The 46067-nt window shown below is 69.8% G+C and carries 40 protein-coding genes and 1 tRNA gene; 26 read left to right on the top strand and 15 right to left on the bottom strand.

The window, feature by feature from the left end; all coding sequences use genetic code 11:
- Positions 1-377: 377 nt before the first annotated feature.
- A tRNA-Gly gene (locus ACWICD_RS13865) sits at positions 378-451 on the bottom strand.
- Between the two features lie 74 nt (positions 452-525).
- Here ACWICD_RS13865 and dcd point away from each other — a divergent pair.
- The 3 genes from dcd (at position 526) to ACWICD_RS13850 (ending at position 3514) form a co-directional block, all read left to right on the top strand.
- Positions 526-1131: a dCTP deaminase gene (gene dcd, locus ACWICD_RS13860; protein WP_376126977.1), complete on the top strand. Its 606-nt coding sequence runs from the start codon at positions 526-528 to the stop codon at positions 1129-1131.
- A gap of 123 nt (positions 1132-1254) precedes the next feature.
- Positions 1255-2859, top strand: a complete 1605-nt coding sequence (locus ACWICD_RS13855) for a BCCT family transporter (RefSeq protein WP_454140510.1) — start codon at positions 1255-1257, stop codon at positions 2857-2859.
- A gap of 121 nt (positions 2860-2980) precedes the next feature.
- Entirely contained in the window at positions 2981-3514 is a 534-nt protein-coding gene (locus ACWICD_RS13850; RefSeq protein WP_454140508.1) for a MarR family winged helix-turn-helix transcriptional regulator, read from the top strand.
- Here the strand turns inward: ACWICD_RS13850 and ACWICD_RS13845 are convergent.
- Positions 3504-4901: an MFS transporter gene (locus tag ACWICD_RS13845; RefSeq protein WP_454140507.1), complete on the bottom strand. Its 1398-nt coding sequence runs from the start codon at positions 4899-4901 to the stop codon at positions 3504-3506. The genes ACWICD_RS13850 and ACWICD_RS13845 overlap by 11 nt on opposite strands.
- 265 nt (positions 4902-5166) lie before the next feature.
- Here ACWICD_RS13845 and dnaK point away from each other — a divergent pair, with 265 nt between their 5' ends.
- The 7 genes from dnaK to ACWICD_RS13810 all read left to right on the top strand — a co-directional run bounded on the left by dnaK (position 5167) and on the right by ACWICD_RS13810 (position 13797).
- Entirely contained in the window at positions 5167-7023 is a 1857-nt protein-coding gene (gene dnaK, locus ACWICD_RS13840) for a molecular chaperone DnaK (RefSeq protein ID WP_376126969.1), read from the top strand.
- A gap of 5 nt (positions 7024-7028) precedes the next feature.
- Complete coding sequence (locus ACWICD_RS13835; protein WP_454140506.1) at positions 7029-7637, top strand: nucleotide exchange factor GrpE; 609 nt, start codon at positions 7029-7031, stop codon at positions 7635-7637.
- A gap of 6 nt (positions 7638-7643) precedes the next feature.
- Complete coding sequence (locus tag ACWICD_RS13830; protein ID WP_376126965.1) at positions 7644-8636, top strand: DnaJ C-terminal domain-containing protein; 993 nt, start codon at positions 7644-7646, stop codon at positions 8634-8636.
- A 1-nt stretch (position 8637) separates the two neighbouring features.
- A complete protein-coding gene (locus ACWICD_RS13825; RefSeq protein ID WP_454140505.1) occupies positions 8638-9096 on the top strand; it encodes a heat shock protein transcriptional repressor HspR in 459 nt (152 codons plus the stop codon).
- Positions 9097-9101: 5 nt separating this feature from the next.
- On the top strand, positions 9102-9827 hold the full coding sequence (locus tag ACWICD_RS13820) for a potassium channel family protein (RefSeq protein WP_454140504.1): 726 nt from the start codon (positions 9102-9104) through the stop codon (positions 9825-9827).
- A gap of 188 nt (positions 9828-10015) precedes the next feature.
- Positions 10016-11743: an ABC transporter ATP-binding protein gene (locus ACWICD_RS13815; protein WP_454140503.1), complete on the top strand. Its 1728-nt coding sequence runs from the start codon at positions 10016-10018 to the stop codon at positions 11741-11743.
- On the top strand, positions 11740-13797 hold the full coding sequence (locus tag ACWICD_RS13810; RefSeq protein ID WP_454140502.1) for an ABC transporter ATP-binding protein: 2058 nt from the start codon (positions 11740-11742) through the stop codon (positions 13795-13797). The genes ACWICD_RS13815 and ACWICD_RS13810 overlap by 4 nt, the downstream gene beginning before the upstream one ends.
- Here the strand turns inward: ACWICD_RS13810 and ACWICD_RS13805 are convergent, their stop codons facing one another.
- On the bottom strand, positions 13798-14391 hold the full coding sequence (locus ACWICD_RS13805) for a hypothetical protein (protein WP_454140501.1): 594 nt from the start codon (positions 14389-14391) through the stop codon (positions 13798-13800).
- A 114-nt stretch (positions 14392-14505) separates the two neighbouring features.
- On the opposite strand from ACWICD_RS13805, the gene ACWICD_RS13800 reads away from it, so the two are divergent.
- The 6 genes from ACWICD_RS13800 (at position 14506) to ACWICD_RS13775 (ending at position 22070) form a co-directional block, all read left to right on the top strand.
- Positions 14506-15714 (top strand): glycosyltransferase, encoded by a 1209-nt coding sequence (locus ACWICD_RS13800; protein WP_376126954.1) that lies wholly within the window; start codon positions 14506-14508, stop codon positions 15712-15714.
- A 7-nt stretch (positions 15715-15721) separates the two neighbouring features.
- The gene (locus ACWICD_RS13795) at positions 15722-16939 is read left to right on the top strand and encodes a glycosyltransferase (protein ID WP_454140500.1); all 1218 of its coding nucleotides are present in this window, start codon (positions 15722-15724) and stop codon (positions 16937-16939) included.
- 206 nt (positions 16940-17145) lie between these two features.
- On the top strand, positions 17146-18135 hold the full coding sequence (locus ACWICD_RS13790; RefSeq protein ID WP_454140499.1) for a GlxA family transcriptional regulator: 990 nt from the start codon (positions 17146-17148) through the stop codon (positions 18133-18135).
- A gap of 83 nt (positions 18136-18218) precedes the next feature.
- Complete coding sequence (locus ACWICD_RS13785) at positions 18219-20411, top strand: ATP-dependent Clp protease ATP-binding subunit (protein WP_454140498.1); 2193 nt, start codon at positions 18219-18221, stop codon at positions 20409-20411.
- Positions 20412-20568: 157 nt separating this feature from the next.
- The gene (locus tag ACWICD_RS13780) at positions 20569-21036 is read left to right on the top strand and encodes a hypothetical protein (protein ID WP_376126946.1); all 468 of its coding nucleotides are present in this window, start codon (positions 20569-20571) and stop codon (positions 21034-21036) included.
- A 191-nt stretch (positions 21037-21227) separates the two neighbouring features.
- Positions 21228-22070: a UbiA family prenyltransferase gene (locus ACWICD_RS13775; protein WP_454140497.1), complete on the top strand. Its 843-nt coding sequence runs from the start codon at positions 21228-21230 to the stop codon at positions 22068-22070.
- A gap of 5 nt (positions 22071-22075) precedes the next feature.
- On the opposite strand, the gene ACWICD_RS13770 is transcribed toward ACWICD_RS13775, so the two are convergent.
- Genes ACWICD_RS13770 through ACWICD_RS13760 form a run of 3 tightly spaced genes read right to left on the bottom strand, consistent with a single transcriptional unit; the run spans position 22076 to position 25045 of the window.
- Complete coding sequence (locus ACWICD_RS13770) at positions 22076-23215, bottom strand: FAD-dependent oxidoreductase (protein ID WP_454140496.1); 1140 nt, start codon at positions 23213-23215, stop codon at positions 22076-22078.
- On the bottom strand, positions 23208-23855 hold the full coding sequence (locus tag ACWICD_RS13765) for a methyltransferase domain-containing protein (protein WP_454140509.1): 648 nt from the start codon (positions 23853-23855) through the stop codon (positions 23208-23210). The genes ACWICD_RS13770 and ACWICD_RS13765 overlap by 8 nt, the downstream gene beginning before the upstream one ends.
- A gap of 44 nt (positions 23856-23899) precedes the next feature.
- The gene (locus ACWICD_RS13760) at positions 23900-25045 is read right to left on the bottom strand and encodes a type III polyketide synthase (protein ID WP_454140495.1); all 1146 of its coding nucleotides are present in this window, start codon (positions 25043-25045) and stop codon (positions 23900-23902) included.
- A 120-nt stretch (positions 25046-25165) separates the two neighbouring features.
- Between ACWICD_RS13760 and rraA the strand changes: the two genes are divergently transcribed.
- Together rraA and ACWICD_RS13750 are read left to right on the top strand one after the other, a co-directional pair.
- Positions 25166-25633 carry a ribonuclease E activity regulator RraA gene (rraA, locus tag ACWICD_RS13755; protein ID WP_376126940.1) on the top strand — a complete coding sequence of 156 codons (468 nt, stop codon included), beginning with the start codon at positions 25166-25168 and terminating at the stop codon, positions 25631-25633.
- A 39-nt stretch (positions 25634-25672) separates the two neighbouring features.
- Positions 25673-26059, top strand: a complete 387-nt coding sequence (locus ACWICD_RS13750; protein WP_454140494.1) for a VOC family protein — start codon at positions 25673-25675, stop codon at positions 26057-26059.
- 90 nt (positions 26060-26149) lie between these two features.
- On the opposite strand, the gene ACWICD_RS13745 is transcribed toward ACWICD_RS13750, so the two are convergent.
- Together ACWICD_RS13745 and ACWICD_RS13740 are read right to left on the bottom strand one after the other, a co-directional pair.
- A complete protein-coding gene (locus ACWICD_RS13745; protein ID WP_454140493.1) occupies positions 26150-27268 on the bottom strand; it encodes an ABC transporter permease in 1119 nt (372 codons plus the stop codon).
- The gene (locus ACWICD_RS13740; protein ID WP_376126935.1) at positions 27265-28149 is read right to left on the bottom strand and encodes an ABC transporter ATP-binding protein; all 885 of its coding nucleotides are present in this window, start codon (positions 28147-28149) and stop codon (positions 27265-27267) included. The genes ACWICD_RS13745 and ACWICD_RS13740 overlap by 4 nt, the downstream gene beginning before the upstream one ends.
- A 219-nt stretch (positions 28150-28368) precedes the next feature.
- On the opposite strand from ACWICD_RS13740, the gene ACWICD_RS13735 reads away from it, so the two are divergent.
- Positions 28369-28938 carry an NADPH-dependent FMN reductase gene (locus ACWICD_RS13735; RefSeq protein ID WP_376126933.1) on the top strand — a complete coding sequence of 190 codons (570 nt, stop codon included), beginning with the start codon at positions 28369-28371 and terminating at the stop codon, positions 28936-28938.
- Positions 28939-29059: 121 nt separating this feature from the next.
- Here the strand turns inward: ACWICD_RS13735 and ACWICD_RS13730 are convergent, their stop codons facing one another.
- The 3 genes from ACWICD_RS13730 to ACWICD_RS13720 form a co-directional block, all read right to left on the bottom strand.
- Positions 29060-29719, bottom strand: coding sequence for a response regulator (locus ACWICD_RS13730; protein ID WP_376126931.1), 660 nt, complete (start codon positions 29717-29719; stop codon positions 29060-29062).
- The gene (locus ACWICD_RS13725; RefSeq protein ID WP_454140492.1) at positions 29716-30972 is read right to left on the bottom strand and encodes a sensor histidine kinase; all 1257 of its coding nucleotides are present in this window, start codon (positions 30970-30972) and stop codon (positions 29716-29718) included. Before ACWICD_RS13725 ends, ACWICD_RS13730 begins: the two co-directional genes overlap by 4 nt.
- A gap of 155 nt (positions 30973-31127) precedes the next feature.
- Positions 31128-31967, bottom strand: coding sequence for an exodeoxyribonuclease III (locus tag ACWICD_RS13720; RefSeq protein WP_454140491.1), 840 nt, complete (start codon positions 31965-31967; stop codon positions 31128-31130).
- A 41-nt stretch (positions 31968-32008) separates the two neighbouring features.
- On the opposite strand from ACWICD_RS13720, the gene pyrE reads away from it, so the two are divergent.
- Together pyrE and ACWICD_RS13710 are read left to right on the top strand one after the other, a co-directional pair.
- On the top strand, positions 32009-32587 hold the full coding sequence (gene pyrE, locus ACWICD_RS13715; protein WP_454140490.1) for an orotate phosphoribosyltransferase: 579 nt from the start codon (positions 32009-32011) through the stop codon (positions 32585-32587).
- Between the two features lie 157 nt (positions 32588-32744).
- The gene (locus tag ACWICD_RS13710; protein WP_454140489.1) at positions 32745-36428 is read left to right on the top strand and encodes a phosphodiester glycosidase family protein; all 3684 of its coding nucleotides are present in this window, start codon (positions 32745-32747) and stop codon (positions 36426-36428) included.
- 207 nt (positions 36429-36635) lie between these two features.
- Here ACWICD_RS13710 and ACWICD_RS13705 read toward each other — a convergent pair whose 3' ends face one another.
- Positions 36636-37445 carry an HAD-IIA family hydrolase gene (locus tag ACWICD_RS13705; protein WP_376126922.1) on the bottom strand — a complete coding sequence of 270 codons (810 nt, stop codon included), beginning with the start codon at positions 37443-37445 and terminating at the stop codon, positions 36636-36638.
- Between the two features lie 81 nt (positions 37446-37526).
- Here ACWICD_RS13705 and ACWICD_RS13700 point away from each other — a divergent pair, with 81 nt between their 5' ends.
- A complete protein-coding gene (locus tag ACWICD_RS13700; RefSeq protein ID WP_454140488.1) occupies positions 37527-38471 on the top strand; it encodes an SDR family NAD(P)-dependent oxidoreductase in 945 nt (314 codons plus the stop codon).
- A 6-nt stretch (positions 38472-38477) separates the two neighbouring features.
- On the opposite strand, the gene ACWICD_RS13695 is transcribed toward ACWICD_RS13700, so the two are convergent.
- Positions 38478-39113, bottom strand: coding sequence for a metal-dependent transcriptional regulator (locus ACWICD_RS13695; RefSeq protein ID WP_376126918.1), 636 nt, complete (start codon positions 39111-39113; stop codon positions 38478-38480).
- A 52-nt stretch (positions 39114-39165) separates the two neighbouring features.
- On the opposite strand from ACWICD_RS13695, the gene ACWICD_RS13690 reads away from it, so the two are divergent.
- On the top strand, positions 39166-39792 hold the full coding sequence (locus ACWICD_RS13690) for a TrmH family RNA methyltransferase (RefSeq protein ID WP_454140487.1): 627 nt from the start codon (positions 39166-39168) through the stop codon (positions 39790-39792).
- A 6-nt stretch (positions 39793-39798) separates the two neighbouring features.
- Here ACWICD_RS13690 and ACWICD_RS13685 read toward each other — a convergent pair whose 3' ends face one another.
- The gene (locus ACWICD_RS13685) at positions 39799-41121 is read right to left on the bottom strand and encodes an MATE family efflux transporter (RefSeq protein ID WP_454140486.1); all 1323 of its coding nucleotides are present in this window, start codon (positions 41119-41121) and stop codon (positions 39799-39801) included.
- A gap of 65 nt (positions 41122-41186) precedes the next feature.
- On the opposite strand from ACWICD_RS13685, the gene ACWICD_RS13680 reads away from it, so the two are divergent.
- Together ACWICD_RS13680 and ACWICD_RS13675 are read left to right on the top strand one after the other, a co-directional pair.
- Positions 41187-43169: a M13 family metallopeptidase gene (locus ACWICD_RS13680; RefSeq protein ID WP_376126912.1), complete on the top strand. Its 1983-nt coding sequence runs from the start codon at positions 41187-41189 to the stop codon at positions 43167-43169.
- 96 nt (positions 43170-43265) lie between these two features.
- On the top strand, positions 43266-44489 hold the full coding sequence (locus ACWICD_RS13675) for a Fic family protein (RefSeq protein WP_454140485.1): 1224 nt from the start codon (positions 43266-43268) through the stop codon (positions 44487-44489).
- Positions 44490-44545: 56 nt separating this feature from the next.
- On the opposite strand, the gene purU is transcribed toward ACWICD_RS13675, so the two are convergent.
- Positions 44546-45427, bottom strand: a complete 882-nt coding sequence (purU, locus tag ACWICD_RS13670; RefSeq protein WP_454140484.1) for a formyltetrahydrofolate deformylase — start codon at positions 45425-45427, stop codon at positions 44546-44548.
- 232 nt (positions 45428-45659) lie between these two features.
- On the opposite strand from purU, the gene ACWICD_RS13665 reads away from it, so the two are divergent.
- A partial coding sequence (locus ACWICD_RS13665) for a hypothetical protein (RefSeq protein WP_454140483.1) occupies positions 45660-46067 on the top strand: 408 nt, incomplete at its 3' end.

Genomic DNA, 46067 nt, shown 5'->3' with positions numbered 1-46067 from the left:
GAGGAGGTCGCGATTCCCGAACTCACTGCGGCATAATCACAACAGCTGATCCCGCACGGTGTCGAGATTCTCCACCACTCAGCGGGACGTCACCCGACCGTGGCGCGATATCTCTCTCAAGTCGCCCGAACGACGGGTCCCGTCACGATGTCTGCTCGTGTGGCGAGCGGGTTTCGAACCGCTTTACAGCACTACCGGGACTGAATACGAAGGACAACTGGCGGGTGGCGGGGCGAGCGGCGGATTCAGACGACACGAAGTTCCGGTGCTCAGTCTTCGCCGGCAAGTGGTACGGGGAAGGCCACTCCGCTCCCCAACGGTTCGATTCCAGCAACACAAAGGTCCTGCTGCACCGCCTATGGCGGCACATCAGGACCTGGAGGGGATGACGGGAATCGAACCCGCGCTATCAGCTTGGGAAGCTGAAGTTCTGCCATTGAACTACATCCCCCTGCACCCGGAGGTGCCCGGCCAGCATAACAAAGCAGCGTGAGGTGCGGCATCCGGAGCCTCTAGGCTGGTCGCGTGCTGCTCTCCGACCGTGACATCAAGCTCGAGCTTGAATCCGGCCGTATCGGCCTGGATCCGTACGAGCCCGGAATGGTCCAGCCGTCGAGTGTCGACGTGCGCCTGGACCGGTACTTCCGGCTGTTCGACAACCACAAGTACCCGTTCATCGACCCGGCGGAAGACCAGCCCGAGCTGACGCACCTCATCGAGACGACACCCGACGAGGCGTTCATCCTGCACCCGGGAGAATTCGTGCTCGGGTCGACGTTCGAGCAGGTGTCCCTGCCCGACGACGTCGCAGCGCGGCTCGAGGGCAAGTCCTCGCTCGGGCGGCTCGGCCTGCTGACGCACTCCACAGCCGGGTTCATCGACCCCGGATTCTCGGGGCACGTCACCCTCGAGCTGTCCAACGTCGCGACGCTGCCGATCAAGCTGTGGCCCGGCATGAAGATCGGGCAGCTGTGCTTCTTCCGGCTGTCGTCGCCGACCGAGAACCCCTACGGCACGGGGCCGTACAGCAACCGCTACCAGGGGCAGCGCGGCCCCACGGCATCCCGATCGTTCTTCAACTTCCACCGCTCGGACGTCGCCACGACCGACGCCGGATCCCGCGGCGCCTGATCGGTCACACTCTGGGCAGGCGCGGCCCGCATCGATAGCGTGGGTCGCGTGACGAGCCAGCCCGCGCCCCTATCCGGTCCGACCGAAGAGACGGCGCGCCGGTTCCGCCCGGCGCCGTGGGTCATCTGGCCCGCCGCCGTCATCGTGGTCGTCTTCAGTGCGTTCGCGATCATCTTTCCGGATGCCGCCGAGTCGGCCTTCGGCGCGATCCAGACCACCGTCGTGAACACGTTCAGCTGGTACTACGTGCTGATCACGGCGTTCTTCGTCGCCTTCGCGCTCTTCCTCGGCTTCAGCCGGTTCGGCGACATCAAACTCGGACGCGACGATGACGAACCCGAGTTCTCTATGCTCGCGTGGTTCTCGCTGCTGTTCGCGGCCGGCATGGGCATCGGCCTCGTCTTCTACGGCGTGAGCGAGCCGCTCAGCCACTTCGTCGATCCGAAGCCGGGGGTCGAGGGAACCCCCGCGCAGCTCGCACAGTCGGCGCTGACGCAGACCTACCTGCACTGGGGTGTGCAGGCGTGGGCCATCTACGTCGTCGTCGGGCTCGCCCTCGCGTACGCGATCCACCGCCGAGGACGCCCCCTGTCGATCCGCTACGCGCTCGAGCCGATCCTCGGCGCCAAGGTCAAGGGCGGGTGGGGGCACCTCATCGACACGGTCGCCCTCGTCGGCACGCTGTTCGGCGTCGCGACATCGCTCGGCCTCGGTGTGCTGCAGATCGGCGCGGGCCTCAATGCCGCGGGGCTCATCGACGAGCCCGACCTCATCGTGCAGATCGCGATCATCACGGTCATCACGGCGGCGGTGCTGTTCTCGGTGCTGTCGGGCGTCGCGCGCGGTATGAAATGGCTGTCGTCCTTCAACCTCGTGCTGGCCGGGCTCGTGCTGCTGTTCGTGCTCTTCGCCGGCGAGACGACGTACCTTCTGCGCGAATGGGTGCAGTCGATCGGGGCCTACATCCAGAACTTCGTCGGGCTCAGCTTCTCGGTGAGCGCGTTCCAAGGGGCCGCGGGTCAGGAGTGGCAGGCGACGTGGACGGCGTTCTACTGGGGATGGTGGATCTCGTGGGCGCCCTTCGTCGGCGTCTTCATCGCGCGGGTCAGCCGCGGCCGCACGGTGCGTCAGTTCGTCCTGGGCGTCCTGCTCGTGCCGACCCTCGTCGGCATCCTGTGGTTCGCGGTCCTCGGCGGATCGGCGATCAAGGTCGAGATGGACAACCCCGGCTCGCTCACGACCGACGGTGCGGTCGACGTCGAGGCGGCGCTGTTCGAACTGTTCACGTTCCTGCCGGGCACTCCGCTGCTCACGATCGGCGCCATCATCCTGATCGCGATCTTCTTCGTGACCTCGGCGGATTCCGGTGCACTCGTCATGGGCATGATCGCGACCGGCGGCAATCCCGAGCCCTCGCGCCCCGTGCGCACGTTCTTCACGCTCGCGACGGCCGTGCTCGCGCTCGCGCTGCTCATCGCGGGTGGGCTCCTCGCCCTGCAGACGGCGGCGATCCTCATCGCGCTGCCGTTCAGCGTCGTCATGCTGCTGATCTGCTGGGCGACGATCGTCGCCTTCCAACGGGAGAGACGGTTCTACGAGCGCACGCGGCGGCGCCTGTTCGTCGAGCAGATCGGCGCGCACTACGGCCTCGAGGTCGAAGAGCCCAACGAAAGCGGCGTGCGACTGCCGTCGTGGCTGCGGCCGCGCGGGCGGGGCGGGGCGGACTGACGGCCCGCGCTGCCGTCTCCCGGTGACGCACGTCCAGGAAACGACAGCGGATGCCGCGGCTACGTCGCCGACGCGTCGCGGCCGCGCACGAACCCGGCGTCGAAGCCGCGCTCGTAGGCGTGTGAGTTCACAGGAACCCGGCGAGGCCGAGCAGATCGTCGCCGCCCTCGCGCAGCTGCGCGGCGGGCGCCCGGGGCGCCCGCCCGGACCCGGGTTCGGGCAAGGTCCGTTCGGCTCGAGGGCGCAGCATCCGGAACATGCCGGGCACCGCGGCGGCCATCACGCCGGTCACGGCCGCGGGCACGGACCGATGGGGCGGTTCGCGGCCCGCTTCCGGCTGCTCGAAGCGCTCGCGGCGACGCCGACGGCCCTCTCTGTGAGCGAGCTCGCCGAGCGCATCGGCGTCGACCAGCCGCGCGCGAGCCGGCTCGTGCAGGCCGCCGTGGCCGAGGGTCATGTGCGTCGCGAGGCGAATCCCGACGATGCGCGGCGCACCGACATCGTGCTGACGGATGCGGGGCGCTCCCTCGTCGCGCAGGCGCGCAGTGCGCGCGTGGATGCCGCCGAGACCGCCTCGCCGACTTCACGCCCGACGAGCGTGCACAGCTCGCGGCGGCCTGGCCGCGCTGACGCGGCGGCGTCCGCTACTCGATGACGGCCTGCTTCGCCCTGACCGGCAGCATGAGCAGCAGGCCCGCCAGCAGCACGAGCACGATGCCGAGGATGCCCAGACGCGTGTCGCCGGAGATGCCGACGAAGAGCGCGAACAGGCCGGGGGCGAGGAAGGACACGGCGCGCCCCGTCGTCGCATAGAGACCGAAGATCTCACCCTCGCGGCCGACGGGGGTGATGCGGGCGAGGAACGAGCGGCTCGCGGACTGGATCGGCCCGACGAAGGCGCACAGCACGAGCCCGGCGATCCAGAAGCCGATCTGCGCCGTGCCGATGAAGAGCACGACGCTGCCGGCGACGACGAGTCCGACGAGCGAGACCATGATGACGACCTTCGGGCCGAAGCGGTCGTCGAAGCGTCCGGCCAGGATCGTGAAGATGCCGGCGACGACGTTGGCGGCGACGGCGAAGTAGAGCACCTGCGACGACGAGAAGCCGAAGACCTGGGCCGCGATGATCGCGCCGAAGGTGAAGACGCCGGCCAGGCCGTCGCGGAAGACGGCGCTCGCGAGCAGGAACATCAGCACCTGGCGGTTGCCGTGCCAGAGCTTGGTGATCGTCCCCCACAGCACGGCGTAGGAGCGGAAGAAGCCGACGCGCACCTGGCGCTCGCGAACGGGGACCTCGGGCACCCGCAGCAGCACGGGGATCGCGAAGACCCCGAACCACACCGCCGACGCGACGATCGCCAGGCGGATGTTCATGCCGTTCTCGGTCGTGATGCCGAGGGGGCCGGGGCTGTCGACGAGGCCGATGAAGAGCACGAGCAGAAGCACGAGCAGCGCGATGCCGCCGACATAGCCCATGCCCCAGCCGAAGCCCGACACGCGGCCCATGTTCTGCTTCGTCGACACCTGCACGAGCATGGCGTTGTAGTTGACGCCGGCGAACTCGAAGAAGACGTTGCCGATCGCGAGGAGCGTCGCCCCGAGCACGAGGAACGCCGGCGACCCCTCGACGAAGAACATCGCGGCCATCGCGGCGACGACGAGCATCGTGTTGACTCCGAGCCACAGTTTGCGCCGGCCCGTGCCGTCGGAGCGCTGGCCCATGACCGGGGCGAGCGCCGCGATCAGGATGCCGGCGATCATGAGCGCGATCCCCACGAGCGAGGCGTTGTCGGCGAGGGCGCGCACGAGCGCGGGATCCTTGGCGTCGCCGCCCGCCGCGTCGAGGACGGACTGGTCGACGAAGAGGGTCGAGGCGAGGTAGGTCGAGAAGACGAAGGTCGTGACGACGGCGTTGAAGGCGGCCGAGCCCCAGTCCCACAGCGCCCAGGCCAGCACGCCGCGCTTGCGCGTGGCGTCGGCCGCGCCGATCGTCGCCGCGGCGACCTCGGATTCGGGAGCGGGCTGATCCGGAAGCGACATGCCCGTCACGCTACCGCCCTCTACCCGCGAGACTGCATCCGCACGGCGAGACCGAGGGTAATACCCGCAGTCTCGACCTGTCGTTGCAGTCTCGCGGTCTAGCGGGGTTGAGTCGAGGGGTGTCAAGTTTGAGTTGACAGTCACGGTGGGGCGGCAGTAGGGTTGAGTCAGTTAGGCTCAACCTCGCTCGGATGGGCCGACCACCAACTTCACCGACCAATGACCTCGGGTGGCTGCTGCCACCCAGACAGAAGGAGAAACGCACATGGCACGAGCTGTGGGAATCGACCTCGGCACGACGAACTCCGTCGTCAGCGTCCTCGAGGGCGGCGAGCCGAAGGTCATCGCGAACGCCGAGGGCTTCCGCACGACGCCCTCCGTCGTCGCCTACACCAAGGACGGCGAGGTGCTCGTCGGCGAGACCGCGAAGCGCCAGGCCGTCACCAACGTCGACCGCACGGTCGCCTCGGTCAAGCGCCACATGGGCACCGACTGGGGCTTCGATGTCGACGGCAAGAAGTGGACGCCGCAGGAGATCTCTGCGCGCATCCTCCAGAAGCTCAAGCGCGACGCCGAGGAGTACCTCGGCGACACGGTGACGGATGCCGTCATCACGGTGCCGGCGTACTTCAACGACGCCGAGCGTCAGGCGACGAAGGAAGCCGGCGAGATCGCGGGCCTCAACGTGCTGCGCATCATCAACGAGCCGACCGCCGCCGCGCTGGCCTACGGGCTCGACCGCGGCAAGGAGGACGAGCTCATCCTCGTCTTCGACCTCGGTGGCGGAACGTTCGACGTCTCGCTGCTCGAAGTGGGCAAGGACGACGACTTCTCGACGATCCAGGTCCGCTCGACCTCGGGCGACAACCGCCTCGGCGGCGACGACTGGGACCAGCGCCTCGTCGACTACCTCATCAAGCAGTTCAAGGACACGACGGGCGTCGACGTCTCGGGCGACAAGATCGCGCTGCAGCGTCTGAAGGAAGCGGCGGAGCAGGCGAAGAAGGAGCTGTCGAGCTCGACGTCCACGAGCATCAACCTGCCGTACCTGTCGCTCACCGACAGCGGCCCGGTGTCGCTGAGCGAGACGATCACGCGCGCCAAGTTCGAGGACCTCACGAAGGACCTGCTCGACCGCACCAAGAAGCCCTTCGAGGACGTCATCCGCGAAGCCGGCATCAAGGTCTCCGAGATCGATCACATCGTCCTCGTGGGCGGATCGACGCGTATGCCCGCCGTCGCGGAGCTGGTCAAGAAGGAGACGGGCAAGGACGCCAACAAGGGCGTCAACCCCGATGAGGTCGTCGCCGTGGGCGCCGCGCTCCAGGCCGGTGTCCTCAAGGGTGAGCGCAAGGACGTCCTGCTCATCGACGTGACACCCCTGAGTCTCGGCATCGAGACCAAGGGCGGCATCATGACCAAGCTCATCGAGCGCAACACGGCCATCCCGACCAAGCGCAGCGAGACCTTCACGACCGCCGACGACAACCAGCCGTCGGTCGCGATCCAGGTCTTCCAGGGCGAACGCGAGTTCACCCGCGACAACAAGCCGCTGGGCACGTTCGAGCTGACCGGCATCGCGCCGGCTCCGCGCGGCGTCCCGCAGGTCGAGGTCACCTTCGACATCGACGCGAACGGCATCGTGCACGTGTCGGCCAAGGACAAGGGCACCGGCAAGGAGCAGTCGATGACGATCACGGGCGGCTCGTCGCTGCCCAAGGACGACATCGAGCGCATGGTGCGCGAGGCCGAGGAGCACGCCGCCGAGGACAAGAAGCGCCGCGAGGGCGCCGAGACCCGCAACCAGGCCGAGACCCTCGCCTACCAGATCGAGAAGCTCATCTCGGAGAACGAGGACAAGATCCCCGCCGACGTGAAGGAATCGGTCCAGGCCGACGTCAACGAGCTGAAGTCCGCCATCGCGGGCGACGACGACGACAAGGTCAAGGAAGCGTTCGACAAGCTCAGCCAGAGCCAGACGAAGCTCGGTGAGGCGATCTACTCGCAGGACCAGGCCGCTGCGGCCGACGGCGCCGCCGAAGAGGCGGCTGAGGAGACGAGCGGTGCCGAAGAGGATGTCATCGACGCCGAAGTCGTCGACGACGAAGAAGACAAGAAGTAGGGGACATGACGGATAAGGACTTCGACAACGACGAGGTCCGTCCGGACGGCGAGGGGTCGGAGGCACACGTCTCCGACCCCGCGTCGCACCAGGACGACCTGACGGTCGATGACATCCTCGGCGCGGACCAGACCGACGATGCGCTCACGGGCGACGACGCGGTGGACCTCCCGCCCGAGGCGGCGGCCTACCTCGCCGACCTCAAGCGGCTGACGGCGGAGTACGCCAACTACCGGCGGCGTACCGAGGAACAGCGCCAGCTCGAGATCGAGCGGGCCAGGGGTGAGGCTGCCAAGAGCCTGCTGCCCGTGCTCGACGATCTCGACCGGGCCGAGAAGCACGGCGATCTCGAAGAGGGCTCGGCCTTCACCGTGATCGCCGAGAAGGTGCGCGGCGCGGTGGCCAAGCTCGGCGTGACCGCCTACGGTGCGGCCGGCGACGTCTTCGACCCGCAGCAGCACGAGGCGATCTTCCAGGTTCCGACGCCGGGTCAGACCGCGCCGACGATCGTCGATGTCGCCGAGGTGGGCTACCGCCTGGGCGATGTCGAGCTGCGTCCTGCGAAGGTCGTGGTCGCCGTCCCGGCGGACCCCTCGACGAGCTCAGGGACCTGAGTTCAGATGGCCAGTCAGGACTGGTTCGACAAGGACTTCTACCAGGTCCTCGGGGTTTCCAAAGACGTCTCCGACGCCGACCTGAAGAAGACGTACCGCAAGCTCGCGCGCAAGTATCACCCCGATTCCAATCAGGGGGATGCCGCGGCCGAAGCGAAGTTCAAAGAGGTCAGCGAAGCGTATGCGGTGCTGTCCGACACGGCCCAGCGCGAAGAGTACGACCAGATCCGCGCCATGGGCTCGGGCGCCCGCTTCACGGCGGGCGGCCAGGGCGCCGGCGGGTTCGAAGACGTGTTCTCGCAGTTCGGACAGGGTCGCGGCGGCGGCAGGTACGCCTCCGCCGCCGACTTCGATGACATCTTCTCGATGTTCGGGCAGCAGGGCGCTGGTTTCGGCTCGGGGCGTTTCGGGCAGTCGACGGGCGGGTACCGCGGCTACGGCGGCCCCTCGAAGGGGGCCGATGTCACGGCCCGCACGACGATCGACTTCCTCACCGCGACGAAGGGCGAGACCATCTCGCTGCAGGGCGAAGACGGCAAGCCGTTCAAGGTGAGGATCCCCGCGGGGGTCTCCGACGGGCAGAAGATCCGGCTCCGCGGACGCGGACGCCCCTCGCCCGACGGCGGCGAGAGCGGCGACATCGTCGTGCAGGTCGCCGTGCGAGCGCACCCCGTCTTCGAGCGCGACGGACTCAATCTGCGCGTCAAGGTGCCGGTGACCTTCACCGAGGCGGCTCTCGGCGCGACGATCGAGGTGCCCACGCTCGGCGGCGACCCCGTCAAGCTGCGCGTCGCCCCGGGAACGCCCTCGGGTCGCGTGCTGCGGGTGAAAGGTCGCGGCGTCGAGACCTCGAAGGGCAAGGGCGACCTGCTCGCCGAAGTCCAGGTCGCCGTGCCGGCGCACCTCGACGATGCCGCCCGCGAGGCGCTCGAGCGGTTCCAGTCGCTCGAACCGAAGGAGAACCCGCGCGCGGACATGATGGCGAAGGCGCGCGGTTGACATGAGTCACGATGAGATCGACGCCGAGGCACCGATCTTCGCGATCGCGGTGGCCGCCGAGCTGTCCGGCATGCACCCGCAGACGCTCCGGCAGTACGACCGGCTCGGCCTCGTCGTCGCCGCGCGCACGCAGGGTGGTTCGCGGCGGTACTCGCTGCGCCACGTCGAGCAGCTGCGCGAAGTGGCTCGCATGTCGGCAGAGGGCATCGGACTCCCCGCGATCATGCGGATCCTCGATCTCGAGAGTCGCGTGCGCGAGCTCCACACGCGCGTGCGCGACCTCGAGGACCGCGCGCGCGCGGCAGCCGAGTCCCGGCCCGGTGCACGCGTCTTCGCGGCCGGGACGACCGGCGCCGTCGTGTCGCTGCGCCGCGGCACACGCGCGCGGCGCGCGACCGACATCGTCGTCTGGCGGCCGCGGCACCCCGGCCCCGCTTCCGCAGACGACGCCGAAGACTGACCCGCATGAGCGACTATCTCCCCGGGGAGACCGCCGCGACGCACCGCTGGTCGGACGCGATGTACTGGCCGCTCACGGTGTCGGCCCTCGTCTTCCTCGTGACGTTCACGATCCACGTCATCGGGGACGTCCGCGGCACGGCGGCGCTGGTCACGACGACGATCATCGGCGTGACGTGGTTCGTCTTCATCGTCGACTTCCTCGCGCGGCTCGCGCTGTCGCGCCCGCGCGGGGCGTGGTTGCGCGCGCACCTCGCATCGCTGGCCATGGCGATCATGCCGCCGCTGCGTCCCGTCCGCCTGCTCGACACCTTCACGCGGCTCGCGGCCTTCCGCCACTCCGCCGGCGCGACGCTGCGCGCTCGCCTGCTCATCTACGGCGGCGGGTCGGCGCTGCTGCTCGTCTGGTACATCTCGCTCGTCGTGCTGCAGGTCGAGCGGCATGCGCCGGGCGCATCGATCACGACCTTCGGCGACGCGGTCTGGTGGGCGTTCTGCACCATCACCACGGTGGGATACGGCGACTATGCGCCCGTGACCGTTCCAGGCCGGATCGCGGCGGTCGTGCTCATGGGCGGCGGCGTCGTGCTCGTCGGGCTGATCGTCGCGACGATCTCGTCGGCGGTCGTCGAACGGGCGACGCGCGCGAAGACCACGCACGACAGCCACCTGCCGCATCCGCATCTCCATCATCGTGATGCTCATCGCAGCGACGGTGGCAGCACCGCGTGACGGATGCCGCATGAGCGATCACGGCGCCGTGGTCGGAGCCGGAAAACGCACGGATTCGCTCAGGGCGTACGGATGGGACTTCATCCGTGTCGGTGGCAGGTCGTAGCCTGTAGTGCGCTATCGGGGGCTCGCCTGCGGCATCCGCTCGCCCCGTCGCATCGTTCCGCTCTCTCACATCCGGAGAACACGTGCTCGGCAGACTCCTCATCCGCTACCTGAAGCGATACCGCTGGCTGCTGCTCGGCGTGCTCGTCTTCCAGTTCGCCGCGGCGATGGCCTCGCTCTTCCTGCCGCGCCTCAACGCGAACATCATCGACGAGGGCGTCGCGAGAGGCGACACCGCCTACATCTGGTCGACCGGGACGCTCATGCTCGCGATCTCGCTCGGGCAGATCGTCGCCTCGATCATCGCGACGTACTTCGCCGCGCGTGCGGCGATGGCGACGGGCCGAGACATCCGCCGCGACGTCTACGAGAAGGTGAGCGGCTTCTCGGAACGCGAGGTGTCGCGGTTCGGGCCCGGCTCGCTCATCACCCGCAACACGAACGACGTGCAGCAGGTGCAGATGCTCGCGATGATGGGCGCGACGATGCTCGTGAGCGCGCCCCTGCTGGCGATCGGCGGCGTCATCATGGCGTTGCAGCAGGATGTCGGGCTGAGCTGGCTCATCGGCGTGTCGGTGCCCGTCCTGCTCGTCCTCGTCGCGCTGATCATCAGCCGCATGGTGCCGCTGTTCCGCGCGTTCCAGTTCAAGCTCGACGCCGTCAACCGCATCATGCGGGAGCAGCTCACCGGAGTGCGGGTCGTGCGCGCGTTCGTGCGCGAAGACATCGAGGCGAAGCGGTTCCGCGGGGCGAACACCGACATCATGGTGGTCGGCCGCAAGGTCGGCTCGCTGTTCGTGCTGATGTTCCCGCTCGCGATGCTCGTGCTCAACGTCACGGTCGTCGGGGTCATCTGGTTCGGCGGAATCCAGGTCGATGCCGGCGAGGTCGAGATCGGCACGCTCTTCGCGTTCATGCAGTACGTCGGACAGATTCTCATGGGTGTGCTCATGGCCACCTTCATGACGATCATGATCCCCCGCGCCGCCGTCTCGGCAGAGCGCATCGGCGAAGTCCTCGCGAGCGAATCGACGCTGACGCGCGCCGAGAACCCCGTGAGCGTCTTCGACGCGCCCGGAACGGTGCAGTTCGACGGGGTCGAGTTCAGCTACCCCGGCGCCGAGGCGCCCGTCCTGCAGGGCATCAGCTTCGGTGCGGCGCGCGGTGAGACGGTCGCCATCGTCGGTTCGACGGGCGCGGGCAAGACGACGCTGGTCTCGCTCATCCCGCGGCTCTTCGATGTCACCGGCGGTGCCGTCCGCGTCGGCGGCGCGGACGTGCGCGAGGCCGACCTCGATCGGCTGTGGAAGACGATCGGTCTCGTGCCGCAGCGGCCCTTCCTGTTCACGGGCACGGTCGCCTCGAATCTGCGTTTCGGCCGCGAGGAGGCCACCGACGCCGAGCTGTGGCACGCGCTCGAGATCGCGCAGGGCAAGGACTTCGTCGAAGAGATGGACGGGCAGCTCGACGCCCGCATCGCGCAGGGCGGCACGAACGTCTCGGGCGGTCAGCGACAGCGCCTGGCCATCGCCCGGGCCATCGTGCATCAGCCCGACATCCTCGTCTTCGACGATTCCTTCTCGGCGCTCGACCTCACGACCGACGCACGATTGCGCCAGGCGCTCTGGCACGAGCTGCCGGAGGTGACGAAGATCGTCGTCGCGCAGCGCGTCTCGACGATCACCGAAGCCGATCGCATCGTCGTGCTCGAAGACGGGCAGATGGTGGGGCTCGGCACGCACGACGAGCTGCTCGCCACGAACAAGACCTACCGCGAGATCGTCGAATCGCAGCTGGGGGTGGAAGCATGAGCGCGCCCGACGTGCTGACCGAAGAAGAGCGCCTCGAGCTCGAACTCGCCGAGCAGGCGCGCCAGACCTCCGGCGACTGGGATGCCGTCGCCCCCGGCAAGGCCGCGAACTTCGGCAAGAGCTTCGCGCGCCTCATCGGGCTGCTGCGTCCGCATGCCGTCGCCTTCACGCTGGTGTCGTTCCTCGGCGCCGTCGGCGTCGTCCTCGCCGTCATCGCACCCAAGGTCCTCGGCGAGGCGACCAACCTCATCTTCGAGGGCTTCGTGTCGCTTTCGCTCGCGGGGCAGTTCCCCGTCGGCACCCCGCAGGCCGACGTCGTCGCCGCGCTCGATGCCGCCGGTCAGGGCGACATCGCGAACATGGTGCGCGCGATGGACGACTTCGCCGTCGGCGCGGGGGTCGACTTCGACAGCCTGCGGATGGTCATCGTCGGCGTGCTGGCGATCTACGTGGCCTCGTCGCTGCTGAACTGGGTGCAGGGCTATGTCATCAACGTGATCATGGTGCGCACGATGTGGCGCCTGCGCGAGTCGGTCGAGGCGAAGATCAACCGTCTTCCGCTGTCGTACTTCGACAAGGTGCAGCGCGGCGAGCTGATCTCCCGCGTCACGAACGACATCGACAACATCACCCAGACGATGCAGCAGTCGCTGTCGACCGTCGTGACCTCGGTCCTGACGGTCATCGGTGTGCTCTTCATGATGTTCACCATCTCGTGGCAGCTGGCTCTCGTCGCTCTGGTCTCGCTCCCGCTCATGGCGGTCATCTTCGGAATCATCGGACCCAAGTCGCAGAAGGCGTTCGGAATCCAGTGGCGCAAGGTCGGGCGCCTGAACGCGCGCGTCGAAGAGTCGTTCTCTGGTCACGCGCTCGTCAAGGTCTTCGGTCGTGAGAAGGACTCGCGCGAGAAGTTCCAGGAAGAGAACGAGGAGCTCTTCGAGGCGGCCTTCAAGGCGCAGTTCCTGTCGGGCATGATCATGCCCGGCATGATGTTCATCGGGAACCTCACGTATGTCGGAATCGCTGTCCTCGGCGGTCTCATGGTCGCCAGCGGGCAGTTGCGCCTCGGCGACGTGCAGGCCTTCATCCAGTACTCGCAGCAGTTCACCCAGCCGCTGTCGGAGCTGGGTGGCATGGCCGCCGTCATCCAGTCGGGCACCGCCTCGGCCGAGCGTGTCTTCGAGCTGCTGGACGCCGAAGAAGAAGAGCCCGACGCCCCCGACGCCCCGGAGCCGGTCGACGGCGAGGGCGTCATCGAGTTCGAGAACGTGAAGTTCTCGTATACCCCCGACCGGCCCCTGATCACCGACCTGTCGTTCCGCGTCGAACCGGGCCAGACCGTCGCGATCGTGGGTCCGACCGGTGCCGGAAAGACGACGCTGGTCAACCTCATCATGCGGTTCTACGAGCTCGACGGCGGGCGCATTCTGCTCGACGGGCAGGACATCAGCGACCTCACCCGCGACGACGTGCGCTCCCGCACCGGCATGGTGCTGCAGGACCCGTGGCTGTTCGCCGGCACGATCCGCGAGAACATCCGCTACGGACGCGAGTCGGCAACCGATGACGAGATCGTCGAAGCCGCCATCGCCACGCGCGTCGACCGCTTCGTGCACTCGCTCCCGGACGGTTACGACACGGTGCTCGACGAAGACGCGTCCAACGTCTCGGCGGGCGAGAAGCAGCTCATCACGATCGCCCGGGCGTTCGTGGCACAGCCGTCGGTGCTCATCCTCGACGAGGCGACCTCGTCGGTGGACACCCGCACCGAGCTGCTCCTGCAGCACGCGATGGCGGCGCTGCGCGAAGGGCGCACGTCGTTCGTGATCGCCCACCGTCTCTCGACGATCCGCGATGCCGACCTCATCCTGGTGATGGAGCACGGCGACATCGTCGAGAAGGGAACGCACGACGAACTGATCGCGGCCGAGGGTGCGTACTGGCGGCTCTACCAGTCGCAGTTCGAGCAGGCCGCGCAGGATCCGGACGCCGAAGAGGCGCTTCTCGACGCGACGCGCACGGGCGCCGTGCCCGTGATCGACGGGCAGGGGTGATCAGACCGGATCGATGCGCAGCACGCCGGGGCGCTCGCCGACCGTGAGGTCGTCGATGACGCGCAGGCTCCGCGCCAGGTCGTCGACCGAGCCGATGACGGTGCCGAAACGCTCACGGTCGGCGAACACCGCGGTCACGGTCACGAAGTGCGTGCCCGTGTCCCACGTATAGGTCGCGAACGGCGGGGTGCGCGGATCCGCGGGCAGCGGCATCGCGAGCTTCTCTCCGGCGCCGAGATACGTTCCACGGAACGTCTCGGTGTCGTCGTACTCCATCGGCATCATGGCCCGCGCCGCGCGCAGCTGCGCCGTCGCCGCCTGCACCTGCGCCATCACGACGACCAGTTGCGGATCCGCTTTCCACACCCACACCAGCACGCGGCCTGCCGCCTTGCGCATGAGGAACGGGGCGGCCTGACTCATAGCCCACGCCGCGACCCCGCCGCCGGGTCGCTCGGAGGCCCCCATCGCGCGGTTGGCCTGGGCCAGCAGCATCCGGATCGCGGCTTTGCGGTGTCGTCGCCCCCGCCAGCCGAGGGACTCGGTGACGGGGACCCACAGGGTCACGTCGGCGTCGGCCTGCAGTCGGGGCATGAATCCAGCGTAGGCGTGTTCCCGGGGACGAAGCAGGCCCTCGGGTTACAGTGGGACCGGCGCGCGACCTCCCCACGGCGTGCCGCTCCGCACTATAGACAGGCCGCTCTCTTCGTGACCGAACCCGCGACGCCCGACGACCACGCCGCCGCCGCACGGCCCCTGACCGTTCTCATCGGTGCCGACACCTTCCTGCCGCACGTCAACGGTGCCGCTCGCTTCGCCGAGCGTCTGGCGGCGGGTCTGGTCGATCGCGGCCATGACGTGCACGTCATGGCGCCCAGCGCCGGCCACCGCAACCACGGCACGTTCCGGGAGGTCATCGAGGGCCGGGAGATGACGGTGCACCGCCTGCCCGCGTGGCGCTGGCCTCCGCACGACTGGCTGACGTTCGTGCTGCCGTGGATGTCGAAGCACTACGCGCGCCGCGTGCTCGACGAGGTGCGCCCCGATGTCGTGCACATCCAGTCGCACATCGTGATCGGCCGCGGGCTCGCGCGCGAAGCCCGCAAGCGCGGCATCCCCGTCGTCGCGACCAACCATGTCATGGCCGAGAACATCGTCGATTTCACGACGCTGCCTCCCGTGCTCGACAAGGTCGTCGTGAAGCTCGCGTGGAACGACGCCAGACGCACGTTCGACATGACGCGCGCCGTCACGACGCCGACCCGTCGTGCGGCGGACTTCCTCGAGAAGACGATCGACATCCGGGGGGTCGTTCCCATCAGCTGCGGTCTGGATGCCCGCAACTACACGGCTGATCTCACGCCCCGCGACGCGCATCGCATCGTGTTCGTCGGCCGGCTCACGACCGAGAAGCAGATCGACGTCGTGCTGCGGGCCATCACGAAGCTCGATCCCGCGCTGGAGGTCACCTTCGACATCGTCGGCAACGGCGATCAGCGTCGGAACCTCGACCAGCTCACGCGCGAGCTCGGGCTCACCGACCGGGTCACGTTCCACGGCTACACGACCGATGAGGAGCTGCGCGGCCTGCTCACCCGTGCGAGCGTCTTCGCGATCGCGTCGATCGCCGAGCTGCAGTCGATCGCGACGATGGAGGCCATGGCATCCGGCTTGCCGATCGTCGCCGCGGACGCCGTCGCGCTGCCGCACCTCGTGCACGACGGCGAGAACGGCTACCTCTTCGAGCCGGGAGACGTCGACGACCTCGCCGCCAAGCTCACGACCGTGCTGACGCAGTCTCCCGAAGAGCGCCTGCGCATGCAGCAGGCGTCGCTCGACGGCGTGAAGATCCACGACATGCAGCGCACTCTCGACACGTTCGAGGCGCTGTACCGCGACGAGCCCCTGCCGGAGTGACGCGCTCGTGCACGTCGTGATGTTCGGCGATCAGCACGTCGAGACCCTCGGCGGAGCACAGGTGTCGATGCGCCTGCAGCGGCGGTTCCTCGAGAAGGCCGGACACACCGTGACGGTGGTCGCTCCCGCGATGCACGGGCCGCGTGCGCGAGCGACGCCCTTCGACACCGGCTACGTCGATCTGCCGTCGATCCCCATCACGGTGGACCGGGAGTACTCCATGGCGTGGCCCGGACGGCGGACCGATCGCCGAGTGGATGCCGCGTTCGCGGGTCGTCCTCCCGTCGATGTCGTGCACGTGCAGGCCGATTTCTGGGGTGCGTTCATCGGGTATCGCTTCGCCCAGCGCCACTGTCTTCCGGTCGTGCACACGATGCACAACCGGGTCGACGTCGGCATCGAGGCGACGGCGCCCCTCCCCGGGCTGGTGCTGGGTGCGCTCAACGCGTGGAGCAGGCGGGCCCTCGGTGTGCCGACGCCCGGACGTGACGGGTGGGCGTACTTGCGGCGGCTGGCGGCGGGTGCCCAGGCGGTCACGGCCCCGTCGCACCACTTCGCCGAGCGGCTCGAGCGGCACGGCGTCTTCGCCGACGTCGACGTCGTGTGGAACGGCATCGACGACGACCTTCTCGACGGTGTGCTCGCCGCGACGGCGCCCGAACGCGAGCCCGGGCCGCCGCGGTTCGTGTGGCTCGGACGCATGAGCCCCGAGAAGCGGCTCCTGCCGTTCCTCGAGGCCCTCGGTCGGGCGGACGTGCACGCCGAGGTCGAGATCATCGGCGGCGGCGGTCAACTGGGCGCTGCCCGCCGCCTCGTCGACAGGCTGGCGCCGGCAGCATCCGTCGTCTTCTCGGGCCCGATGCCGTACGCCCGGACGCTGCGCCGGATCCAGGCCGCCGACGCAGTCGTGCAGACCTCGATCGGCTTCGAGACGCAGGGCATGACGATCTTCGAGGCCGCGTCGCTCGGCACGCCGGCGGTCGTGAGCGACCCCGACCTCGCGCGCGAGCTCGGAACCGGGTTCTGGGCCGTCGGGGGCGACGTCGACGCACCGCCCGCGGTCGCGGACGCCTCGGTCGGCGCGCTGGCGGCGGCTCTGCGGCAGGCCGCGGGCGACATCGCGGCGGGATCGGCCGTGCAGCCCGACCCCGGTATCCGCGAGCGCTTCCGCCAGTCGTCGCGCACCGCGGCGATGGTCGAGGTCTACGACCGCGTGCGCGCCTGACCGGTTCAGGGCAGACGGCGAGGATCAGTCGGCACCTGGCGATAGCCGTCGTGCGCGACGACCGTGACCGTGCCGATGATCGCCAACGTCGTGACGGTGATGATGGCAGCGAGAAGGATCATGGCAGGAAACCTACGCTTGCGCTCGAACTGCCGCGAGTGGCAGGATGGGCACCTGTCGCACGAATACTGCCACTTGGGAGCGCCATGAAGACCGTCGCCGTCATCGTCCAGCCGGGCTTCGCGCCCTTCGAGTTCGGTCTCGCGTGCGAGGCCTTCGGGCTCGACCGCTCCGAGGACGGCATCCCGAACTTCGACTTCCGCATCGTGACGCCCGATCCCGGCATCGTGGTGTCGAAGATCGGGTTCTCGATCAACGTCGATCTGGATCTCGCGTTCGCATACGAGGCCGACCTCGTGGTCGTCTCGCCGACCCCCCGCGCCTCCTGGCGTCACACCGATGAGCGCGTGCTCGATGTCGTGCGCCATGCGGTCGCCCGGGATGCGTGGGTGCTGAGCGTGTGCAGCGGCTCGTTCATCCTCGGCGCGGCCGGCGTGCTCGACGGGCGCAGAGCGACGACCCACTGGATGTATGCCGACGCCATGGCTCGGATGTATCCCGCTGTCGACGTCGATCCCGACGTGCTCTACGTGCAGGACGGCCGCATCATCACGAGCGCCGGCACCGCCGCGGGGATCGACGCATGCCTGCACCTGCTGCGGCAGGAGATCGGCGCGGAACTGGCGAACAAGATCGCGCGGCGCATGGTCGTGCCGCCGCAGCGCGACGGCGGGCAGGCGCAGTTCATCGATCGGCCGCTGCCCGCGACGACGTCGCTGTCGCTCGCGCCCGTGAGCGATTGGATGCTCGACAATCTGCGACTCGACCTGACGGTCGATCAGCTCGCCGCGAGGGCGCACATGTCGCCGCGCACGTTCGCGCGGAGGTTCAAGGCGGACTTCGGGGCGACTCCCGCCGCCTGGCTCGCCCGGCAGCGGATCATGCACGCGCAGCGGCTGCTCGAGACGACGGAGCTGGGCCTTGACCGCATCGCCGACGAGAGCGGATTCGGTTCGGCCGCCGTCCTGCGGCAGAACTTCGCTCGTGTGCTCGGCACGACCCCGACCGCCTATCGCGATCGATTCAGCTGCACGCGCCAGATGGCGGATGCCGCGATGCTCGACCCCGTCGCCTGACCCTCTTGCCGCCACGAAGGCTCCTGCGCTAAACTTGAGTCAACACGGCTCAACCTTGAGTCGCTCAGACTTCAGGAGCACGAATGAACGCACAGCCCCAGCCCGGGCAGGAGGAGCAGCAGAGCGCCCTCGAACAGTTCGGGATCAACCTCACCGACCGCGCCCGTCAGGGCAAGCTCGACCCCGTCATCGGGCGGGACAGCGAGATCCGCCGCGTCAGCCAGGTGCTGACCCGGCGCACCAAGAACAACCCCGTCCTCATCGGTGAGCCCGGCGTCGGCAAGACCGCCGTCGTCGAAGGTCTCGCCCAGCGCATCGTCGCGGGCGACGTCGCCGAGTCGCTGAAGGGCAAGGAGCTCATCAGCCTCGACATGTCCGCCCTCGTCGCCGGGGCGATGTACCGCGGTCAGTTCGAAGAGCGCCTCAAGAGCGTCCTCAAAGAGATCACCGAGTCCGAAGGACAGGTCATCACCTTCATCGACGAGCTGCACGTGCTGATGGGCGCGGGCGGCGGCGAAGGATCGGTCGCGGCATCCAACATGCTCAAGCCGATGCTCGCGCGCGGTGAGCTGCGACTCATCGGCGCCACGACGCTCAACGAGTACCGCGAATTCATCGAGAAGGATGCCGCGCTGGAGCGCCGCTTCCAGCAGGTCTACGTCGGCGAACCCAGCGTCGAGGACACGATCGCGATCCTGCGCGGGCTCAAGGAGCGCTATGAGGCGCACCACAAGGTCGCGATCGCCGACGGCGCGCTCGTGGCCGCGGCATCCCTGTCGAATCGCTACATCCCGTCGCGGCAGCTGCCCGACAAGGCGATCGACCTCATCGACGAAGCCGCCTCGCGGCTGCGCATGGAGATCGACTCGGCCCCCCTCGTGATCGACGAGCTGCGCCGGCATGTCGACCGGCTCAAGCTCGAGGAGATGGCGCTCAAGCGCGAGAAGGACGACGCGTCGAAGGAGCGTCTCGCGACGCTGCGCGCAACGCTCGCGACCGAGCAGGAGCGCCTCGGCGAGCTGCAGAACCGGTGGGAGCAGGAGCGCGCATCGCTCAACCTCGTCGGCGATCTGAAGACCCAGCTGGATGCTGCGCGCATCGAGGCCGACCGCGCACAGCGCGAGGGCAATCTCGAGCGGGCGTCGCGGCTGCTCTACGCCGACATCCCCGCGCTCGAGCGCAAGCTCATCGACGCCGAGAAGGCCGAGAGCAGCGACGACCGGATGGTCGGCGACCAGGTGACCGAAGAGGACATCGCGAAGGTCATCGCGGCGTGGACGGGCATCCCGGTCGGGCGCCTGCTGCAGGGCGAGACCGAGAAGCTGCTGCACCTCGAGCGTGAGCTGGGCAAACGGCTCATCGGGCAGAAGGACGCCGTCAAGACCGTCGCCGACGCCGTGCGCCGATCGCGCGCCGGCATCAGCGACCCGCAGCGACCGACCGGATCGTTCCTGTTCCTCGGGCCCACGGGCGTCGGCAAGACGGAGCTCGCCAAGGCGCTGGCCGAGTTCCTCTTCGACGACGAGCACGCCATGGTGCGCATCGACATGTCGGAGTACGGCGAGAAGCACTCGGTCTCGCGGCTCGTCGGCGCCCCTCCGGGGTACGTCGGCTACGAGCAGGGCGGCCAGCTGACCGAGGCGGTGCGCCGGCGTCCGTACTCGGTCGTGCTGCTCGACGAGGTCGAGAAGGCCCACCCCGAAGTCTTCGACGTGCTGCTGCAGGTCATGGACGACGGGCGCCTGACCGACGGCCAGGGCCGGACGGTCGACTTCACGAACGTCATCCTGATCCTGACGTCGAACCTCGGCTCGCCCATCCTGATCGATCCCGCCCTGACGACCGAGCAGAAGCGCGACCAGGTCCTGGCGCTGGTGCGTCAGGCGTTCCGCCCGGAGTTCGTCAACCGGCTCGATGACACCGTCGTGTTCCACGCGCTCACCGAGGACGATCTCGCGCAGATCGTCGAGCTCTCGGTCGACGCGCTGCAGCGGCGCCTCAAGGACCGCCGACTGACGCTCGCCGTGACGCCGGATGCGCGCGCGTGGCTCGCCGAGCGCGGGTACGACCCGCTCTTCGGAGCGCGGCCGCTGCGCCGGCTCATCCAGTCCGAGATCCAGGACCGTCTCGCGATGGCGATCCTCGGCGGCGGCGCCCGCGACGGGGACACCGTCCGAGTCGACGTCGCCGCCGACGGCTCCGCGCTCGTGCTGACGAGCACCGAGCCGTCGCGGGCGCCCGAGGACATCGTCGACGCCGAGCTGGTCGAGGACTGACCTCGACCTCCGGCCCCGGCCCGTGCCCCTGACCGCGAGCTCCGGCCCCGGCCCGTGACCCCTGACCGCGAGACTGCATCGGCACGCCGAGACAGCGGGTAGACCCCGACGTCTCGCGGTGCCGATGCAGTCTCGCGGGAGCCGATACGGTCGGGGGATGCATATCGCACCCTCCGGCCGTTTCGTGTTCGTCGCGCAGTGGATACTCGCGCTCCTCCTGCCCCTGTTCGTCGTCATCGGGCGCGGCCTCGTCGGCTCGCCGCTGGGCTGGATGATGGTGATCGGCATCTGGTTCGGCCTCTTCGGGATCGTCGCGCTGTACGTGCCGCCCGTGCTGACCCTGTTCGACCGCGAGGTGCGCGCCGCGAAGGCGACGCGCGTGGTGTATTCGGCGGCGACATGGGTGCTGTGGGTCGCGCTCGTCGTGTTCGCCCTCACGCTCGTCGACGGCGGAGATGACGGTGAACCGGGCTCGGCCCTCACGGTGTGGACGGGCGACGCCGTGTCGGACGACGCCTCGAACCTCATCGCTCTCATCGCCGCCCTCGTCGGCTTCGTGGCACTGGTGGCCGCGCTCGCCTTCGCTATCGCCGGCATCATCCGCGGCCGCCGCCAGACCCGCTGACCGCTCGTTCTTGACCGGGCCTGTGACCGGGCCTGTGACCGGGCCTGTGACCGCGAGACCGCAACGGCACGCCGAGACTGCGGGTGAACCCCACGGTCTCGGCCTCCCGTTGCAGTCTCGCGGGTAAGCGCGGGCGCGCGGGTGAGGGCGGGGCTCGCGGGGTGGGCGCCGGGGGCGTGAGAGTATCGAGCGTGGGCGTCGTGCGAGGACTGTGGGGATCGTCCCACCCCGGGCCGACGCTCGTCGTGAGCGCCCTCGCGCTCGCCCTCGGGCTCGCCGTCTCGCTCGACCCGTGGCGCCTCGCGCTGCTGACGCTCGCGGTGTTCGCAGGGCAGCTGTCGATCGGCATCTCCAACGACGCGCTCGACGCGGCCCGTGATCGCGCCGTCGGCCGCACCGACAAGCCCCTCGCCCGCGGCGACGTGAGCCTTCGAGCCGCGTGGGTCGCGGCATCCGGCACCCTCGTCATCGCCCTGGTGCTGTCCGCAGCTCTCGACTGGCGGATGCTGGCAGCTCACGCTCTCCTGCTCGGCTCGGGCTGGTCGTACAACGCCGGCCTCAAAGCGACCGCCGTCTCGGTCGTGCCGTTCATCGTGAGCTTCGGCGTCTTCCCCTCGCTCGCGCCGCTCTCGGCGCCCGAGCCGACCTTCGCCGCGGGATGGGCGTGGATCGCCGGAGCCGCCTTCGGCGTCGCCGTTCACCTCACGAACGTGCTGCCCGACCTCGACGACGACGCGCGCACGGGCGTGCGGGGCCTGCCGCACCGGATCGGCCCGCGCTGGTCGGCCGTCCTCGCAGCCGTGGCCGTGAGCGGGGGAGCCGCCGCCGTGCTGCTCGGCCCGGCGGCGGGAGATCCGGCCGCCGTCGCACCGCTGTCGTGGGTGTTCTTCGCGGGAGTGCTCGTCGTCGCGGCCGCGACGGTGCTCCGCGCGCTCGTGCGGCCGCCGGCGCGCATCCTCTTCCGCCTCGTCATGCTCGCGGCGCTCCTGCTCGCGGCGCAGCTCGTCGCTTCGGGGTCGGCGCTGTCGGGCTGAGCGGCTCAGCCGAAAGACCGCGCGTCGCGGTCCAAGCCCATCGCGTACGTCCGCGCGAGCACGGGGCGCACCGGGGGCGCGAGCATCGCGCGCACTCCGCCGCGCCGCACGGCGTCGGCGCGGCCGAGCGACCTGCCGACGGCGGTGTTCGCGGCGGCGAGCCGCGCGGCGGTGCGAGCGGATGCCACGCGCCGGCGCTCCCACCGGGCGAGGCCGGCGTCGGGTGCGATGCCCGCGTGCATCCACTCCGCGAGGAGCGGCGCGAGCGTCGCCGCGTCGAGGAAGCCGAGATTCATGCCCTGACCGCCGATGGGGCTCACTTCGTGCGCGGCGTCGCCGATGACGAGCACCCGTCCGTTGCGCAGCCGCGGCGCGACGAACCGCCGCACGCCGAATCCCGTCGCCGCGGTGATGTCCGTCGTGTCGAGCCCGCGCGCCGCCACCGCGGCCCGCAGGCGCGCGAGACGGGCTGCGGGCTCGGGGTCGGCGTCGGCGGCGTCCGACGCGACGAAGCGGCGCCGCCCACCGGGCAGCGGGAACGACTCCAGCACTCCGCCCGCGTCGAGGTGCACGACGGCGATATCCGGCGGACCGGGGGCCGCGGCATCCGCCATCACGTACCGGTCGGGGTACGCGTGCACGCGCGCGGCGCTCTGCCGGAAGACGAGGTCGCGACCGCCGGCACCCGTCGCCACCACGACGATCCGCGGTTCGCGCTCGACGGTGCGGCCGTCGACGCTCGAGCGCACGAGCACCCGGTCACCGCGGGGGAGCACCGCGGTCACGCGAGAACCGCGTACCGGGGCCGGGGTTCGCGCCGCGAGTGCGGCCTCGGTCGCCGACTGCGGAAGCGTCGCGACGAAGGGGAAGCGCGCCGGGATCCGATCGAAGCGCACGACGCCGAGGAGGCGATCACCCGAGCGAGCCTCGCCGCGCTTCACCCGTGTCGCGTCGCCGAGGAGACGCTCGGTGACACCGCCGGCCTCGAGCGCGGCCAGCGCGGGGGGATGCACCCCGATGGCCCGCGAACCGGACGACGCCGAAGCCCGCTGTTCGAGCACCTCGACGTCGACGCCGCGTCGGGTGAGTTCGCCCGCGAGCAGCAGGCCGACGGGACCGGCTCCCACGACGACGACGTCAGCCACGCCCGTCACCGACCGCGAGCAGCCGGAACGCGGCGGGCGACTCGACCTGCCACGGCGCGCCCAGTGCACTCTGCAGCTCGGACCGGGTGTAGCTGCGCCGGATCGAGCGCAGCCCGTCGGTGCGCAGGAACGTGCCCGGCGCGAGCGGCGTGATGCCGACGGCGAAGAGACCGTAGGCGCGGCGACTGCGCGCGATGTCGGCGTGCAGGACGATCCCCGACGACAGGGCGAGCGAGTCGTCCGCGAACCGCTGCAGCTCGTCGTCGGAGAGGTGGTGCAGCACGTGGTTGGAGACGACGGCGTCGAAGCGCTCTCCCGCGCGACGCAGATCGCCGGAGGTCGCCCGCACGTGCGCGATGCCGGGTGCGGCGCGGGATGCCGCGATCGCCCGCGCGTCGGGATCGGCGCCGACCCATTCGACGCTCAGCCCGTCGGCGCGGGCCAGCCCCGCGAGGCGGCCGAGCAGGTCGCCGCCGCCCGATCCGAGGTCGAGGACCCGGGCGGGCCGGTCGAGCGCGCGAAGCGCTGGCCGGAGCCGGTCGCGATACACCCGCCCCCAGCCGGAGACGAGCCGGTTCACGATCCCGAAGCGCGCGTAGGTCGCGGCGAGCCGTCGCGGGTCGCACGCCGGGTCGTCCATGAGCTCGCGGACGTCGCGGTCCCGCCGACGGAGGTCGACCACCGTCACCCGGCCACCGTCTCGAGGTCGCGCATCGCGGTCACCGGCGGGGTATCGACACGCGCCGCGTGCCGCACGAGCCGGGCAGCCTCGACCGTGAGTCCGGGGCCGAACGCCATCGCGCCGATGCGCGCGCCGTCGGCGGTGTCCCGTGACCACAGCTCATCGAGGACGAACAGGATCGTCGAGCTCGACATGTTGCCGTAGCGGCGCAGCACGTCGCGCGAGGCCCGCAGCGCGTCAGGCGGCGCGCCGAGCGCCTCTTCGACGCGATCGAGGATGCTGCGCCCGCCCGGATGCACCGCCCACGCGTCGATGCCGTCCGCGGCCAGCAGGGTGGGCAGCGACGAGTGCGCGTGCGCCCCGACGAGGCGGGGAACCTGCGCCGTCAGCGTCATCTCGAACCCGGTGTCGCCGATGGTCCACTGCATCTCCTTCTCGCCGTCGGGGAGCAGCTGGGTCTGGAAGCCGTCGAGCTCGAGGCGTTCGGCGGCCTCGTATGCCGGGTCGGCCGTCACGATCGCGGCAGCGGCGCCGTCGGCGAAGACCGAAGCCGCGACGATCTGCTCGGGGTCGGACGAGCTGCGCAGGTGCAGCGAGCACAGCTCGGCGGTCGCGACGAGCACGATCGCCGCGGGGTCGCTCGCCGCGATGTGCCCCGCGAGGCGCAGCGCGGGAAGCGCGGCGGCACAGCCGATGAAGCCGAGGTGGTAGCGCTGCACCCCCGGGTCGAGCGACAGGTCGCGCACGAGCTCGATGTCGGGTCCCGGCGCATACAGGCCCGTGCACGAGACCGTCACGACGTGCGTGATGCGGCGGGCGCTGAGGCCCGCGCGCGTGATCGCGGAGGCGGATGCCGCGGCGAAGAGCGCGGGCGCGCTCCGGCGGTACTCGTCGTTGCGTGCACCCGTCGGCGGAGCGAGCAGTGCGCCGTCCGCGGCCACGACGGGCAGTCCGCTCGCGGGTTCGCCCGCGAGATCGGGCAGCACGGTGTGACGCGTGTCGATCGCGGAGGCGCCGAACGCGGCATGGATGAGCCGCCGCGCGCGACGGTCGAGGCCGGGTTGGCTCGCGAACAGATCGCGCACGGCATCCTGCGCGAGAAGGGTCCGCGGGACCGCGGTGCCGATGGACAGGATGCTGGGAAGCATGGTTCAGGATATGCCGGATGCCGTCCTCGGCGCGCTCCCTGGCGCATGCCGGGGAAGGCGTCTATTGTGCCGCGCGTCGATTCCTCGACCGGATGCGGCGATCCGCGTAGCGTGGCGGGTATGACGATCGCGACCGCAGACCTTTACGACGACCGCGGCGACGAGCTCGACTCGCTCCCGCTGCAGTTCCAGGACCTCGGCGGGCGCGCGGCGTTCGACGGCCCCGTGCGCACGATCCGCTGCCACCGTGACAACGCCCTGGTCAAGGAGCTCCTGGCGACACCCGGTGACGGTGCCGTCCTCGTGATCGACGGGGCCGGCTCGCTCGAATCGGCGCTCGTCGGCGACCTCATCGCGGCATCCGCGGTCGAGAACGGGTGGTCGGGGCTCATCGTGCACGGCGCGATCCGCGACCGTGAAGCGCTCGCGGGCCTCGATCTCGGCGTCAAGGCGCTCGGCTCCAATCCGCGCAAGAGCGCCAAGGTCGGCGTCGGCGAGGTCGACGTGCACGTCACGGTGGGCGGCGTCGTCTTCGCCCCCGGCAAGCACGTCTGGGCCGACGCCGACGGCGTCCTCGTCGAGAAGTAGCCCCTCGACACGGGGTGGAAACGGGCGGATGCTGTCAGCATGACCGGATTCACGACAGACGGCGCCTTCAGCGGCTTCTCCGTCGACGACATCGATGCGGCCCGCTCGTTCTACCGCGACACTCTCGGTCTGGACGTGCGCGACAACGAGATGGGATTCCTCGAGCTGCGGCTCGGCTCGGGCGGCAGCATCCTCGTCTATGCGAAGCCGAACCACACGCCGGCGAGCTTCACGATCCTGAACTTCCCCGTCGGTGACATCGAGTCGGCCGTCGACGCGCTCATCGCGAAGGGCGTGCAGACGAAGATCTACGGCGACGACGAGTTCCCCTCCGATGCCAAGGGCATCGTCCGCGGGGAGGGCGGGCCGCCGATCGCCTGGTTCCGCGACCCGGCCGGCAACGTCCTGGCCGTGCTCGAGGACTAGCCCCTCTGACGGCGAGACTGCAACGGCACGCCGAGACTGCGGGTGATACCCACGGTCTCGGCGGGCCGTTGCAGTCTCGGGGTCAAAGGGTCAGCCGCGCAGGGCCTCGGTGAGCTTGACGCGGGCGCCCATGCGCAGGAGCGAGTTCTGGTAGATCTTCGCCCCCACGAGGATCGCCGCGATGCAGGTCACGAGCAGGATCGCGAGCGAGAGCAGCGGCTCCCACCACTCGGCCCAGCCCAGGAACATCCGCATGGGCATGCCGATCGGCGCCGAGAACGGCACGTACGACATGACCGACAACACGATGGGGTTGTTCCAGAAGAAGATCACCAGGAAGTACGGCGCCATGATCAGGAACATCAGCGGCGTCGTGGTCGAGCCGATGTCCTCCTGACGCGACACCATCGCCGCGGCCGCGGCGAACAGCGCGGCGAGCAGGATGAACCCGAAGAGGAAGAAGATCGCGAACCAGGCGATCGGTGCTCCGAGCCCCTGCAGCAACTCGGTCTGCCCCGTGATCGTCAGTCCTACGACCGCGATCGCCGCCAGGATCAGCAGCTGCGCCATCGCGAGGATCGTGTTTCCGATGACCTTGCCCGCCAGAAGCGCGCGCACGGGGATCGCCGAGATGAGCAGTTCGACTACGCGCGTCTGCTTCTCTTCGACGACCGACTGCGCGATCGTCGCCCCGAACAGCTGCGCCGAGAACAGGAAGATGACCCCGAAGCCGATCGCCGCGATGTAGCCGAGGAAGTTGGGTGCGTTCTCGGGGTCGAGCAGCTCGACAGGCGGCGGCACCGACAGTCCGAGCAGCAGCGTCGACGACACGTCGTTCTCGGCGATCACGACGAACCCGACGGGGGACGACGCATCGCCCACGAGGGCGACGTCGACATCGCCGGCGCGCACGAGGTCTTCCGCCGCGGCGCGGTCGGCGACCTCGGTCACCTCCAGCCCCGTCGTCGGGGGCAGGTGCGGCTGCGCGTCGGCGGTCACGGCGACGGGCGTGCCCCCACCGCTGCTCGCCGCGAAGCCGGCCCACAGCACGCCCGCGAGCGCGATCGCGAACAGGATCGCGAACGAGATGATGAACGACTTGCTGCGCACCTTCGAGCCGATCTCACGCTCGGCGACGAGCCACGTGCTCTGCGCGAAGCTGGGTGCGGTGACGGCCGCCGTGCGGCGGGTGGGTGTCTGCGTGGTCACTGGATGACCTCCTTGAAGATCTGGGCGAGAGACGGATGCTGCGGGGCGAAGCTCGCGACATCGCCCTCGGCGACGGCGCGGCGCAGGACCCGCTGGGCGGTCTCATCGGAGTCGGCGTCGAACACGGCGTACCCGCCGTCGAAGTCGAGCACCTCGACGCCCGGCTCGTCGCGCAGCCACCCCGCGTCGCCGGCCGAGACCAGCTCGAAGCGGCGCGTGGAGTGCTCGGCGCGCAGCGCGTCGCGGGCGCCGGACGCACGGATCGCGCCGCCGGCGATGATGACGAGGTCGTCGCACAGGCGCTCGACGACGTCGAGCTGGTGCGACGAGAAGAGCACCGACGCTCCCGCCGCGGCGCGCTGCTGCAGCACGTTCGCGACGACGTCGACCGCGAGCGGGTCCAGGCCCGAGAAGGGCTCGTCGAGGATCAGCACCTTCGGGTCGTGCACGAGCGCCGCCGCGATCTGGGCGCGCTGCTGGTTGCCCAGCGAAAGCGTCTCGACGTTGTCTTCGAGGCGCTCGCCGAGCCCCAGCTCTTCGAGCAGGGCGCGCGCGCGGGCCGCGGCATCCGTCTTCGAGAAGCCGTGCAGGCGCGCGAGGTACACGATGTGCTCGAGCACCTTCATCTTCGGATATAGCCCGCGCTCTTCGGGCATGTAGCCGAACGAGCGACGATCGGATGCCGTCAGCTCGGCGCCGTCGAGAGACACGGTGCCGTCGTCCTTCGCGAGGACTCCGAGGATGATGCGCATCGTCGTCGTCTTGCCGGCGCCGTTCCCGCCGACGAATCCCGTGAGCCGGCCTGGGCGCACGTCGAACGTGATGTCGTCGAGCACACGGCGTGTGCCGTAGCTCTTGGTGATGCCGCTGAGGCTCAGCATGATCCGCCTTTCGATCGTCGAACGACATCAACGCTACGGATCGGTCGCGGCGGCGACCTCCCCCGGCGGGTGGGTCTTGCCGCTCCCCCCGAAGGAGGAGCGGGCGAAATTCTTCATGCGCGGGAATAGAACGAGGTCGATGTCTGGTTGGCTGTCTGTGGAACGTCCACGGTGGTCCCCGCCGGGGACGCCTTTCTTTTTTCACGGAGGAATCCCGCTATGACCGATCGGACCATCGGCTACATCGTCGGCAGCATCTCGTCGACCTCGATCAACCGTCGCCTCGCCAAGGCGCTGGAGCGTCTCGCTCCCGAGGGCACGACGCTCGTCGAGATCCCGATCGCGGATCTGCCCTTCTACTCACCCGACCACGACGCGGACTACCCGCAGGTCGCGCTGGACTTCAAGAAGGCGATCGACGAGGTCGACGGTGTCATCATCGTCACGCCCGAATACAGCCGCTCGATCCCCGGCGTGCTCAAGAACGCCCTCGACTGGGCCGCGCGCCCCTGGGGTCAGGCCTCGTTCGACGGCAAGCCGGCCGCCGTCATCGGCACGTCCGGCGGCGGCATCGCGACCGCCGCGGCGCAGCAGCACCTGAAGGCCATCCTGAGCCACTACAACGCTCCGACCCTCGGCCAGCCCGAGGGTTACGTGCAGTCGCTCCCCGGCCTGTTCACCGAGGACGGCGAGGTCACCAACGACCAGACCGCCGAGTTCCTCGTGAGCTACCTCGAGGCGTTCAACGCCCTCGTCGACCGCTACGCGCGCGTCGCCGTCGCCGCCTGAGCGCGTCGGCACTGACTGGTTGATTGGCCGCGAGACCGCATCCGCGCGCCGAGACTGCGGGGTTCACCCGCTGTTTCGGCCGTCGGATGCAGTCTCGCGGCCAGTGGTCTTCGGGGCGGGTTCAGGTGAGGCCGTGGCGGTGGGCGTAGACGACGGCGGCGACCCGGTCGCGGGCGCCGAGCTTCTGCAGCACGTTCGACACGTGCGTCTTGACGGTCGCCTCGCCGATGTAGAGCCGTGCGGCGATCTCGGCGTTGCTCATCGCCTGCGCGACGAGCCGCAGCACCTCGCCTTCGCGTTCGGTCAACCCCTCCGCATGCACCTCGGGCTCCGGCGCCGCGGCGGCAGCCGGATCGGCCGCCGACGCGAAGCGCTCGATCACCCGCTTCGTCACCTCGGGGGCGAGCAGCGCATCGCCGGCGGCGGCCACCCGCACGGCTGAGACGAGCTCCTCGGGCCCCGCGTTCTTCAGAAGGAACCCGCTCGACCCGGCGCTCAGCGCCGCGAACAGGTAGTCGTCGCGGTCGAACGTCGTCACGATCACGACGGCGGCGTCGACGGCGGCATCCGCGACGATGCGCCGCGTCGCCTCGAGGCCGTCCATCGTGGGCATCTGCACGTCCATGCAGATCACATCAGGACGAAGAGCGGATGCCGCGGCCACAGCTTCGACGCCGTCTGCGGCCTCACCGACGACCCGGATGTCGCCGGCTGCTTCGAGGATCATCCGGAACCCCGCGCGCATGACGGCGTGGTCATCGACGAGCAGCACGCCGATCACGAGACGGCCCCGGTCGGCAGGTGCGCCCGCACGAGGAACCCGCCACGGCTGCGGGGACCGTACTCGAGCGTGCCGCCCGACGCGGCCGCACGCTCGCGCATGCCGACGAGTCCGAGGCCCGGCGCGATGAGGGCCGACCCCCGCCCCGTGTTGGCGACTTCGAGTTCGACCGTGTCCGGGCTGTAGCGCAGGCGCACGTCGGCGGTGGCATCCGGTCCGGCGTGACGGCGGACGTTCGTGAGCGCTTCCTGCGCGATGCGGTAGACGTTCACCTGCGTCACGTCGGGAAGCGCGACGGCGTCGCCGACGACCGTGAGGGTCGTGGGCAGGCCGTTCTCGTTCGCGTGCACCACGAGGTCGGCGAGCGCGTCGAGGCTCAGCGTCGAGGCGTCGGGGGTGTCGCCGGGTGACGTGCGCAGCGTCTCGAGCAGGTGGCGCAGTTCGCCGAGCGCCGAGCGGGCGGACTCCTCGACGGTGACGAGGGCCGCGCGCGTGGCATCCGGATCGCGGTCGAGAACGGCCCGCGCGGCTCCTGCCTGCACGCCCATCGCCGACACGTGGTGCGCGACGACGTCGTGCAGTTCGCGCGCGATGCGCACGCGGTCGAGCGCGACGGCCTGCGCCGCGGTGACTTCGCGCTCGGCTTCGAGTTCGCGCGTGCGCTCCTCGAGCGCGGCGCGTTCCCTCGCCGCGGCGTACGCGCGATCGCCCATGTAGTACGCGCCGCCGAAGAACGCGGCGTTGATGAGCAGCTGCATGAGCATGAAGGCGACGAACGGCGAGAACAGTCCCACGCGCGACAGGCCCTCGTCGGCGGGGGCCGTCGCGGCCTGGAACATCGTCACGAGCAGCCACACGAACATCGCGACGATGACGACGACGCGCACGATCGTCGCCCGGCGCCGGTTCTCGACCCAGGCGCCGACGGTGTACATCGCGATGAAGATGGCGACGTTGCCCACGTAGAGCTCGGGGATCTGCACCGTGACACCGACGAAGAACGCGGCCGCGACGACGAGCACCACGATCTCGGGAAAGCGCCGGCGCAGCGCCAGGGGCGCCGCCAGCGCCAGGGCGTAGAGGAGGCCCCACGCGAGGGGCGGCGAGTCTGTTCCGTAGACCCCGGCCACCGAGCCGAGGGCCGTGCTGAGGATGCCGGCGACGAGCAGCGCGGCGGCCAGCCACGCATCCGTGCGAAGGTCGCCCGGCGACAGGGGCGGGCGCACGCCGGTGGACGCTTCGGGTGTGGCCATGCGTCCACGCTACGCGGCAGCGGAGGCCGCGGCCTCCCCCGCGAGAGGGATCCGGGCGATGGGCGACCCGCAGCCCGCACGCACCTCATCGTCGATCAGCTGGTCCCGCCCGGGGATGCCGCGCTGCTCGAGCGATTCGCCGCGTCGTTCCGGATCTAGAAGATCATCGGCCGATCGTCGTCGTCGGGACCGGTGAGGTCGAGATCGACCACGACGGGGACGTGATCCGACGGGGCCTGACCCTTGCGCTCATCGCGGTGAATCGCCGCACCGGCGACGGCGTCGGCGAAGGCGTGCGAGCCGAGGATGAAGTCGATCCGCATGCCCTGATTGCGGGGGAACCGCAGCTGCTTGTAGTCCCAGTAGGTGAAGCCCGTCGGCACGAGCGGACGCACGACGTCCTGCACGCCGGCGGCCTCGATCGCCGCGAACGCCTCGCGTTCGTGAGCGGAGACGTGCGTCGAGAACCCCTGCACGATCTCGGGGACGCCGTTGTCGGCGTCGGTCGGGGCGATGTTGAAGTCGCCGGTGAGGGCGAGCGCGAGGTCGGGGTTCCGTGCCAGCGCGTCGCGCGTGTATCCGGCGAGCTGGGCGAGCCAGTCGAGCTTGTAGTAGTAGTGCGGGTCGCCGAGCGCACGCCCGTTGGGCACGTACAGGCTCCACACCTCGACACCGCTGATGGTCGCGCCGAGCGCGCGCGCCTCGTGCGGTGCATCCGGACCCTCGTAGCCCTTCTCGAAGCCGGGCATGCCGGGGAACGATGTGCGCACGTCCTCGATCGGCTCGCGGCTCGCGATCGCGACCCCGTTCCACTGCGAGAACCCGTGCGCCTCGACGTGGAATCCGGCGTCTTCGAAGGCCGCGAACGGGAACTGCTCGACCTTGCACTTGATCTCCTGCATCGCGAGGACATCGATATGCTCGCGCACCGCGAAGTCGACGATCCGGTCGACGCGGGCGCGGATGGAGTTCACGTTCCAGGTGGCCAGGCGCATGGGTTCCAGCCTAAGACGAGTGGTTCCCTAGACTCTCATCCATGACCGTCGCGTCCACACCCGAACTCGAAGCCGACCGCCAGTACCTCATCGCCCTCATCGAGGACGAGGCGGTCTTCCACGGCGACTTCACGCTCTCGAGCGGCAAGCAGGCGACGTATTACGTCGACATGCGCAAGCTCACCCTCGACCACCGCGCGGCGCCGGCGATCGGTCGCATCATGCTCGATCTCATCCGCGATGTGGACGGGGTCGTCGCGATCGGCGGGCTGACCCTGGGTGCAGACCCGATCGCGAACGCCGTCATGCACGAATCCGTCCGCACCCCCCGCCCGCTCGACGCGTTCGTCGTGCGCAAGGAGCCCAAGGACCACGGCCGGGGTCGGCAGGTCGAGGGCGCGGATGTCGTGGGCAAGCGCGTCGTCGTCGTCGAGGACACCTCGACGACGGGTCAGTCCGCGCTCGCGGCCGTCGAGGCGCTGCGCCGAGAGGGCGCCGAGCCCGTCGCCGTCGCCGTCATCGTCGACCGCAAGACCGGCGCCCAGGCCGCGATCGAAGCCGAAGGGCTGACGTGGCTCGCCGCCGTCGACCTCGACGACCTGGGGCTCGAGCCGCAGTAGCGCGGCATAGCACACCGAGATGACGCGTCGCGAAGACGCGCGTTAGCCGGCGCGCAACCGCGCGGGCACGACCGGTTCACCGAGCGCCTCCACGATCGAGAGGCCCGGGATCGATCGATCCTTCGGCATACCCGTGATTCCCCCGAAGGAGCACTCCGTGTCCCGCATTTCCCAGAGGACGTGGCCCGGAGGCATCGCGGCAGCGGTCGCAGCGCTCGCGCTGACCGTCGCCGTCGTGCCCTCGCCCGTCCACGCCGCGCCACTCGAGCCGGTCTACGTCGATGGCATGAACCTCGACTCCGGCGGCACCGCCGTCATCAACGATCTGCAGCGCACCGACGTCGCTCCGGGACTCGTGCACGTGGCCTACGAGCGCCTCGACGCGACCGGCTGGCAGCAGGTCGACATCCTGCGGGCCGAGCTGAGCGAGGACACCGTGCGGGTCGGCTACCTCACGCCCGAGACCGTGTCGGGCCCCGGCGCCACCGTCACCGAGCTCGTCGACGGCTCCGGCGCGATCGCGGGCGTCAACCTCGACCGGTTCGACATCAACAACTCCAACGCCGCCGCGGGGTGGGGCGTGAGCGGCGGAGAGCTGATCAAGAGCGGCAATCCGGATGCCTCGGCGTCGATCGTCATCGACGAGAACGGCCTCGGCTCGCTCGCGAACCTGCTGCTGGTCGGCGCGGCCGGGTTCGGCGAGCAGAGCGTCGCGATCCGCGGCATCAACACCTTCGCGCTCGACGGCGGCGTCGGCCTGTACACGTCGCAGTGGGGCGCCTTCTCGCGCGCCCGCGCCCTCAACGGCGCGGCGGGCGTCGAGGTGCTCATCGGCGCCGACGACACGGTGCTGTCGGTCTCGGAGGCTCCGGCGGCGGGCACGCTCGAGCCCGGCGTCCGCGCTCTCGTCACGAAGGCCGACGGGCCAGAGGCCGCGGTCCTGCGTTCCCTCGAGCCGGGTGACGCCGCCGACATCGCGTACTCGATCGACGCCGGTGCACTCGACGTGCGCGAAGCCGGCGGTGCGTGGCACCGGATCCTGCGCGACGGTGTCGTCGTCGACGCGGGCAACCCCGACCTGCACCCGCGCACCATGGTGGGCTTCAGCCAGGACGGTGCGACGGCGTACTTCGTGCAGCTGGACGGCCGCAGCGCGATCGCGCGCGGCATGACACTGACAGAGCAGGGCCGGTTCATGAAGGACCTCGGCGCGCACGACGCGACCAACGCCGACGGCGGCGGCTCGAGCCAGATGAACGTGCGCGACTCCGGACAGCGGACGTCGCGCATCGTCAACACGCCGTCCGACGGCTTCGAGCGTCACGACGGCGACGGCCTGGGGTTCTTCCTCGCGCAGCCGAGCTCCGGCGTACTCGCCGGGTACCGGCTCGAGCCGGCGCTCGCCGGCGTGGGCGGCCTGCGGGTGTTCCCCGGTCTCTCGCGCACGCTGAGCGCCCACGGACACGACGAGGCGGGCACGGCGGTCGCCGCGTCCGTCGGGGAGTGGGCCTCGGCCGATTCCGCGATCGCGACCGTCGCGGACGGCGTCGTGCATGGCGTGAGCCCCGGCGAGACCACCGTCACGGCGCGGACGGGTGCGGCGGACGGCTCCGCCGAAGCTCAGGTGCTCGGTGACCTCGACCGGATCACGACCGACCTGACGACCATCAACCTCGAGGCGAAGGACGCGACGGCCGTCGTCACCCTCACCGGTCACGACCCGCAGGGCTTCGCCGCGCCGATCGAGGCGCGCGATGTCACGGTGGTCAACCCCGCGCCCGAGACGTTCTCGGTCGAACCGACCGCCGACGGCCGCTTCCAGGTGACCGCGATCGGCGACGTCGGAACCACGACGCTCGCGTTCGAGGTCGCCGGCGAGCGCACCGAGGTCGCCGTCGCGGTGCCGCTCGAAGTGCGCCTCATCGACGACTTCAGCACGATCGAGGGCTGGACGACCGCGCACGACCGTGCGCCGACGGGCGGCATCGCGCCGGGCGAAGGCCACGACGGCGACCCCAGCATCCGGATCGACTACGACTTCACGGAGTCGACGGGCACGCGCGGTCGCTACGCCGTCGCCCCGGGCGCCGTGACCGGCGGCTCCGGCGGCATCGACATCCCCGGCATCCCCCAGAAGCTGTCGGTGTGGATCAAGGGCGACGGCAACGGCTCGCTGCTGCGGCTGCAGGTCATGCAGGCCAACGGCGTGCGCAACTGGATCGACGGCCCCGGCGGATCGCAGTCGCTGCACGCGACGTGGACCGGCTGGGAGCGTGTCGACTTCCTCGTGCCCGAGACGTTCGCCTTCCCGCTCAAGCTCGAGCGCATCCGCGTGCTCGAGACGGTCGCCGCCAAGCAGTACACGGGTTCGCTCGAGTTCTCGAAGATCTACGCCTACCTGCCCCCCGAGGGCACGCAGTCGCCTGCGCTCGGGCGCGCAGAGGATCCGATCGTCGTCGACGCCGGTGAGACGGATGACGACGCGCTCCGCGTCGCCGTCGTCTCGGACGCGCAGTTCGTCGCCCGCGATCCCGACAGCGGCGCCGTGCAGGGGGCGCGCGACGCGCTGCGCGAAATCGTCGCGGCCGAGCCCGACGTCATGCTCCTCAACGGCGACTTCGTCGACGAGGCATCCGCGGCCGACTTCGAGCTGGCGAAGCGGATCCTCGACGAGGAGCTCGCGGACGTCGACTTCCCCTGGTTCTACCTGCCGGGCAACCACGAGATCATGGGCGCGTCCATCGACAACTTCCGTGCGGCGTTCGGCGAGACGAACCGCACGGTCGACATCGACGGCACGCGGCTCATCATGCTGAACTCCGCCAGCGGCAAGCTCGCCACCGAGTTCGCCCAGGTGCAGATGCTGCGTCAGCAGCTGGATGCCGCGGCATCCGACTCCGCCGTCACGGGCGTGCTCGTCGTCTCGCACATGCCGACGAACGACCCGCTGCCGACCAAGGGCAGCCAGCTGAGCGATCGGAACGAGGCGGCCCTCGTGGATGACTGGATCCAGCAGTTCCGCGCCGAGTCCGGCAAGTCCGCGGCGTACATCGCCGGCCACGTCGGCGCATTCCACGCGTCGAGCGTCGACGGTGTCCCGTACGTCGTCAACGGGAACTCGGGCAAGAGCCCGGCCTCCACGCCCGCCGACGGCGGGTTCACCGGCTGGACGATGCTGGGCATCGACCCGGATCAGGGCACCTGGCGCGACGCGACCGACGCCTGGCTCGAGGTCGAGACGAAGCCGCGCGTGGACGAGGGCGGACTCACCGTCGATGCACCCGGCACGCTCGGCCTCGGCGGGGCTGCGGAGATCTCGGCCGAGTTCGCGCAGGACGAGGGTGCGCGCACCGTGCCCGTGGCCTGGCCGGTCTCGAGCCGGTGGGGTGGCGAGGGCGTTCACATCGGCGCGGCCGAGGATGCGCCGGCCGGAACGATCGTCGCCGTCGATCCCCGTGACGGCACGGTCTCGGCGCTCGCCGTCGGCGACGCGCAGATCGCGGTCACCGTCAACGGCGAGACCGCGACGGCGCAGATCGAGGTCGTCGCGGATCTGGACGTGTCGGTGTCGGCCGTGACACGCACGCTCGGCGGCAGGCAGTACGTGTCGGTGTCGGTCACCAACGACGAGGCCGCTCCTCTCGATGTGACCGTCGGCTCGGCCTTCGGAGGCAAGACGTTCTCGAACGTGGCACCGGGCAAGACCGTCTCGGTCTCGCTCAACTCGCGCTCGGCCTTCGTGGCCGCGGGCGAGGTCGAGGTGACGGTGACCGGCGAGGTCGACGGGGCTCCCGTCACGGTGACCAAGACGGCTGCCTACCCGGCGGCGCCGACCGAGTAGCCGGACGAACGATGGCCCCCGGGAGACGCGCAGTTCCCGCGATCTCCGGGGGTCATCGTTCGTCGTGCGCGATCGGCGCCCGGTCAGTCCTCGTCGTCGTCGCGGCCGTGCCACCACTGCCAGACGAAGGCGATGAGCGTGCCCAGCAGCACGATGCCCGTCGTCGCGAACAGCAGCGTCTGCTCGAACTCGTTCATCACGGGGCGCTCACAGGTTCTCGGGCAGTTCGGATTCGACGGGTTCGACCGGCAGCAGGTCGGCCACCGAGCCGAGCACCTCATCGGGGCGGAAGGGGAAACGCTGGATCGCGAGCGGGTCGCTGATCCCGGTCAGCACGAGCACGGTGTGCAGGCCCGCCTCGATGCCGGCGACGACGTCGGTGTCCATCCGGTCGCCGATCATGCCGGTCGTCTCGGAGTGCGCGCCGATCTGGTTCAGCGCCGAGCGGAACATCATCGGGTTCGGTTTGCCGACGACGTAGGGCTCCATGCCCGTGGCCTTCGTGATGAGTGCGGAGATCGCTCCGGTCGCCGGCAGGACTCCGTCGATCGAGGGGCCCGTGGCATCCGGATTCGTCGCGATGAATCGCGACCCTGCGCCGATCAGCCTGATCGCCTTCGTGATCGCCTCGAACGAGTAGTGGCGGGTCTCGCCGACGACGACGTAGTCGGGGGCGGTCTCGGTCATGATGAATCCGACCTCGTGCAGCGCTGTCGTCAGGCCCGCCTCGCCGATGACGAACGCCGTGCCGCCGGGCATCTGGCTGCGCAGGAAGTCCGCCGTCGCGAGCGCCGACGTCCAGATCGAGGCCTCGGGGACGACGAGGCCGGACGCACGCAGGCGGGCGGAGAGGTCGCGGGGAGTGAAGATCGAGTTGTTCGTCAGCACGAGGAACGGCGTGCCCGTGTCGCGCCAATGCTCGAGCAGCTCGGCGGCCCCCGGGATGGGCGTGTTCTCGTGGACGAGGACGCCGTCCATGTCGGTCAGCCAGCATTCGATGTCGGCGCGGGTCCGCATGCGCCGAGCCTATCCCGGGTGAATGCCCGCCGACCGCGCGTCCGGCCCCGCCGGCCGTGCACGCGGCGTAGGGTCGGACACGTGCCGTCTTGGAGCCTTCCCGATCTGACCGGCCGCACGTATCTCGTCACGGGGGCCAACGCGGGCCTCGGCTATTTCTCGTCCGAACATCTCGTGCGGGCGGGCGCCCGTGTCCTGATGACAGGCCGGAGCCCGAACCGGCTCGCCGCGGCGCGGACGGCGCTGCGCCGTCGCATCCCGGATCTCACGCCCGACCGTGTCGAGACGATGCTCCTCGACACGAGCAACTACGGTTCGGTGCGCGCCGCGGCGGCGAGCGTGCGGGGGCGCGGCCGGCTGGACGGCGTGCTGCTCAACGCCGGCATCGTGCACCCTCCGACCCGCCGCGAGACGACCGCCGACGGCCACGAACGCGTTCTGGCGACGAACGTGCTCGGTCACTTCGCGCTCGGTGGCGCGCTGCTGTCGACGCTCGCCGCTTCTGCGGGGCGCATGGTGTGGGTCGGCAGCATCTCGACGTCGCTGTGGCCCTACAACCCCGTCGACCCGCACCTCGTCGAGGGGTACACGGCATGGCGCGCGTACGTGCAGTCCAAGGTCGCGACCACGTCGCTCGGGCTCGAAGCCGATCGCCGCCTGCGCGAGGCGGGCGTGCCCGTCGCGAGCGTCGTCGCCCATCCCGGGTACTCGACGAGCGGGCGCACGCCGGGCATCGGCGGCGTCAACGAACCGACCCGGACGACGCGATTCGTCGACAATCTGCAGACGCCGATCACGCAGTCGAAAGAGGCCGGCGCGCAGGCGCTCGTGCACGCACTGGCCGGCGAGGGCGTCGAGGGCGGCTCGTTCTGGGGTCCGCGGTACGTGCTGCACGGCACGCCGCGGCGTGCACGGCCGTCGCGCCTGGGTCGCGATCCCGAGCTCGGCGCCCGGCTGTGGTCGGTCGCCGAGGACGCGACGGGGGTGCGCTGGTCGTTCGAGCGGGCCGCTCAGAGCGCGCGCTGAACGGGATCAGTCGCTCAGCCAGACCGCATCGCCGGCGCCCGGAGGAAGCGCGACCTCGCCGTGCGCGAAGCGCAGCGTCACGGCGTCGACGACCGTGACCGGCATGCCGACCGTGACACCGGCGGACTCGACGGCGCGCAGCAGCTCGGAGTCGCGGTCGCTCACGCGCAGCACGTGCCCGGCATGTCCCGGTGCCGCATCGGACAGCAGGACGAACGGCGTCCTCTGGACGCGACCCTCGGCGTCGGGGATCGCGTCTCCGTGCGGATCGAACCGCGGTCGGCCGAGACGCTGGTCGATGCGCTCGAGGAGGCGGTCGCTCACGGCGTGCTCGAGGATCTCGGCCTCGTCGTGGACTTCGTCCCACGCGTAGCTGAACTCCCGCACGAGCCATGTCTCGATGAGCCTGTGCCGGCGGATGGTCGCCGCGGCGCGCCGCGCGCCGTCGTCGGTGAGGGCGATGGGGCCGTAGGGCCGATGCGTGACGAGGCCCTGCGCCGCGAGCTTCTGCACCATCTCGGTCACACTCGAGGGCGCGAGTCCCAGCTCGGCCGCCAGCTGCGACGGCGTGATGCGGGCGTCCTGCCACTCGGTGTGGTTGTAGATCGTCTTGAGATAGTCGTCGACGACGGGAGAGGCCACGGATTCAGAGTACCCGGCGGCGTGCGCAGACGGCCGCGGGTAGCCTGGGCCGGTGACCGAGCCGACCGTCCCCGCCGAGCCCGAGCCGTCGCACGGTGTCGGGCCGTGGCCGGGCGAGTGGCCCGACGACCCCCGCTACGACCGCGACCTGCTCGCGAACGGCGACCGACGCAACGTGGTCGACGAGTACCGGTACTGGACGATGGATGCCATCGTCGCCGACCTCGACACGCGGCGCCACGCGTTCCACGTCGCGATCGAGAACTGGCAGCACGACATGAACATCGGGTCGATCGTGCGCAGCGCGAACGCGTTCCTCGCCGCCGAGGTGCACATCGTCGGCAAGCGCCGCTGGAACCGCCGCGGCGCGATGGTGACCGACCGGTACCAGCACGTCCGGCATCACGAAGACATCGCCGCGTTCGCCGCATGGGCCGCCGGCGAGGGCATTCCCGTCATCGCGATCGACAACGTCGAGGGGTCGGCGCCCCTGCCCGACGCCGATCTGCCCGAGCGGTGCGTTCTGCTGTTCGGCCAGGAGGGGCCGGGACTGTCGGCGGAGGCCGTGGCCGCGGCATCCGGCGTCGTCGAGATCGCGCAGTACGGCTCGACGCGCTCGATCAACGCGAGCGCGGCGGCCGCCGTCGTCATGTACGAGTGGTGCCGCCGCTGGGCGTGATCGCGATCACGAACCGGCCGTGAGCCACGCGGGCCCGCGCACGCGCCAGCCGAGGGTCGCGAGCCGCGCGAGCATGTAGACGCCGAAGAACGCGCCCGCGAGCCACGCGAGCCCGGCCGCGCCGGTCGGGTGCAGCACGGCGATCAGCACGAGCGCGGGCAGGAAGGGCACGAGGTTCAGCACGCCCGCGATCGCGAGGTACTTCGCATCGCCCGCTCCGATGAGCACGCCGTCGAGCACGAACACGATGCCGCAGACCGGCTGCGCGACGGCGAGCACGAGGAGCGCCGGCATGACGAGGACGGCGACGGCGGGGTCGCCGGTGAAGATGAGCCCCATGACGCCCGACAGCGCCGCCACGACCGCCCCGACCAGCACGCCGAACCATGCGCCCCACGCGAGGGTGCGCGCGAGCACCCGCCGCACATACGGTTCGTCGCCCATGCCCAGCCCCTTGCCGATCAGGGCCTGAGCCGCGATCGCGAGGGCATCCAGCGCGAACGCCGTGGTCGAGAAGAGCGTGAAGGCGACCTGCCATCCCGCGAGCTCGGCGGTGCCGAGACCCGTCGCGACCCCCACGGTCGCCAGCAGCGCGGCGCGCAGCGACACCGTCCGCAGGAACAGCCACCCGCCCGAGCGGGCCGAGCCGCGCACTCCGGCGCGCTGCGGACGAACGGATGCCGCGTGCCGACGCGCGACGCGACCCACGACGACGGCGAACGCGGCGACCATTCCCCACTGCGCTGCGACGGTGCCGGCGGCCGACCCGGCGATGCCCCACCCGAAGCCGTAGATGAAGAGCCAGTTCAGCAGGGCGTTCGCCGCGAAGCCGACGCCCGCGATCCACAGCGGCGTCACGGTGTCCTGCAGCCCGCGCAGCAGCCCCGTGGCGGCGAACACGATGAGCATGGCGGGCAGCCCCCACATCGACAGCCCGAGGTAGATCTGCGCCTGCTCGGCGACGTCGGCGGTCGCGCCGAAGAGCGAGACGAGCAGGGGCGTCGCGAACCACCCCGCGATGGCGAGCACGGCGCCCAGACCGAGCGCGAGCCACATCCCGTCGATACCGACCGAGACGGCCTTGCCGGGGTCGCCCGCGCCGAAGCGGCGCGCGACGGCCGGCGTCGTCGCGTAGGCGAGGAACACCATGAGCCCCACGATCGTCTGCAGGACGGCGGCGGCGATGCCCAGTCCCGCGAGGGGCACGATGCCCAGGTGTCCGACCATGGCGGCATCGACGATGAGGAACAGGGGCTCGGCGACGAGGGCGCCGAGGGCGGGGACCGCGAGGCGCAGGATGTCGCGGTTCAGCGCACTCGTGGGGGGCATGTTCCGATGCTATGAGCGAACACCGGCCGAGCCTGACGGCGCACCGCTCGCCTATCCTGGTTCGCATGACCGAAGCTCTCCCGTCCGGTATCGCGCTCGACGAACTCAGCGCGGACATCCGCCCCCAGGACGACCTGTTCCGTCACGTCAACGGCGCGTGGATCGACCGCACCGACATCCCCGAGGACAAAGCGCGCTGGGGGTCGTTCCACCTCATCGCCGAGCAGGCCGAGAAGGACGTCCACGCGATCGTCGAAGAGTCGCAGGATGCCGCCGAGGGCACCGAGGCTCGCAAGATCGGCGACCTCTACACGAGCTTCATGGACGTCGACCGCATCGCCGCGCTCGGTGCGGAGCCGCTTCGCGACCAGCTCGCCGAGGTCGACCGCATCGACTCGATCCCCGCGCTGCTCCGTGTCGTCGGCGAGCTCGAGCGTGACGGCGTCGCGGGGCTGTTCCACCTCTACATCGAGCCCGATCCGGGCGATCCGCAGCGCTACATCCCGTTCTTCCTGCAGGGCGGACTGTCGCTGCCCGACGAGAGCTACTACCGACTCGACAGCTTCGCTGAGACGCGCACCGCGTTCCGCGCCCACGTGCACCGCATCCTCGAGCTCGCGGGGGTCGCCGACCCCGAGGCATCCGCGGATCGCATCGTCGCGCTCGAGACCGAGCTCGCGACGCACCACTGGGACAACGTCAAGAGCCGCGACGCCGTCGCGACCTACAACCTCAAGACGTGGGGCGACGTGCAGGCGCTCATCGGCGTCGACCTGACGCCGTGGCGCGAGGGCGTCGCGCCGGCGCACGAAGACGCGTTCGGCGAGATCAACGTGTATCAGCCGAGCTTCCTCGAAGGTCTCGGGGGTCTGCTCACCGAAGAGCGGCTCGAGGATTGGAAGGCCTGGCTGCGGTTCGCCGTCGTGCACGGAGCGGCGTCGTTCCTGTCCGACGAGTTCGTCGATGAGAACTTCTCGTTCTACGGCACGCAGTTGACGGGTGTTCCCGTCAACCGCGAACGGTGGAAGCGCGGTGTCGGCCTCGCCGAAGCGGCGATGGGGGAGGCGATCGGGCGCGTGTATGTCGAGCGTCACTTCCCGCCCGCCGCGAAGGTGGCGATGGACGATCTCGTCGCGAATCTCGTCGAGGCCTACCGGCAGTCGATCACGGGTCTGGAGTGGATGAGCCCGGAGACCCGCGAGCGGGCACTGGCGAAGCTCGACGCCTTCACTCCCAAGATCGGCTATCCCGTGAAGTGGAAGGGCTACGACGCCCTCGAGATCGACGCGGGCGATCTCGTCGGGAACGTCCGCCGGGCACACGTGCACGAGCACGACCGTCAGCTCGGCAAGGTCGGCCAGCCGATCGACCGCGACGAGTGGTACATGACGCCGCAGACCGTCAACGCGTACTACAACCCGCTCATGAACGAGATCGTCTTCCCGGCGGCCATCCTGCAGTATCCGTTCTTCGACGCCGAGCGCGACGCGGCCGCGAACTACGGCGGCATCGGAGCCGTCATCGGGCACGAGATCGGACACGGCTTCGACGACCAGGGCAGCCGCTTCGATGGCGACGGCTCGTTGCGCGACTGGTGGACGGATCAGGACCGTGCCGCGTTCGAGCAGCGCACGGCGTCGCTCATCGCGCAGTACGACGAGCTCACGCCCGCGGGCATCTCGGGGGACTACAAGGTCAACGGCGCCCTCACGATCGGCGAGAACATCGGCGACCTCGGCGGGCTGGGCATCGCCCTCAAGGCGTATGCGCTGTCGCTCGGCACGGATTCGGCCGGTGAGCCCGTCGAGGCGCCTGAGATCGACGGTCTCACGGGCGTCCAGCGCGTGCTGCTGTCATGGGCGCAGATCTGGCAGCAGAAGGGCCGGGATGCCGAGACGATCCGGCTGCTCACGATCGACCCGCACTCGCCGAACGAGTTCCGGTGCAATCAGATCGTGCGCAACGTCGACGCGTTCTACGACGCCTTCGGCGTGACCGCAGCGGATGCCCTGTGGCTCGACGAGGACGAGCGCGTCACGATCTGGTGAGGGTGGCGGCATCCGCCACGCGTGCTTCGACGGAAGCGCGCTTAAGAGCACATTGATGCGGAGACAATGTCACTCATCGCCACCTAGAGTGACATTGTGGATACATCAATGTTCGTCAAGGATGCACCGGGCACGCTGGTGCCGATCTCGGGAACGGACTCGATTCTGGGTCCATGGGAGCATCGCGCGTTCCTTCCCGATCCACTCGGGGAGCAGATGCCCTCGATGCAATCCGCGACTTATATGGCGGTCGCAGACGCGCGCGCGGCATTGGCCGCTCTGGACAGTACAGCGCGACAGCTCCCCAACCCGACGCTCCTGCGCTTGCCGACGCTGCGTCGTGAAGCGCAGAGCACGACCGCTCTCGAGGGCACGTACGCGCCGCTCGCCGAAGTGCTGACAGCGGACGAAGACGATCCGGCGACGGCGGAGCTCGTCGAGGTTCTGAACTATGTCCGGATGGCGAACCTCGGCTTCGCGAGGGTCGCCGATGGCCAGTCGCTGACGCTTCCCTTGCTGAGTGAACTGCAGGGGATCCTCATGCGCGGGACTGCGTTGCATGAGGTATCCGGACGTGTGCGTGACGGGCAGGTCGTCATCGGTCGGCGTGCAGACGCGGATCCCTTCGGCTTCCCCGTACACGCGGCGAGATTCGTTCCCGCCCCGGCGGGGTTCGCTCTGGAGACCGGCGTTCGCGATCTCATCGATTGGATGAGGGTCGATCACTCTGCACGGATCGATCCCGTCGTAGCCGCAGCGATGTCGCACTACCAATTCGAGACGCTCCACCCTTTCCGGGACGGGAACGGCCGGCTCGGACGCTTCCTCATCGTGCTTCACCTGCAGCTGACCGGCGTTCTCAGCGAGCCGACGCTCACGGTGTCACCGTGGTTCGAGGCCAGGCGCACCGAGTACTACGACCGGCTGCTCGGAGTGAGCACGAGAGGGGACTGGGATGCCTTCGTGCGATTCTTCGCACGGGGACTGCAGAGTGCTGCAGACCAGACCCGTCAGCAGATGGTCGCGCTTGTCGCGGTGCAGGCGGAGTTGAAGGATCGCGTGCGCGCGTCGAGCCTCAGAGCGGACAGCGCGCACTTGCTCGTCGACTTGGCCGTCGCCAATCCGTCGTTCACCGTCCGCAAGGTCGAGGCTGAGCTCGGCCTTTCGTACGGGCGAGCGAACCGGCTCGTCGGTCAGCTCGTCGATCTCGGCATTCTGCGTTCTGTCGATCCGGACGCTTACAACAGGCGCTTCTTCGCGCCACGCGTGCTCGATGTGCTCACGCAGAACGAGCCGGCGTCCGGCTGGCGCCAGGCCTAGGCTGCAGCGCCGTTGGCAGAGCGTCTCGACTCGCTTGCTCGCTCAACCTTCACGCGTCAGAAGACGATCGTGTGGTTCCCGTGGCGGATGACGCGGTCCTGCGCGTGCCACAGCACGGCACGTGACAGCACCTGACGCTCGACGTCGGCGCCGCGGCGCGCGAGTTCGGCGACGCCGTCGGCGTGGGTCACCCGCACGGTGTCCTGGTCGATGATCGGCCCCTCGTCGAGGTCGTCGGTGACGTAGTGGCTCGTCGCGCCGATGAGCTTGACGCCGCGCTCCTTGGCCTTCTTGTACGGCTCGGCGCCGATGAAGGCGGGCAGGAAGGAGTGGTGGATGTTGATGACGGGCACGCCGACCTGCGCGAGGAAGTCGCTCGAGAGGATCTGCATGTAGCGCGCGAGCACGATGAAGTCGACGTTGCCGACGAGGAGCTTGAGGATCTCGGCTTCGGACGCGCTCTTGTCCGGACCGGGGGTCGAGGGCACGTGGAAGAACGGCACGCCGAACGAGCGCACGTCGTCTGCCGCGGTGGTGTGGTTCGAGATGACCATCGGGATCGAGACGGGCAGGTCGCCGCGGCGGTGCCGCCACAGCAGGTCGAGCAAGCAGTGGTCCTGCTTCGAGGCGAGGATCGCCATGCGCTTGGGCGCGGACTGGTCGGTGAGCGACCACTCCAGGTCGAACCCGCCGAGCGTTGTCGCGAGGTCGGCCTTGATCTCGGGCAGGGCGGCGTCGAGTCCTGGCCGGTGGAACACGACGCGCTGGAAGTACGCGCCCCCCGTCGGGTCATCGGAGTACTGGTCGAAGGCGACGATGTTGCCGCGGTTGCGCGTGATGAGCGCCGAGACGGCGGCGACGATCCCCGGCTGGTCGCTGCCGTGCACGATGAGGCAGGCGTGTTCGGGAAGGAGCTGCGGTGAGGACGGCGCGGACATCCCTCGATTCTGCCGTGAGTTGACGGATGCCGCGGCCACGGGCACGTGCCGGCGGAGTTCAGACGCTCGCCGAAGCGACGGGATCCGCGGACACCTCGATCTGCTGGAGCCGGCCGGTCCCGCCTCGAGCGCGCATCCGCGACGCCGGCACGTGCCGGCGGTCGCATCAGGTCGAACATCTATTCAGATTACCGTCTTCCTTATGTCGTATCTTTGTACTATACTCGGGGGTATGGCGGAGGACCCGTATCCCGAAGAACCGGCACCGGTGCGCCTGCCCGCCGAGCAGGTTCTGACTCATCTTCTGGATGCTGCGTTGGCCGACCATATGGACGCGAATCGTCGTCTGGCGCTTCGTGCGGGTCGTATCGTCGAGGCGATCGATACCGCGGTGCGCCACCCGTACGTGTACACGTCGGTCGAGGGCCGGGCGGGATCGAATCTGGCCGAGCGTGCCGTGATCGTCGATATCGCGTTGCGGTTGCAGCTGTCCGAGCGGACAGTGCACGATGTGGCACGGCTGGTCCGTGACGCGCGTACCCGACTGCCGATGCTGTGGCAGCGTGCCGAAGAGGGCTTCCTCTCGCTCTCGCTCGTGGAGTCCGCCGTCACCGGCGCCGCCCGACTGCTCCCCCCGTTC

This window comes from Microbacterium sp. NPDC055357 (assembly GCF_053644835.1).
The sequence above is the reverse complement of the archived record's forward strand: the minus strand, read 5'-3'. Positions and strand labels throughout refer to the sequence as shown.

Bases quoted from the DNA above. Each gene is read 5' to 3' on its own strand.
- ACWICD_RS13845 (WP_454140507.1), bottom strand. From the start codon at position 4,901: ATGTCGCTTCCGGATCAGCCCGCTCCCGAATCCGAGGTCGCCGCGGCG.
- dnaK (WP_376126969.1), top strand. From the start codon at position 5,167: ATGGCACGAGCTGTGGGAATCGACCTCGGCACGACGAACTCCGTCGTC.
- ACWICD_RS13835 (WP_454140506.1), top strand. From the start codon at position 7,029: ATGACGGATAAGGACTTCGACAACGACGAGGTCCGTCCGGACGGCGAG.
- ACWICD_RS13830 (WP_376126965.1), top strand. From the start codon at position 7,644: ATGGCCAGTCAGGACTGGTTCGACAAGGACTTCTACCAGGTCCTCGGG.
- ACWICD_RS13825 (WP_454140505.1), top strand. From the start codon at position 8,638: ATGAGTCACGATGAGATCGACGCCGAGGCACCGATCTTCGCGATCGCG.
- ACWICD_RS13820 (WP_454140504.1), top strand. From the start codon at position 9,102: ATGAGCGACTATCTCCCCGGGGAGACCGCCGCGACGCACCGCTGGTCG.
- ACWICD_RS13810 (WP_454140502.1), top strand. From the start codon at position 11,740: ATGAGCGCGCCCGACGTGCTGACCGAAGAAGAGCGCCTCGAGCTCGAA.
- ACWICD_RS13805 (WP_454140501.1), bottom strand. From the start codon at position 14,391: ATGCCCCGACTGCAGGCCGACGCCGACGTGACCCTGTGGGTCCCCGTC.
- ACWICD_RS13790 (WP_454140499.1), top strand. From the start codon at position 17,146: ATGAAGACCGTCGCCGTCATCGTCCAGCCGGGCTTCGCGCCCTTCGAG.
- ACWICD_RS13785 (WP_454140498.1), top strand. From the start codon at position 18,219: ATGAACGCACAGCCCCAGCCCGGGCAGGAGGAGCAGCAGAGCGCCCTC.
- ACWICD_RS13780 (WP_376126946.1), top strand. From the start codon at position 20,569: ATGCATATCGCACCCTCCGGCCGTTTCGTGTTCGTCGCGCAGTGGATA.
- ACWICD_RS13765 (WP_454140509.1), bottom strand. From the start codon at position 23,855: ATGGACGACCCGGCGTGCGACCCGCGACGGCTCGCCGCGACCTACGCG.
- ACWICD_RS13760 (WP_454140495.1), bottom strand. From the start codon at position 25,045: ATGCTTCCCAGCATCCTGTCCATCGGCACCGCGGTCCCGCGGACCCTT.
- rraA (WP_376126940.1), top strand. From the start codon at position 25,166: ATGACGATCGCGACCGCAGACCTTTACGACGACCGCGGCGACGAGCTC.
- ACWICD_RS13750 (WP_454140494.1), top strand. From the start codon at position 25,673: ATGACCGGATTCACGACAGACGGCGCCTTCAGCGGCTTCTCCGTCGAC.
- ACWICD_RS13740 (WP_376126935.1), bottom strand. From the start codon at position 28,149: ATGCTGAGCCTCAGCGGCATCACCAAGAGCTACGGCACACGCCGTGTG.
- ACWICD_RS13735 (WP_376126933.1), top strand. From the start codon at position 28,369: ATGACCGATCGGACCATCGGCTACATCGTCGGCAGCATCTCGTCGACC.
- ACWICD_RS13725 (WP_454140492.1), bottom strand. From the start codon at position 30,972: ATGGCCACACCCGAAGCGTCCACCGGCGTGCGCCCGCCCCTGTCGCCG.
- ACWICD_RS13720 (WP_454140491.1), bottom strand. From the start codon at position 31,967: ATGCGCCTGGCCACCTGGAACGTGAACTCCATCCGCGCCCGCGTCGAC.
- pyrE (WP_454140490.1), top strand. From the start codon at position 32,009: ATGACCGTCGCGTCCACACCCGAACTCGAAGCCGACCGCCAGTACCTC.
- ACWICD_RS13705 (WP_376126922.1), bottom strand. From the start codon at position 37,445: ATGCGGACCCGCGCCGACATCGAATGCTGGCTGACCGACATGGACGGC.
- ACWICD_RS13685 (WP_454140486.1), bottom strand. From the start codon at position 41,121: ATGCCCCCCACGAGTGCGCTGAACCGCGACATCCTGCGCCTCGCGGTC.
- ACWICD_RS13680 (WP_376126912.1), top strand. From the start codon at position 41,187: ATGACCGAAGCTCTCCCGTCCGGTATCGCGCTCGACGAACTCAGCGCG.
- purU (WP_454140484.1), bottom strand. From the start codon at position 45,427: ATGTCCGCGCCGTCCTCACCGCAGCTCCTTCCCGAACACGCCTGCCTC.